Origin of the sequence: Streptomyces tagetis, assembly GCF_018069565.1 — a bacterium.
GTDB classification, from domain to species: domain Bacteria; phylum Actinomycetota; class Actinomycetes; order Streptomycetales; family Streptomycetaceae; genus Streptomyces; species Streptomyces tagetis.
This window is the reverse complement of record NZ_JAGPNL010000002.1, coordinates 795,202-852,872: the sequence shown is the minus strand read 5'-3', so window position 1 is coordinate 852,872 and position 57,671 is coordinate 795,202. Positions and strand designations below refer to the sequence as shown.

Here is a 57,671-nt window from a genome sequence, read left to right as displayed (position 1 = left end):
CGATGGTCGCCATCTCGGTCGGCGCCCAGACGGCGGGCCGGCTGGCCACCCGCTACGGTCTGCGCGCCATCATGATCGCCAGTTTGGTGGTGGGTCTGGCCGGCACGGTGATCACGGGTCTGACGCTGTCGACGGACGGTTCCTACCTCTCGCTCGTCCCCGGCCTGGTGGTGCTGGGTCTGGGCCAGGGCGCGGGGTACACGCTGATGTTCGGTGCGGCCACGGTCGGGGTCGATCCGATGGAGCAGGGCATCGCCTCCGGCACGGCCTCCACGACGCAGCAGATCGGCGGTGCGGTGGGTCTGGCCCTGCTGGTGGCGGTGGCCAACGCGAAGCTGGGCGGGCTGGAGGGCGAGGCGCTGCGGGCCGCGACCAACGACGGTCTGCGCACGGCGGTGTTCCTGGCCGCGGCCGGGATCGCGGTGACGGCGCTGGTCGCGTTCGGTCTGCAAAAGCCCCAGCGGCCCCGGGCCGTCGCCCAGGGTCCGGGGGCGGCCGAGGCCGCCGCCGAGCCGCAGACCGCGCAGGTCTGATCCGTATCTCCGGCACGTCCCCCCTCCCATGGGGGTGTGCCGGGCGCCGGGCCCTCGCACCGACGTTCCCCCGCCGGGTGCGGGGGCTCCGGCATTCCCTCCTTGCTCTGACGTGCTGTCAGATCTGGTGGTGTGCGGGCGACTTGACGCATATCCGGGCCGGGGATTGCCGGTGGTGCGGGCGCCCTCACAGGATCGGCGCATGGCAAAGTCTTCGGTCGCCGGGGCACCCCCGGCGACGCCCGGTACGGCACCGTTCGCGGCGACCGTCACGACCGTGTCCGTGATGGGCGTCCTGGTGGTCGGCCAGATGTACGTCACCATCCCCCTGATGCCCGAGCTGGGCGCGGCCTGGGGTGTGCCGGCCGGGGCGGCGGCGGCGTCGACCACCGCGTTCGCCTTCGCCCACGCGGTGGGTTCGCTGCTCAGCGGCCCGCTCTCGGCGCGAGCGGGGCGGCGGGCCGTCATGGTCGGCAGTGTCCTGGCGATGACGGTGGTGACCGCGGTGCTGCCGCTGGTGGCGTCGCTGGGGGCGGGGGTGGTGCTGCGCGCCGTGCAGGGGCTGTTCGCGGGTGCCTTCATTCCCATGGCGTACGCCTATCTGCATGCCCGGATCGCCGCGCACCGGGTCTCGCTTGCGCTGACGGTGGTGTCCGCCTGTATGGGGGCGACCGTGGTGATCGGGCAGGTGGAGGCGCAGGTGGTGGCGTCGGTGCTGGGCTGGCGGTGGGTGTTCTGGGGGACGGTGCCGCTGCTGGCGGCGGGGGCGGCCCTGTCGTGGCGGGTGCTGCTGCCCGAGGGGCCGTCGCCCTCCGCGGCGGCCGGCGGGGCGGGGCTGCGGGCCGCGCTCGGGGCGCGGCTGGTGCCGCTGTATCTGGTCATCCTGGTCGGCGCGGGGAGTCTGACCGCCCTCTACACCGGTGTGCAGTTGTACGGTCCGGCCGAGGTGGCGGGCGGTGGGGCGGCCATGCTGGCGTTGCGGGCGAGCGCGTTGCCGGCGCTGGTGGGGGCGGTGCTGCTGGCGCCGGTGCTGGCCCGGGTCCCGGCGCCGCGGCGGGCGGGCGGTGCCCTGGCGCTGACCACGGCGGCGCTGGCAGCGGCGGCGGTGGCCGGGGACGGTGCGCTGGCGCTGGGGGCGGCCCTGTTCGCGTTCATGGCGGGGTTCGCCACGCTGGGGCCGGCGCTCATCCAGGCGGTCGGGGCGCGGGCCGGGGCGGCGCAGACGACGGCGATCGCCCTGTACGGTTTCACGCTCAACGTGGGGGCCGGGGCGGGTGCCCAACTGGCCGCGTTCTTCGAGTCGTTCGCGGTGCTGGCGCTGGTGCTGGCGGCGGTGGTGGCCGTTGCCGCGTTCGCTCTGCCGCGCGGGGAGCGGGGGACCTGACGCACTCGCGGGCGTGGCGTTGCCGGGCGGCGCCGGGCGGGCCCACGATGCGCACGTCACGTCACGTCACCGTGCCGCCCCGCGGTCTGTGCCGGCGGTGCTTCGGCCCGGGGCTCGGGGGGCGGGGTGGGGTGGGGTGGCCGGGGCGGTGTGGCGGGGGCGGTGCGCTCGGGTTCGTTCCGTCCGGGTTCGTTCCGTTCGGTTTTCCGTTCCGTTCGGTTTTCCGTTCCGCCTGGCTCGTTTCGTCCGGCCCGTTCCGTCCGGTTTTCCGTTTCGGCCTGTTTCCTTGTCCGGCCGGTTTTCCCGGCCATGCCACCCGTACGCCCAGGGAGTGCCCGACATGACCAACGTCGCCGTCATCTACTACTCGTCCACCGGTTCCACCCACCGGCTGGCCGTCGCCGCGGCCGAGGCCGCCACGGCCGAGGGTGCCGAGGTGCGGCTGCGCCGGGTGCCGGAGACGGCCGCCACCGGGCGGCCCGGTTCCCAGGAGCACGCCGCGCTCGCCGCGAGCGTGCCCGAGGCGAGCCTGGACGATCTGGACTGGGCCGATGCCGTGCTGCTGGGCTCGCCCGTCCACTTCGGGCTCGCCGCGCCGCAGTTGATGCAGTTCATCAACACCACCTCGCGGCTGTCCATCGACGGCAGGCTCCTCGACAAGGCGGTCTCCGCGTTCGCTTCCGGTTCCGCCGAGCACGGCGGGCAGGTCACCACGATCCTCGCGCTGCACAACGCGGTCTGCCACTGGGGTTCGGTGATCGTGGCCACCGGCTCGGCCGACCCGGTGCTGTACGAGGAGAACAACGGCAACCCGTACGGGGCGAGCACGGTGGCCGGTGACCGGGCCGGGTTCATCCACGCGCAGAACGCGGGTGCCATCGCCTACCAGACCCGCCGCACCCTGCACGTGGCCGCGGCGCTGAAGGCCGCCCGTGCCGCCGCCGTGGCCGCCGCCTGACCCGCCGCCGGCGCCCCCTTGAGGAATGGAGTCCCGCCCATGGCCGTCAACGACCCCGCCATGCTGCCCTCGGCGTTCGTCGACGCCTTCAACGCCAAGGACCTCGCCACCATCGACCGGCTCTTCGAACCGGAGGCCGTGCGGGTGCTGCGCCCCGGGGTGGTGGTGACCGGCGACGGCCGCCGCCGGGCCACCAGCAGCTTCCTCGCCCTCGGCGTCCCGATCGAGATCAGCCTGCGGCACACCTACGTCTACGGCGACACGGCGCTGCTGATCGGCGACTTCGTCATCGACGGCACCGGGCCGGACGGCGAACGCGTGCACATCGAGGGCACCGCCACCGACGTGGCCCGCCGCGGGCCGGACGGGCTGTGGCGCTACATCATCGACAACCCGCCGGGCGTCGAGGTGGGCGCCCGGTGACCAACGCGGGTGCTGCGGCGGGCACTTGACGGATTAATCCCGGTGAGTGGTGGGGCCGGCGCGCGGAACGCCACGATGGGCCCGCACTCAGCAGCCGGCAACGGCGTGAGCAGGACCTTTCGATGAGGGAGCAGTACCGTCATGACCAATGTCGCCATCGTCTACTACTCGGCCACCGGGAACATCCACAAGCTGGCCGTCGCGGCGGCCGAGGCGGCGGAGAAGGCGGGGGCCCAGGTGCGGCTGCGCCGGGTCGCCGAGATCAGCGAGGAGCCGCTCGCGCCCAACTACACGGAGTGGTCCGAGGCCAACGACGAGCACGTGGCCGCCAGCCGTGACGTGCCGGTGGCCGCCATCGAGGACCTCGACTGGGCGGACGCCGTGGTCTGGGGCACCCCGGGCCGCTACGGGCTGCTCGCCGGCCCGCTCAAGCACTTCATCGACCAGACCTTCGAACTGCACGCCCGGCGCGGTCTGATGAACAAGGCGATGTCCGCGTTCACCTCGACGGGCACCCCGCACGGCGGGCAGGAGTCCACGATCCTGTCCCTGAGCAACGTCTTCTACCACTGGGGGGCGATCATCGTGCCGCCCGGCGTGACCGACGACATCCTGCTCACCCCAAGCAACGGCAACCCCTACGGGGTCAGCGCCACCTCCGGTCTCCAGGCGATCCCCGGGCACCTCGCGCAGAACGTCACCGACGACAACCTCGCCGCCGTCGGCTACCAGACGGTGCGCACCCTCCAGGTCGCCGAGGCGCTCACGAAGGGGTTGAAGAAGGGCTGAGCAGCAGCCGGGAGACAGCCGGGCCGCGCACCCTGCGGCCCGGCCCCTTTTCCATTCCCCGGCACATTCCCCGGCGGTACTTCCCCGGCGGCACTTCTCCAATGGTGCTTCTCCAATGACGCTTCTTTCAGTGGTGCTTCTTTCAGTGGTGCTTCTTCGGCGATATGACGCATTGAGGGGGCTTTCCTTTCCGGCCGTGGTGTCCTGTGCGATGTTTTTCTGGGAATTCACCTTTCGCTTGCCGGTTTATCAGAGGAAGAGTCCTGATGTTCAAGGTTCCGAAGAGCAAGAAGCTCCTCTACCTCGGGGTGGTCTCCGAGCGTGCCGCCGAGCAGTACGGCGACACCCCGATCACGCTCGACCACGCTCTGGACGCGTTTCCCGAGGCGGGCCGGAAACTGACCGTCGCCGAGTTCGCCGGCCATGTGGCCGACACCGCCGACCGGCTGTGGGCCGCGGGGGTGCGCCCCAGCGAGCACGTGGCCGTCCACAAGACCTCCGGTTTCGACATCACGGTGCTGGCCTGCGGCGCGGCGCGGATCGGCGCGATCCCGGTGATGCTCTCCCCGCACCTGGACGGCGAGAGCATCGGCAGGCTGCTGGAGCGCCTGGAGCGGCCCACGCTGCTCACCGACGAGGCGAAGCTGACCGGGCCGCTGGCCGGGCTCGCGCTGGACGAGCTGACCACGCGGGTCGTCACCGTCACCGGCACCCGCCCCGGCGCGATCGCCTTCGCGGACCTCGCGGGCGCCGCGCGGCGCGAGCCGGTGCTGCTCGGTCCCGACCAGCCGGCCCTGATGACGCACACCTCCGGCACGACCGGCATCCCCAAACTGGTGGTGCACTCGGCGCGTTCGCTGGGCGCGCGCGGCAACTGGCAGGAGAAGGTCGTCTCGTTCATCCGCAAGCGGGAGACCGTCCTCATGCACGTGTCGTACGTGCACTCGCGGATGTACCTGGGGCTGGCGGTGCTGCAGTCGCGGGGGATGCCGATGGTCTTCCTGAACGACGGCAGCCCGGCGCACGTCGCCGACATGCTGGTCCGGCACCGGCCGGGTGTGCTGGAGACGCATCCCAACTCGTTCCTGGAATGGGAGGAGATGCTGGACGACCCGCGCCGTCCGATCGCCAACGTGAAGTACTTCAACAGCACGTTCGACGCGATCCACCCGAGCACGATGCACAAGTTCCTGCACGCCTCCGGCCGGCGCAGCCCGGTCTTCCTCCAGGTGTACGGGCAGAGCGAGTGCGGTCCGCTGGCCGCGCGCACCTACCGGCGGCGCAACGCCCTGAAGGCGGACGGCCGCTGCCAGGGCTATCCCACGCCCGGGATGACGAAGTACCGGCTGGTGCCGCGCTCGGGGGCCAAGCCGTCGAAGGAGAACCCCGGGTACATCGACGTGTCCACCGCGGGCCGGGCGCTGACGTACTACGGGGAGCAGGAGCGTTTCGACCGGCAGGTCCTCGGTGAGTGGTGGCGGGGCGGGGACGTCGGTTACCGCACCAGGTGGGGGTGTCTGCACCTGCTGGACCGCGAGGTCGACGTCATCGCGGGTATCGGCTCGACCCTGGAGGTGGAGGACGCGGTCCTGCACCGGCTGGACGAGCTGACCGAGCTGGTCGTCGTGCCGGGCCCGGACAAGCGGCCGGTGCCGGTGGTGTGCACGCGCGGGGACGTGCCGCTGGACATGGAACGCTGGAAGGCGGCCGTCGCCGGCCAGCCGACCCTGGGCACGCCCGTGCAGCGCCGGCTGGCCGATCTGCCGCGGACCGCCACGGCGAAGATCCGGCGGCTCGAACTGGCCCGCCAGCTCGCCGAGTCCGCGGCCACGGGCCAGGACGAGCCCGCCGCGCAGACCGTCGGGGGCGGGCAGGCCGTCGGGGGCGGGGAGGCCGGGGAGGGTGCCGGCCTGGTCAGGGAAGGGTCCGGGGCCGCCCGCTGAGCGGGCCCGCAGGAGCCGGCCGAGCGAGGGGAGAGCAGGGGTGAGCGCGCAGCACACGTCCGAGAGCGAGCAGCAGGGCACCTGGTACCGTCCGGTGCCTCCCGATCCCGGTTTCCTGGAGGTCTGGGCGCGGGCCGCCCCGATCCGTCTGGCCGGCTACGAGGACGACCTGGCCGAACCGCACATCCTGCAGGGCGTCGACTGACCCCCTCCCCCACCGGCCGGCCGCGGGACCGGCGGAGGCGGGTGGCCGTGTCGTCGAAGGGGGCTGCTGCTGCCTGGTGGCTGCCCCCTTCGACGCGCCGCCGGGGGGTGGCGGGTGCGGGGGATCGTGCGTGCCTCCATGGTGTTGCCCGCCCCGGTGACGGTGGTGCCGCCGCGGCCGGCGCGCGCACTCAGCTCATCGGCTTTTCCGATACCACTTGGAAACCCGCATGCGGGTTTGTTTTCCTGGTGGGGACGGACTGACCGCCGTGAAAGGGCTGACATGTCGAGTGACCGCATCCGCGTGGCCGTGATCCTCGCGAGCGTACGCAAGGGCCGCTTCGGCCCGACGATCGCCAACTGGTTCGCCGGCACCGCCGGCCAGCGCGACGACGTCGAGGTCGACCTGGTGGACCTGGCGGACTTCCCGCTGCCCACCGCGCTGACCGACGAACCGGCGCCCGAGGTCGCCGCGCTGCTCGGCGCGTTCTCCGCACGGCTGTCGCGGGCGGACGGCTTCGTCATCGTGACGCCCGAGTACAACCACAGCTTCCCCGCCTCCCTGAAGGCGGCCCTCGACTTCACCCAGCACGAGTGGCACGCCAAGCCCGTCGGTTTCGTCGGCTACGGCGGTCTCGCCGGCGGCCTGCGCGCCGTCCAGCAACTGCGGCACATCGTCAACGAGTTGCACGCGGTGCCGGTGCGGGACGCGGTCAGTTTCCACGGCCCCTGGTCGCAGTTCGACAGCGAGGGCCGGCTCATCGACCCGAGCGCGGCCGAGACCGCCGCGAAGGTGCTGTGGGACAAGCTCACCTGGTGGGCGCTGGCCACCAGGGAAGCCAAGGCCCTGCGCCCCTACGACAACTGACCACCCGTCAGGCGTCTTTCCGGCGCCGCGCCCACCACCCCCGGGCCGCGGGCCGCCACCGGGCACACCCTCCTCCCGCACCGCGCCCCCACCCACGGGCCGGCCGGGAGACCGCCCCGCCCATCGTCCCGGGTCACGGCAAAAGGCCGGGAGACCGGGCCGCGTGCCGCGCTCACCCCCGTCCGCGGCCACGTGGAAGACCCTGCCGGAAGCCCCGGCAGGGTCCGGGCCGTTCACGCGGCCCCCGCACCCCTCACAGACCTCGGTGCTGCGCGGCCTGATGACGTCCGGCGCGCAGGGCCGCCGTACAGCCCGTGCCGGCTTCGCGCAGGCCGGCGGGACCGGCCGGGGCCCGGATGGTGCCGCTCACCGGGTGGCGGGGCCGGGGCGGTGGCCGGCCGGGGCCCCGGTGCCGTACAGCGCGCGCTGGAAGAGCTCCTCGGCCGTCAGGGTGGCGAAGCGCCGGGGCCTGGGTGCCCCGCCGAGGGCGTGCAGGGGGGCCAGGGTCGCCCAGGGGGCGGGGTGACAGGACTGGGCCAGCGACAGGCGGCCCTCGCCGTGGCCGGGCCGGGCGACCACCCGGCGTACCGCCGCGCGGGCCACTCCGTCGGTCAGGCGGTCCAGCGCCGTGCCGACGCTGACGACGGCGTGGCCGGGCGGCGCGTCGGCGGGCAGCCACTCGCCGTCGGCCAGGACTTCCAGGCCCGGCGCGCTCGCCCGGGGCAGCGTGGTGATCAGGTCGGGGTCCTGGTGTGCCGCCTCCCGCACACGGCGGTCCGCGGCGGCGGGGTGCCGGGCCGGGGGGTGCCAGGTGGCCCGGTTGACGGCGGGGCCGTCCTCCAGCAGGTCGGTGAAGTAGTCGGGGTGGGCGCCGAGGGCGTCGGCCAGGCTACGCACGACGCGGTGCTGGAAGTGCAGCATGCGGGCGTGCAGTTCGCGCAGGGCCGAGCCGATGCCGGGCACCAGGTGGTCGGGGAAGTACGGGTCGGGGTAGCGGGCGGGGAAGCGGACCCGCAGCGGATGCCGCGCGGGCAGCCGGGCACCCCAGTGGAAGAGTTCCCGCCCCTCCCCCACCGTGCCCTCCCCCGCCGGCCGCGCCGGCAAAGCGAGGTAGCCGGCCTGGCCGTTGCCGCCGGGGACGCGGCAGGCGCCCTTCTCCTCGGCAGGCAGGGCGAAGAAGGCGCGCAGGAAGCCGTACGCCTCCTCCAGCAGGCTTTCGGGCACGGTGGTGCGGACGAGGAAGCTCCCGTCGCGCAGCGCGCCGCGCAACCGCTCCCGGCCGCCCGTGCGTTCGAGATCGATGTCCTTGAGCATGGTCGCTCCCTTCACGGCCCCGGGGGAAGGTGCCCCGGGCGCCGGTCGTCCGCGCGCACCCGCACCGGCGGGGCGCCACGCCGAAGGTAGGCGGGCGGGCGGGCGCGGGGCGAGCGGGCGGCGGGCAGTCTGGCAACTCGCCGCGCCCATCACGGCGTTGCGGTCGCCGGGCCGCCCGCCAGGGCTGGTACGACGACACGGCCCGCCGCCGCCCCTCACACTCCGGGCGGCACGGACCGCGCTCATCGGCCGGACGAGGGGCCAGCCGAAGACCAGACCCTTGGCACGGGCACTGGCGCGGGCACGGGCACGGGACGGCGTGGGGCGTGGGGCGGCGTGGGGCGTGGGGCGGCGTGGGGCGTGGGACGGCGTGGGGCGTGGGACGGGTCCGAGTTGACGTACGAGGTCAGGGACCTGACGGACCGTGGCCCGCGATCGCCGCGCGCCCTGCCGGGGGCGGCGGGGCTTGTGCCAGACTCCCCCACCATGCGTGCCGCCTACATCACCCAGCTCGGTGCCCCGGACGTCATCCGCCACGGTGAGCTGCCGCCGCCCGTGCCAGGACCGAACGACGTGCTGGTCGACGTCGAGGTGAGCGCCGTCAACCATGTGGACACCTTCGTCCGCTCGGGGGCCTGGCGCACCCCGCTCGCCTTCCCGTTCGTCGTCGGCCGGGATCTGGTGGGCACGGTGGTCCGGGCCGGGCCCGGCGCCCCCGGCTTCCGGGCGGGCGAGCGGGTCTGGTGCAACAGCCTGGGCCACGACGGCCGCCAGGGCGCCGCCGCCGAACGGGCCGTGGTGCCCGCCGACCGCCTCTACCGCCTGCCCGAGGGGGTGTCCGCCGTGGACGCGGTGGCGCTGGCCCACCCGGCGGCGACCGCGTACCTGGCACTGTTCACCCACGGGCGGCTGCGGGCCGGCGAGACGGTCGCCGTGCTCGGGGCGGGCGGCAACGTCGGCAGCGCGCTGGTGGTGATGGCCGCCCATGCCGGGGCACGGGTGATCGCCGTCGCCTCCGCCCGCGACGCGGAGCACGTACGGTCCCTGGGCGCCGGCCACGTCGTCGACTACCGCTCGGACGACGTCACCGGGCAGATCCGGGCCGCGGCCCCGCACGGCGTCGACGTCCACGTCGACACCTCCGGCCGCAACGACCTGGAGGCGGCGGTGGGGCTGCTGGCGAGCCGGGGCCGGGTGGTGCTGATGGCGGGGCTGGACACGCGCCCGGTGCTGCCCGCCGGGCCGCTGTACCTGATGGACCGTTCCGTGCACGGGTTCGCCATCTCGCACGCGGACACCGCGCAGCTCGCCGACGCCGCCCGCGGTGTCAACGGGCTGCTCGCGCAGGGGCTCTTGCGGCCGCGCGCCACCGAGGTGCTCCCGCTGAGCGAGGCCGCCGAAGCCCACCGCCGGCTGGAGAAGGGCACCGTACGCGGGAAGCAGGTACTGCGGGTACGCGACGCGGACTGACACCGGCCAGAACACCGGGCCGGGACCGCCGGAGCCGGGACCGCCGGGGCCGGGACGCCGGGGCCGGGGCCACCGGGGCCGGGGCCGCCGGGGCCGGGCTGTTTCGTGGCTTTTTCCCGCGTGTTCTCTGGCTTTTCCACGCATTCCCGCATTCCGCGCGGGCGTTATTTCCCGTGTTTTTCCGTGGCGTCGTGTGGGGCGTTTGAAGGACTTGACGGACCTCGGGCGGGTTGATTGCCCGGATTCCCGGGGCGTCGGCAGGATGACCGTCATGACAGCCACGACGGAAAGTGTCATCGATCATTCCCCGCTCTTCGAACTCGACGCCCGTATCCGGGTTTCCGCGACGCCGGCACAGGTCTACCGCGTGGTCAGTGATCTGGGCCGCAGCAAGGAGTGGAGCCCGGAGTGCAGGGGCGGCGAGTGGACCGAGGGCGAGCCGTCGGCGGTCGGCTCGGTCTTCCGCGGCGAGAACCTGCGCGGCGAGGACGTGGTGGGCTGGGCCCCGCTGGTGCGCGGCACCTGGTACACCGAGGCCCGTGTGGTGGCCGCCGAGCCCGGCCGGACCTTCCGCTGGATGATGCTCACGCACGCCCGTGAGGACCAGGAGTCCGTGTGGGGCTTCGACGTGGAGGACGCGGAGGGGGGCGGCTCCTGGCTGGTCCACCACTTCCGGATGGGCAAGGCCACCGCCGGCATCCACACGATCGTCGCCGGTCTCGACGAGGACGCCCGCAAGCGGTTCGTCGCCGAGTGGACGGCGAAACTCGCCCAGGACCTCGACGCCACCCTCGCCCGTATCCGCGACGTCGTCGAGAAGGACGCCGAGCAGGACGCCGCGAAAGACTCCGCGAAGGACTCCGCGCAGTTCCCGGGCGGGCGGCGGGACGACGCGGACTGACGGGCGGTATTCCGGCGTTCCAACGCCCCCGCCCCCGCCCCTGCCCCTGCCCCTCACCTCCTCTGCCCACTCCCCTCCTCTTCAGGAATCCGCAGCCTTGGACGAGAGATTGGTTTCATGTTTCTCCAGCGAATAGGAAGCAAGGGAATTCGGCTCGGCACGCTGTTCGACCGGGCGGCGGCCAGGCATCCGGCGAATTTCGTGGTCCTCGACCACGACCTGGACATCGCCCCCGGCCTGGGCCGGCGTGCGACCCTGACCGAACTGGCCGATCTGGTGGACGACTTCGCCTCCCGGCTGTGGTCCGTCAAGGTGCGCCCCGGGGATCACGTGGTGGTGCACAAGAGCGACGGTTTCGACATCTCCCTGCTCGCCTGCGCGATCGCCCGCACCGGCGCCGTCCCGGTGCTGCTGTCGCCCAAGCTGGACGGTGCGACCGTCGCCGAGCTGCTGCGCCGGGTGGGGCGGCCGTTCCTCGTCACCGACCAGGACAAGCTCGAACACCACCTGCCCGCCGAGGTGTTCGGCCTGTCGCGCACGGTGCTGCTGGCCACCGGCGAGTACCCGGGGGCGACCCCGTTCCCGGCGCTGGCCGGGGCGCCGCGGGTGCCGGCGGTGTCGATGCCCGTCGACCACCCGACCCTGATCACCCACACCTCCGGCACCACCGGGGTGCCGAAGCTGGCCGTGCACACGGGGCTGAGTTTCCAGGCGCGTTACCGTCCGCAGGCGACGGTGGTGGCCGCGGCGGTGCGGCGCGGCGAACCGGTCGCGGTGCACGTGTCGTTCGTGCACTCGCGGATGTTCACGGCGATGCCGATCTCGATCCTGCAGGGGCATCCGCTGATCGTGCTCAGGGACGACGATCCGCGGTCGGTGGGTGAGCTGTTCGCGCGGGTCCCGCCCGGGTTCATCGAGGCGCACCCCAATACGTTCCTGCGCTGGGAGGAGCTGGCTGGTGATCCGCGCGGGCCGCTGGCGAACGTGAAGTACTTCTCCTCGACCTTCGACGCGATCCATCCGCGTACGGTCAACACGCTGCTGAAGGCGTCGCGTCGCAAGGGCCGGCGTTTCGCGCAGGCGTACGGGCAGAGCGAGGTCGGCCCGATCGCGGCGCGGACGTATTCGCTCAAGGACGGCAGCGACTTCAACGGCCGGTGTGTGGGGGTGCCGTTCTGGGGGATGACGGGGGTGCGGGTGGTCAGCCGTAACGGTGCTCCGGTCACCAGGGACAATCCGGGGTTCATCGAGGTCCGCAGCGACGGCCGGATCGTGACGTACCTGGGTGAGCACGAGCGCTGGCACCAGCAGGTCAACGAGGGCTGGTGGCGGATGGGTGATCTCGGCTACCGCACCCGGTGGGGGTGTCTGCACCTGCTGGACCGTGAGGTCGACGAGATCCCGGGGGTCCAGTCGACGCTGGAGATCGAGGACAAGCTGTTCACCCGGCTGCCCGAGCTGGTCGAGGTGATCATCATCGCGGGTCCGGACGGGCGTGCGGTGCCGGTGGTGTGTACGCGTGGGGACCGGCCGCTGGACGAACTGGCCTGGAAGAGCGCGGTGGTGGACCTGCCGGCGCTGGCCGATCCGGTGCGGTGGCGGCTGGAGGATCTGCCGCAGACCGCCACGACCAAGATCAAGCGTCTGGAGCTGGCCCGTCTGCTGGCGGCGGACCCCACCCCCTGAACCCCACACCCCCCTTGGCCCCTCCCCTGGCCTCCCGGCCCCGCCTGGCCTCCCGGCCGCCTGGCCGCCTGGTCGCCTTGGCTCCCAGGACTCCTGGCCGCCTTGGCCGCCTTGGCCGCCTTGGCCTCCTGGCCTCCTGGCCTCCAGGACTTCTGGCCGCCTTCTCCCCCTGGCCCTCCGCCCTGGTCTTCTCCCCTCCGGTCTTCCCTCTGCCTGGTCTTCTCTCCTCCGGTCTCCTCGACCGCTCCTGTTCGTCTCTTGCAGCCCCTGCTTCTTGCCGCCCCCTCCTTTTTGTCCTCTCGCGGACGGGCGGCCGGACCCGGCCCCGCTGGTGTCGTGGTCCGGTGCCGGTCGCCCGCTGCCCAGAAACGGAGTACCCGCATGCACAGCACCCTCGAGGTCTGCATCATCGGTGCCGGCCCCCGCGGGCTGTCGGTCCTGGAACGGCTGCTCGCCAACGAGCGCCGCGCTCCCGCGTACTTCGCGGTCACCGTCCACGTCGTCGACCCCTCGCTGCCCGGCGCCGGCACCGTGTGGCGCACCGCCCAGTCGCAGCACCTGCTGATGAACACGGTGGCCTCGCAGATCACGGTGTTCACCGACGACAGCGCGCGGATCGGGGGGCCCATCGAGCCGGGCCCCAGCCTGTACGAGTGGGCCAGGAGCCTGGCGCTGCTGGGTGAGCCGGCCGAGGACGGCGGCCGTGCGGTGCTGGCCGAGGCCGAGCGGCTGACCCCCGACTCCTATCCGACGCGGGCCTTTTACGGCTGTTATCTCCAGGACTGTTTCCAGCGCATCGTGGACGGGGCGCCCGCCCATGTGGAGGTGCGGGTGCACCGTTCGCGTGCGGTGGCCGCGGCCGACACGCACGGGGTGCCGGGCGGTCCGCAGGGCATCCGGCTGGAGAACGGCACCCGGCTCAACGCGCTGGACGCGATCGTGATGGCGCAGGGGCACGTGCCGGCCCGGCTGTCGGTGCGCGAGGCGCGTACGGCGAGCCTGTCGCGTATCCACCACCTGACCTACATCGCCCCGGCCAACCCGGCCGATGTGGACCTGGCGGGGATCGAGCCGGGGCAGAACGTGCTGCTGCGCGGGCTGGGCCTGAACTTCTTCGACCACATGGCGCTGTTCACGCTGGGCCGCGGCGGGCGTTTCGAGCGGGTGCGGGGCGGGCTCGTCTACCGGCGGTCGGGGTGCGAGCCGAAGATGTACGCCTTCTCCCGGCGCGGGGTGCCCTATCACGCGCGCGGGGAGAACGAGAAGGGTGCCACCGGCCGGTACTTCCCGCGGCTGCTGACCCCGGCGTACATCGGGACGCTGCGGGAGCGGTCGGCGGCGGGCCGGCCGGTGAGTTTCTCCCGGGACCTGTGGCCGCTGATCTCCCGTGAGGTGGAGAGCGTCTACTACGGCACGCTGCTGGCCGGGCGCGGCGAGCAGGAGGTGCGTGAGGAGTTCACCGGCCGGTACCTGGCGGTGGAGCCGGGCCAGGAGCGGGAGGCGCTGCTGGACTCCTACGGCATCGCGCCGGGCGAGCGCTGGGACTGGGAGCGTCTGTCGCGTCCCTACGGTGAGCGGGTCTTCGCCGGCCGGGAGGACTTCACCGCCTGGCTGCTGGAGTATCTGCGGCGGGACGCGCGGGAGTCCCGCAAGGGCAATGTGAGCGGGCCGCTGAAGGCCGCTCTGGACGTGCTGCGTGATCTGCGCAACGAGGTCCGCCTCGCCGTCGACCACGGCGGGCTGGAGGGCGCCTCGCACCGGGACGACCTGGAGGGCTGGTACACGCCGCTCAACGCGTTCTTGTCGATCGGGCCGCCGGCCTCCCGTATCGAGGAGATGATCGCGCTGATCGAGGCGGGGGTGCTGACGGTGATGGGGCCGGGCACGCAGGTCCGTATCGACACCACCGGGCAGGAGTACGTGGCGACGTCCTCGGTGGTGCCGGGTGAGCCGGTGCGGGCGGGCGCGCTCATCGAGGCGCGGCTGCCCGAGCCGGACCTGCGGCGCACGAACGACCCGCTGCTGCGGCATCTGCTCGACACCGACCAGGCGATGCCGTACCGGATTCCGGGGGCCGGCGGCGCGGGTTACGAGACCGGTGGACTCGCGGTCACCGAGCGGCCCTACCGGCTCCTGGACGGCCGGGGCAGGGCCCATCCGCGGCGTTTCGCCTACGGGGTGCCCACGGAGTCGGTGCACTGGGTGACCGCGGCCGGTATCCGGCCGGGTGTCGACTCGGTGATCCTCGGCGACTCCGACGCGATCGCCCGCGCGGTGCTGGCGCTGCCGCCGGTGGCGCACGTGCCGGACGGGGTGCGGCCGGTGAGCGAGGACAGCGAGCTGTCCGGGGTGATCGTATGACCACCCCGGCCCGGGACGGCCACACGGGTACGGGGCCGGCTGCCCCCGCCCGGGACGGCCACAGCGGTGCGGGGCCGGCTGCCGTGGCGCGGGGCGGGCTCACGGGTGGGGGGCGGGCCGCCGTGGCCCGGGGCGGCGACATGGATGCGGGGCTGCCCGCTCCCGCCCGGGACGGCCACACCGGTGCGGGGCCGGCTGCCGTGGCCCGGGGCGGGCTCACGGGTGGGGGGCTGGTGGCGCCGGTCTGGGACGGGCTCCTCGACGTCGGGCTGTTGTCGCCGGTCAGGGCGGGCACGCCGGTGGAGGCGGCCACCGGCGACCGGGCGTGGCTGCAGGCGATGCTGGACGCCGAGGCCGCCCTGGCCCGTGCCCAGGCCACCCTCGGCACCCTGCCGGGGCCGGCCGCCGAGGCCATCACCCGGGCGGCGGACGCGGGCCGGCTGGACGTGCGGGCGCTGGCCCTGGCCGCCCGGGAGACCGCCAACCCGGTCGTCGGCCTGGTCAAGGCGTTCACCGCCGTGGTCGCCCAAGAGGACCCGGCGGCGGCCGGCTTCGTGCACCGGGGCTCGACCAGCCAGGACGTCCTGGACACCGCCACCATGCTGGTGGCCTCCCGGGCGCTGGGCCTCATCCGCGGCGACCTGGAACGGGCCGCGCGGGCCCTGGCCGCACTCGCCGCCCGGCACCGGGACACCCCGGCGGTGAGCCGCACCCTCGCCCTGCACGCCGTGCCGACCACGTTCGGACTGCGGGTGGCGGGCTGGCGCAAACTGGTGCTGGACGCCCAGGCACGGCTGACGGCAGTCCAGGAAGGCGGACTGCCCCTCTCCCTGGGCGGCGCGGCCGGCACCCTGGCCGGATACCTGGAGTACGCGGCCCTCGGCGAAGGCGGCCGGCCCGCCGACCCGGGAACGTATCTGGACCGGCTGGTGGAGGCGTACGCGGCCGAGACCGGGCTGGCGCGGCCGGTGCTGCCCTGGCACGCGCTGCGCACCCCCGTGGCCGATCTGGCATCCGCGCTGGCGTTCACCGCCGGGGCCCTCGGCAAGATCGCCGTCGATGTGCAGGTACTGGCCCGTACCGAGGTCGGGGAGGTCGCCGAGCCGGGCGGCGAAGGCCGGGGCGCTTCCTCGGCCATGCCCCACAAACGCAATCCCGTGCTGGCGACCCTGATACGCAGCGCGGCGCTGCAGGTGCCGGCGCTGTCCGCGGCGCTGGTGCAGTGCCTGGTCGGCGAGGACGAACGCTCCGCCGGAGTCTGGCACGCGGAGTGGCACCTGCTGCGGGAGTGCCTGCGGCTGGCCGGCGGCGCGGCCCACACCCTGGTGGAACTGGCCGAGAAACTGGAGGTCAGGACCGGGCGGATGCGTGCCAACCTCCAGGTGACGGCGGGCCGGACGACGTCGGAGCGGGTCGCGGCCCGACTGGCCCCGGTCCTGGGCAGGACGCGGGCCGCACAGGTCCTGGCCGAGGCCACCCGTGCCGCCGAGGCGAGCGGGCGACCACTGGCCGAGATCCTCGCCCGGCTACCGGAACTGGGCCAGGAGGTCACGGGCGAACTGGAGGCGCTGTGTGACCCGGTCAACTACACGGGAGCCGCGGCGGCCCTGGTGGACCGCGCCCTGCGCACCCCCTGAACCCGCACCAGAATCGGCGATCCGTAACGGCCCGTATCCCCTCCCACGGCCCTCCCACGGACCCTCGACCGGCCACCCGCTGCCCACCCCTGCCCGGCCCCTGCCCCTGCCCCTGCCCCTGCCCCTGCCCCTGCCCCGCCGACGGCCTGCCGGCCCCGGCGGCAGCGGACGCGTGAACGAGCCGGGGCCGGGGCGGGGCACGCACCCCGGCCCCGCCCCCGGCCGTCGGCCCTGCCCCCTGCCCCTGGCCGCCGGCCGCCGGTCCGCCCACTGAGCTTCCTGACGGGCTGCCTGACGGGCCCGCTTGCCGGGCTGCTTGCCGGGGGCAGGGGCTGTGTCCGGCGGTGCCGGGTCGGGGGGCGTACGCGCCGCGTGGCCGGACCGGTCCGCCCGGCAAGCCGACTGGGGGGCCAGAGAGCTGGACTGGACTGGGGGTCAGGGGGCTGGGTGCGGGGGCAGCAGGGCGGGCAGGTGCGGGGGCAGCAGGGCGGGCAGGGGCGGGGGGCCCGGGAGGTGTCCGGCCCGGCTGCGCAGCAGGGTGGCGGCGTGGGCGACGGAGGCGAGCGTGGTGTGACGGTGCCAGCCGGCGAAGGTACGGCCCTCGAAGTCGTACAGGCCCGTACGGCCCGCGGTGGCGGTCACGTCCCCGGTGGCCTGTTCGAAGGCCGTCGTGAGCCGGAGCAGGGCGCTGGTGGGCAGCCGCATCGGGCCGGTGAGCCAGAACGTGGTGTCCCGGGGCCTGGCGGAATCCCGCCGGGCGAACAGCAGGTGCCGGTGGCGGGGGCCCGGTGGCGCGTCGGCCGGCCGGCACGGCACCCGGGCGATGTCACTGCGGCCCCCGCCCGGACCGGGGGTGCAGAGGCGGCCGTAGCCGGCCGCGACAGCGAGCTGACGAGCCGTCGAGGCCGTCAGGGGCCGGGCGGTGGGGGGACGGCCCGTGCCGCGCCCGGGGCCGCCGTGGCCGGTGGCGGGAGCGGTGCCGTAGCCGGTCGCCGTGGCGGAGGTGACGGGGTGGAGGGGGTGGGAGGCGCTGATGCGCAGCAGGTAGGGCAGGCCGGCGGCGGTGAGCCGGGCGGCGATGGGGCCGGCGGCGGCGTCGCGGGCGTCGAGCAGGAGCGGGGCGGTGGGGGCCGCGGCCCGGCAGGCGGGGTCCAGGGCCATGTCGAGACCGGCGGTGACCGTGTCCAGGGCGGTGGCGTCCTGGGGGATGGCGGCCCGCTCGCGCAGTAGCGGGTCCTCCAGCCAGCGGGGGGTGAGCCGAAGGTGCCAGTCGACGGGGTAGGCGCCCCACTCGGTGACCGCCCACAGCCCGGCCGCCCGCTGGGCGCTGACGGGGTGTCCGGTGCGCGGGTCGATGAAGTGGTCGACGCCCGCCCCGGCACGGTGGGGGCGGGGCACGGTCACGGTGTGCAGCAGCCAGGCCCGTGGCGGTGCCGGCCGGGCCATGTGCCGGGCCAGGGCGGTACGGACCGGGCGCCAGCACCACGTCGAGTCGCTGATGAAATGGTGCAGCCGCTGCACGTCGGCCGGGACCGCCGTGTGCGAGGCGATGTTGCGGATCGTCTTGGGGCCGGTGACCGTCAGCAGCCCGCGGAGGTACAGGGCGCCGCTGCGCCGCTGGTCACGCCGGGCGAGCGGGCCCAGCACCCGCAACACCAGCTCACCCACCGGATCAACCACCGGACTCGCAGAAGCCGTTGGGGCCGTGGAGGGCGTGGGGGCCGTGGAGGCCGTGGAGGCCGTGGAAGGCGTGGGGGGCGTGGGGTCGGCGGCAGGGGCTGAGGTCGGGGCCGGGCCGGCCGCCACGGCCGGGCCGGCCTCAAGGGCCGGGGTGGGGGTGGGCGCCGGGGTGGGGGTGGGCGGGAGTGGTGGGCGTGGGCGGGGTGGGGCGGGCGGGGCCGCGGGGGTGCTCATGTGCCCGCCCGGGGGCGGGTCCGGCTCCTGTGGCGGCCAGGCGGGACAGGCAGCCACGGTGGTTGCTGCGGGTGGTCTCCGGGACGCTGTCGCCGCCGGGCTTCTCCGGACTCGACGCCTTCGACGGCCCGGGTGCCCATGAGAGCGCCGGCCGGGCAGGCGTCCAGGCGCCGGCCCCGGTGCACGTGGGAGCCAGGGCCGGGCGGCACGTGGCAGGCGATCACCTCGGCGACGGCGCCGAGGGTGTCACCGGCCCGGCGGGCCCGGTCGCTCTCGGCGCCCCTGACGGCGGAAGCGGCGGGATCGGCGGGATCGGCGGGATCGGGGCAGCGTACGGGGCCGGGATCGAGGTGTTCGGTGTCCTTGGGGGCGGGCGGATCGGGTGTGGGCGAGTGGTGTGGGCCCGGGGTGCCCAGGGCGGCGCGGGCGGTGTGGGCGAGGGCGTCGGCGAAGACGGGGCCGGCGGCCGTCACGGTCTGCCCTGTGGGCCATGGGCTGTCGCCGACACGGGCGGCGACGGGCCCGGCGGGGGTGGGGCCGTGGCGTACTCCGCCGGTGAAGGCGGCCCCGTCGCGTTCGCATGTCATGCGGGTGCCGTGTCCGTGTCCCCGGCGGCAGGCGAAGGCGATCTGCCGCACGCAGGCCCGTACGCCCGCGGGCAGTCCTTCGGCGAGGACAGGGGTCAGGGCCCGGCCGTGGGACTCACCGGCGGTGAGCCGGCGCAGGAAGGACATGGAAGGGGGGTCCCTTTTCGTGAAGTGGACGGAGCGGGTGCCCCGGGGCGGGGCCGCGGGGTGGGTTATTCGTCGAGGAGGTCGGGGTGTTCGGCGACGATCTCGTCGAACAGCAACTGGAAACTGAAGGCGCCCAGTTGGGGGTCGCCGAAACCGTCGCGGGCGGCGAGGGCCTGCTCGTGGGTGAGCGGCCTGGGCGTTCCGGCGGCGCGGGCGAGGAGCTGGACGTGGGCGCAGTGTTCGTAGGTGAGGAACCAGTGCACGGCCTCGTCGAGGGAGCCGCCCACGGTGATCAGGCCGTGGTGGCGCAGGAGGATGGCCCGGTTGTCGCCGAGTGCCCCGGCGATGTCGCGGCCCTGGGCGAGTGAGACGGAGGGCCCCTCGTAGCGGTCGTAGAGGGTTTGGCGGCCGTAGAAGGCGGCGGATTCCTGGTCGAGGGGGTCCAGGAGGGTGCCCAGGGCGCCCAGGGCGCGGGCGTGGGGGGTGTGGGCGTGGGCGGCGGCGGTGGCGGCGGGGTGGAGGTGGTGGATCTGGCTGTGGATGACGAAGGCGCTGGGGTTTATGGGGTGGTGGCCGCTGACGACGCGGCCGGTGGCGTCGACGCGGATCAGGTCGGCGACGCGGACCTGATGGAAGGAGACACCGAAGGGGTTGACCCAGAAGTGGGCGGGGTGTTCGGGGTCGCGGACGGAGATGTGACCGGAGACGCCTTCGCCGAAGCCGTGTCTGGCGAACAGGCGCAGCGCGGCGGCCAGCCGCTGTTTCCGGTGACGGCGGGCGTCCTCGTGACTGGTGAACCGCGGCTCACCGGGGATCGGCAGCCCGGTGGGGGTATCGGCCAGATAAACGGGGCGGGCGTGGGGACGGGTGACAGACGGGGACATGACTACGGGTCCTCCAGGACACGAGGGGCGCTCAACGCGACAGCGGACGATGGTCAGCGGACGACAGCCGGCAAGCAGCGGGCGACGGGCACGGGCAGGGAGCCGGGTGATGGCCGGTGGGCCGGAAACGGAAGGACCGGAGGTACCGGCCGACGGAGGACGAACAGACCGGGATCGGCAGACAGCAGACAGCGGGCCGGGCAGAGACGGCGGGTGGTGGCCGGTGGGCCGGAACGGAAGGACCAGAGGTACTGGCCGACGGAGAGCGGACAGACCGGGATCGGCGGACAGCAGGCAGCGGGCCGGGCAGAGACAGCGCCTGGTGGCCGCTGGGCCGGGAACGGAAGGACCAGAGGTACTGGCCAACGGAGGGCGAACGGACCGGGGCGGCGGGCAGGGGGCGGCGGGCAGGGGGCGGCGGGCGTGGGGCGATGGGCCTGGGGCGACGGGCACGGGCAGGGGCTGGTGGACCGAGAGTTCTGGCCGACGGAGGGCGAACGGACCGGGGCGACAGGCGTGGAGCGACGGCCGGTGGGCAGGAAGCGACGGGCACGGGCAGGGGCTGGTGGACCGGGAGTTCTGGCCGACGGAGGGCGAACGGACCGGGGCGACAGGCGTGGAGCGACGGGCGGCGGGCCACGGGCGGCGTGACGGCGGCGGGCGGTGGGCGGCGTGACGGTGGTGGGCTGGTGTTGTGGTGATGGGGGCCGGACAGTGACCAGCAGCCGGTAGCCGGTGGCTGGTGGGCCGTGCCCCGTGGGCAATGACCGGTGAGCAATGACCGGTGGGCAATGGCCGGTGGCCGGTTGTGGCAGGGGGTGGGCGGGTGGGTGGGTCAGGCGGGGAGGGGGTGGGTGCGGGGGCGGGCTTCGCGGTGGGCGGCGGTCACCGTGGCGGCGTGTTCGTGGATCGCGGTGACGATGTCCTGGCTGCGGTCGACCAGGGAGGGGATGCCGAAGGTGAAGAAGAGAGCGCCGGCGGCGATGTTGCCCAGCCCGTACAGGCGGGGGTCGGGGCGGCCGTTGTAGGTGAGGCGGCTGGTGGCGCGGGCCAGTTGGAGGCCGCCGTGGGTGTGGCGGCTTGCGGCCCGGTCGTTGATCAGGGAGGTCACCAGGCCCCGGGCCGCGGCGGGGATACGTCCCTCGCAGGCGTTGACGGCGTTGATCACCCGGTCGGTGTGCAGGCCGGTGCCGTCGGCCCGGACGTCGAAACCGCCCTGGCCGGCGGGGGTGATGCCGTGCAGCCCGCAGAACATGGCCAGTTGCCCGGCCTGCACCAGGTTCAGGAGGACGGTGGCGCCTGCGGGCGGCATGGGACAGCACAGGCTCATCAGGGTGCGGTGGTGGGCGCGCAGCAGCCGGATCTTGTCCGCCTCGCGCAGCAGGGGCCACACGTCGGGGCCGGTCTGCGGTACGGCGCGCTGGAGGATACGCAGGCCCAGGTGGGGTGAGTCGACCTCGTCGAGCTGGCGGCGCAGCCGGTCGACGGGGTCTTCCCGAGCGGCGCGGGCGATCTCCTCGAGGACGGCGTCGAGGTCGGCTCCCGCGTCGCGGAACTCGGCGCGCACGGCGGTGGCGATGTCCGCGACGGTCAGTTCACGGTGTGTCCGGGCGGTGCGGCGGAGCCGGTCGGGGGTCAGGTGACGCAGGTGGAGGCGGACCGGTTTCTGCCGTACTCCGGGCAGCACGCCCTGGCGGGAGAGCATGCTGATACGTCCCCGGTGGCCGCGGGCGGCCAGGGACAGGACGACGTCGACGGCGCTCAGGCCGCTGCCGACGACGGCGACGTGCTCGTCCTCGCCGATGTCGCGGAGGGCGGCCGAGACGGGGTAGGGGTCGGCGACGAAACCGGGGGTGCCGGACAGGCCGTAGGTGTCCTGGGGGCTGCCGCCGCCGACGCTGAGCACGACGTAGTCGAAGGTGTGGGAACGGGCTCGGGTGTGCAGCCGTACCCGGCGGGGCAGGCGCCGGGCGCTGGTGACCGGTTCCCTGACGAGGGTGACACGCCGGCCGGTACGGCGCAGGGTGCCCAAAGCGGTGCGGGCGCAGTGTTCCAGGTAGTCGCCGTAACAGCGGCGGGAAACGAACCGGGCCCCGGAGAGCGGGTCGGTGCCGTCGGTGATACCGGTGAGGCGGTCGCGGGTCTCCAGCCAGCGTTCGAAATGCCCGGGGTCCCCGGCACGGACCGACATGTCGTCGGGGGTGGCGTTCACACGGAGGGTGTCGGTGTCGACCTGGTAGGCCCGGCCCCGCCACAGGTGAGGTGAGGGCTCGAACACGGTGAGACTGCCCACGGTGTTCCGGACACGGGCCAGCGCATCGATCAGACAGACAGCAGCCGCACCGCCCCCGACCACACCGATCGACATTCCAGAAAACATAAAGCCAGTCACCCACCAATCCACAGACGAAACAAACCCGGAAAAAGGCCAGGAACACACACCACGAAACCCGCCGCCACAACAAAAACAGAAACAAAAAACGAAGAAAGAAACCGGGACCGGACACCCGGACCAGACGACAACAGGGACAGAACGAAGGCAAAACAAAAACAGAAACCAAACACCAGACACCAGACACCAGGCGCCCGTCACCAGACACCGAGCAGGACGGCAACCCGGCACCGCACACCACGCACCACGCACCGCGCACCGCACACCGCACACCGCGCGCCGGGCACCGGGCACCGGGCAGGACGGCAACCGGACCAGGCAGGACCGGCACCCGAGACGAGACAAAAAACAAGACAGGGCGGGAACAGGGCCCACGGCCGACGCCACCAGCCACAGACCCGGCAACGACAACAGCGAAGAAGCAAAAAAAGACAGACACGCAAAAGACCGAAGATGACAGATACCGTTCGATGCCAGCGACTCTAGGAACCGTCACGTCCCGCCAATTGCCGTGCCGCGCACGGGCACTTGCGGAATAACGCGCACCGCCACACACCCAGCCCCAGCCGCCCGGACAACAACACCACCACAGGGACACGACCGGACCCCACGCCCCCGGATACAACCGAAAACACGCCACGACCACCGGAACCCACACCGACACCCACACAAAAACTCACAACACGAGGCACCCCCATAGCAACCGGAGCCCGCCCCGACCACACAGCCGAGACGAACTCACAACCACAGACCGCACAATGCCGCACCCACCACCCGCCCCCGCCCGGCGCGGCGCGATGCGGTGCTACCGCGCGGCGCGAAGCGGCGCTGCGGCGCGGCACGGTGCGGCGCTGCGGCGCGGCACGGTGCGGCGCTGCGGCGCGGCGCGGCACGGTGCGGCGCTGCGGCGCGGCACGGTGCGGTGCGGTGCGGTGCGGCGCTGCGGCGCGGCACGGTGCGGTGCGGTGCGGTGCGGCACGGTGCGGTGCGGTGCGGTGCGCCTTCGCCCATGTGAAGCCGCGAGTCAAGGTGCTGGTGTGACCGGCACCCGGGGTACTCACGCTGGTCGTGGGCGGCAGTCTGAGGAGTAGGTCGTCTATCGGGTCAGCGGTTGACTTGGAGGTTCGTCAGGATGAGCAGGGCGCGCAGAAGGCGGGTGGCGCGGGCGGGGCCGGTGCGGAGCTTCTCACCTCGTCACCACCGGCCGCCGTCACCTTCTCCGCTTCGCCCGCCACGACCTGAACCCGCTACATCACGGCTGTCCTTGACCGGCGCGTTCAACTGCCAAACCCTGGGTGACCAGTAAAGCTCTCTGTCCCGATGCCAGCGCCAAGCCGTCCTGGAGCAGTGGAACCCGGCTGCCACCCGGTGCGGCACCCGGGCCATCGGCGTGCCTGCCGTCAGCCACACAACGCGTGACGGCGCGCCGGCTCCGTCGGCGGAGCGTCACGAAACATTGAGGCGGAGCCTTCGAGTTAGGCTCAGGCCGGTGCGGATCACCAAGTACACCCACTCCTGCGTCCGGCTGCAGCACGAAGGTGGCACACTCGTCATCGATCCCGGTATCTGGAGCGAGCCCGAGGCACTTACCGGTGCGGACGCCGTCCTGGTCACCCACGAGCACGCCGACCACGCCGACCTCCTGAGACTCAAAGGGCTGGGCATACCCGTCTACGCTCCCCAGTCGGCGCAGCTCCCGGGCCTTAAGTTCACCGGAGTTGCTGCCGGCGAGGAGTTCACCGCGGCCGGGTTCCGGGTGATGGCCCAGGGCGGACAGCACGCGCGTACCTATGGCAATCTCCCGGACTGCGCCAACCTGGCATACCTCGTAGAGGAGCGTCTTTACCACCCCGGGGACTCCCTCCACCGCCCCGACCGGCCGGTGGAGACCCTGCTGGTTCCCCTTCAGGCATCATGGATGAAGACGGACGAAGCTATCGACTTCGTCCGCGCCGTCGAGCCGGAACGCGCGTACGGCATCCACGACGGCCAGATCAACGAGCGGGGCTTGAGCACTCTGAACGGCTGGCTCGCCGACAAGTGCGGCAGCCACTACCGCCGGCTGGCGCCAGGGTCGTCCGCCTGACCGATGACCCCCTCAAGCAGCTCAGCCACATCGCGCGCGGAAGCGCATCCGGTAGGCACGCCGGGGCAGACCGGCTCACCGGACATCGCCCCGACCTCGGCTGCCCCAAAAAGCTGCAATCCCTCCCCTCCCGCGCTCTCAACCTCGACGAATCGGAGGAAAGCTGAGGAGCCCGGCCAAGGTGCGGGCCGAGCGGGGTGAACTCACCGTCGCCGAGGGGGCACTTGAGCGGGTGAGCGACCGGCTCGCCGACGAGCGCGCACCGGCCGCGCCGGCGCCCCGGGACAGGTGGGCGGCCGGGCGGTGATGCTGATCCCGCACCGCGAGCCGGGCACGAAGGAGATCATGCTCCGGCCGGGCTGTCAGCGCATCCTCGCTGCCGTGCGGCAGGCCGCCGGACCGGTCACGGCCCGGCAGGCCGGCAAAAGGCCGGGAGTCGACGTCAGCATGCGAAGCAAACGGGAACCGCTGCGCGGGGGAACTGGTCAGACCGACCGACCACGGCCGTCCACGCAAACCGCCCGACGGCCGGTTCACCACCCGCCTGTGAACAGGAAGGACACTGCCCGGGGGTAGCGCACTGCGAGCGTAACCACGTTGCCCCCGGCGACTGTTGGAATCGGGTGACAAAAAACCAAAGAACGCACCGAGAACACCTGCCCGCCTGTCTTCCCGGGGTGCCGTCTGCCGCTATCCACGCACACCGACAACCATCTCACCGGTCCGCTGCAGCGCCACCAGAAGGCGATCCGGCCCCAGTGGCAGATCCTGCCGCCCGGACGGATCACGGTGCTGGTCCTGGCCGTACCGCGCCACGACCAGCACCTGGCCGACACGGCCGACATGGCCGGCGGCAACGACGCCTCCGACTCCACCATCCGCCGCCGGCACGACGAACCGACCGCACTGCTCACCACGCAGGCACCACGCCCGGACCACTCCCTACAAAGAGCCGCCAAGCAAGGCGCGGCGGCCGTCCTGACCGACGGCACCCTCATCCCCACCCAGTACCGCACCGCACCGCACCGCACCGCACCGCACCGGAAGGAACGACCCCCGCAACCACTCCGGCAAACACCGCCACCACGGCCTGCACTTCCTCGCCCTGACCGACGAGAAGGGCCGCCCGATCCGGATATCCGCAGCCCGGCCCAGCCGCACCCACGACATCACCGCCGCCCGCCACGACATCCCGACCCACCTGCGCGCCGCCGGCCTCGAAACGCCGGCCGACCTTGGCTTTTGCGGCCTGGACAACGAGGTACGCGCCCCCGTCACCGTCACCGGCTACACCGCCGGCCGCACCCACAAGCCCGCCTCGGACCAGAAGGACACCCATCGCATCCTCGCCATCGGACGCGCACCGGCCGAACACGGCTTCGCCCCGTCTCAGAAACCGGCGGACCCTCACCAAGCTCCATACCGATCCCACCCCGCGCCGCCCAACTCCTGCCCGCTCTGCCGGCCCTGACGAACCTCGAAGCCAACCACTGACGATCGAACTCCTGCACGGACTCCCGCCCACAACCAGCACGAGCACTCCGAGAAACCGATCACACCAGCCCCCCGGACCCGCGAACCCAAGGCGACGGAAACTCACCCCAGTCAGGGTGGCGGGCGGGCGGTGCGGGCGGGGCGGCGGGGTGCGGTGCGGGTGGGGTGGCCGGGCATCGCCCCACCGGAAGGCGTAGGTGCCCGCAGGCTGTGCGCACACGACCGGCCGACTCCCGGGAAAGAACCGGCCACCGCCAAAGGTGCGGGCATGACGCTGCCCCGGGCCCGTCCGGTGCGGGTCAGTGCAGGGCGCGACGCCGCTGGGGCCGGCGGACGGTCAGCGCGACTTCACGACGGGCCGTCTCCGTGATCTCGATGATGCGCTCCGCGTGCGGCAACAGCAGCAAGCCCGCCTCGGTGAGAGCGAGCTGACGCCGACTGCGGTCGAACAACTCGGTCCCCACCGCCTCTTCAAGATTCTTGATCTGCGCAGTGACAGTGGACTGCGCGTAAAACAGGTTCCTGGCCGCCCGGGTGAAACTCAGCTCGGCCGCCACCTCCCGAAACGCGACTAGCTGCTGAAACTGCATGACACGACTCCCCTTGTCCCCGACCCCACCCCCAAGAACATACCAGCCTGCACGTATTCTTTCGAGCCGCAGGAACCACCCCACCCCCGCACCCGACAAGACACCCCCAGCAGCCCGCAGGCCGGCACCCCACCACGACCAAAAACACCAGACCCCAGACAATCCACAACAGCACCCGGCCAAGCAACCCACCCCGACACACCACCCCACCACCACCGCAGAACAGCCCACCGCCACCAAAGACGACAGGCACCGACAAGACTGACAAGACGATCAGGACGGACGGGACGGACGGGACGATCAGGCGGTCAGGGCGGACGGGGGCAGTCAGGAGGGTCAGGGCAGACGGGGCGGTCAGGGCGGTCAGGGCGGTCAGGGCGGTCAGGGCATACTGACAGGCCGTCAGCAGAGCCCGGCGACCCGCCACCCCCAGCACCGACACCACAAGCACACAGGCAGCAACGGGCGCCAGGCCCAGCCCTGGCAGCCCCGGCAGTCCGGCAGGAACCACGCCGCACCCCCACACGCAGGCCAGCGCCAGGAGTTCGCCTCCCAGAGCGAAGAACGCAGCACCCCTCCATTGCCGAACGAGGTGAGATGGGGTGGCCCTACGGGGCGGACGGCACTCATACGCCCCCCTTGCCCCCGGCCGCCCAGTCTGCTCCAACCGACATGTCCTTGCGGCGCGTTACTCTGGGAACCGGCACAAGACCCGTGTACAGGTTGCCGACCGTGCCGTCGACAGCATGTACTGAGATGACGGGACCCTGTCCGCCGACTCGCCGGGAGACCGACTCGACGCCCCGCGAGCACCCTTCCTTACCGCGAGCCCCGGCCGAGGCCCTGACCCATGCCCTCTGGTTCATCAAAAGCTGTGAAGACGAGCAAATGAACCCGGACGACGCGGTCAAGGTTCCGGAGGGTGTCGCCTCTGCCATGAGCAACCTGTCACGTGAGCAGCAGAACGAGTTCGCCCGCCTGCTCGCCACCATGACTCACGAGGAGACCGACCCGTCACGGCGGGCGTTTTCGGAAAAGCTCCCCGACAGCCTCGGACCACTGGAGAAAGCGGTCTGACCACAGCCTCAGAAAAACAGGACCCGTTGACACAGCAGGCCGAAACCGGCAGCCGAACATCTGCCGTTTCAGCCGATCACCCGCCCGGCACCGTTCAGCACCCGCAAACGCCATACCGAAACCGGCAAACCCTCCGCCCCCGCCGCCACGGGCCCCTTCGGCCGGCCCACCGGCCCATCAACCCACCGTCCCTCCGGCCCTCCGGCCCTCCGGCCCTCCGGCCCTCCGGTTCGGGACGACGCGAGACGGCCCGCCCGGCGGCGCGGTCTCCGCCACCCCGCAGCACCCCCGGCACCATCCAGCGGCACCCGGCCACACCACACCCCCGCAGGCCGCAGCGGCCACCACCCCGCGGCAACAGCACCCCAGCCCCCGCCTCAGACCTCCGCCGCCCCCGCCCGCTCCACCCGCGCCATCAGACGCTTGCCCCGGTCCGCCGAGATGTCCAGCCGCTCCACGATCCCCGGAACCGCGATCGCCCGCGCCACCCCCCGGTACAACACCGCAACCCGCTCCTCCACATCACTGCGCTCACTCATCACCTCCGACAACAACTGCACCCCACTGAACGCCCCCACAATCATCCGCGCCGCATCCCCCACATCCACCCCCGGCAACAACTCCCCCGCATCCCGCGCCTCCCCCAACAACCCCGCATGCACATCAATCCACGCCTGATACGGAACCCGCCGGTCCAGCTCATGCACCTGATCCACCGCCAACCGGATACTCCCCTGCAACATCCGATCGAACGTCAGCCGATGCGACACCAGCAACCCCAGATCCAACGCACCCTGAAGCCGCACCCCACACTCCCCCGGCGGCACCTCCAAATACCCCATCTGCCCACTCACCTGCTCATCCAACACCGCCTGAGCAAGCTCCACCTTCGACGCAAAATGAAAATAAAACGCCCCCTTCGTCACCCCACACCGGCTGTACACATCAAAAATCGTCGCCCCCGCATACCCCCGCTCCGCAAACACCTCACCAGCAGCCACCAAAATCGCATTCCTCGTCCTGACCGCCCGCTCCTGACGCGCCACCCCACCCACCCTCCCTCACCCACCAACACCAACACCGGCGCCGCCACCACACAACGACACCCCAACCACCACGGGCCCACACCAACACACTAGAAAACAAACCCGCATGCCTGTACTTTACCACCCACAGCACACCCACCCACCCACCAGAAAGGCCACACCCATGACCGCAACCGCGACGGAAGCCACCACCCAACTCGCCGCCACGAGACCGCCGGCCCTCCCCGCCCTGCCCGTGGACAGAGCCCTCGTCCACCGCAGACACCTGCACGACGTGCTCCCCACCGGAGTCGCCCGCCACAGCGACACCCACTTCGGCGTCACCGCACGCTGGCCCCGCCACCACGCGCTCTACACCACGCCCGACGGCCACCACTCCCCCTCACTCGTCCTCGAGACGATCCGTCAGGGCACGCTCCTCCTCTCCCACGCGCACCTGGGCGTGCCGCTGGGCCACCACTTCATCCTTCAGGACCTCTCCCACCACCTCGACCCCGTCCACCTGACGCGCACCCCGCGCAGTCTCACCCTCGACATCCGCGTCACCCACCTCCGCCGACGAGGACCCGTCCCCGTCAACGCCGCGCTCGCCATGACCCTCCACATCGACGGGCGCCCCGCGGGAACCGGCTCCATACGTTTCACGATCACCACCCCCGCCGCCTACCAACGCATCCGCGGCCACCTCCCCACCACCCACGACGCGCCCCCCACCCCGCACGGCGCACCCCACACCCCCACTCATGAGCCGAGTCACCCCCATGCCCTCCTCACCCCCACGCCCCAGCCGAGCCGTTGGCTGTTACACACCGACCCCGCCAACCACCACCCCCTCATCGACCGGCCCAACGACCACCTCCCCGCCACCCTCCTCATCGAGGCCGCCCAGCAGGCCGCCCATCTCGCCGCTCCCCAGGCCCACTTCGCCCCCACCACCAGCCACCTGCAGTTCACCCACTACGTCGAACCGCACGCGCCCTGCTGGATCACCGCCCACCGCGCCACCCGGCACGACACCACCACCGTCACCACCACCGGATACCAAGAGCACCATGCGGAACCTGCCTTCACGATTCGCTACACCCAGCCCGCCACCCCCCACTGACCGACAGCCACCGGCCGGATTCACGGCCACGACAGCGGCCCGCCACACAGACCCCCACCCGGTGTCTTGTCCTTGTGGTGGGCCGCAGTCGTGTTGTGAACCTCGGTCGCCTGAAGGGCCCCAGGGCTGAAGGGCCACCTCAGAGCTGAAGGGCCCCTGAGGGCTGACGCGCCCTCAGGGAACGATGCCCACGCTGTACGGGTTCTGCGGGGTGCCCCCCAGCAGACGGGCGCCCGCGGACTGGACGACCTGGTCCTGGGCCATGACGTGCTGGCACATGGTGGTGAGGTCGCGCAGCCAGCGGTCGAGCACCGAGGGCCGGTAGACGGCACTGGTCGCGGCGAGGTCGAACAGCTCGGTGACCACGGAGCGCGCGGTGCGGAAGGCGTTGACCCGGGCCAGCACGGTGGCCACCTGTTCGTCGGCGGTGGGGGTGTCGCCGGCCTCCAGGATCTCCCACTGCTCGCGCAGGCTGCCGTAGACGGCGTACCGGGCGGCCGACAGCCGCATCTCGGAACGGGCGATGACCGTCTGCACCCGGTAGTCCTCCGCCCAGGGCGACTGACTGGCACGGTCGACGCGGAGGGTGGCCATCAGGCGGATGTGGTCGATCGCGGCGCGGGCCACGCCGAGCGGGACGCCGGGCATGTTGCGCAGTACGGCGTCGGGGGTGGCGGCGGCGCCGGTGACCCGGGGGGCGGCGAAGCTGAACGTGTACTCCTCGGGGACGTACAGGTTCTCCGCGCGGTAGTCCCGGCTGCCGGTGCCGGCCAGGCCCGTGGTGTACCAGGTGTCCTGGACCCGGAAGTCCTCGACGGGGGCAACGATGACGCGCCAGTTGCCCGGTGTGCCGGGCGGGCCGGGCTCGGGTTCGCCGTCGCGGGTGACGAGGACGCCGCCGACCACCCAGGTGCTGTGGGTGATGCCGCTGCCGAAGTGCCACTGTCCGGTCACCCGGTAGCCGCCGGGCGTCCGTTCGGCGCGTCCCATCGGCATGATGGCCCCGGCGGTGACGGTGTCGGGGTCGGCGAGGAGCCGGCGGGCGACGTCCTCGCGGAGGAAGCCGGCGTAGACCGGGGTGTCCATCCCGATCATGGCGCACCAGGCGGTGGAGGCGTCTCCGGTGGCGAGGGCCTCGATGACTTCCGTCTGCTGGACGGCGTCGAGTTCGGGGCCTCCCCATGCCTTGGGCACGGCCATGCGGAAGACGCCGGTGCCCCGCAGCAGTTCGACGATGTCGGGGGGTAACTGCCGCTGTTCCTCGATGTCTTCGGCGCGCTCCCGCAGCCTGGGCGCGAGGGCGCGGCAGCGGGCGAGGATCTCCTCCGCGGTGAGTTGGTTCTCCCGGGTGGTGGAGAGGAAGTGGGGTATGTCGATGAGGCTCATGTGGCGCTCTCCCAGCGTGCGGTGTGTGAGAGGGGCGGGGCGGTGTGGGCGCTGTGAGCGGTGTCGGGGGTCATGTCGTGGTGGTGCGGCCCGCGTTGCTCCGGTTTCTCCGGCTCCGTGGTCCCGTCGCGCCCACCGGGCGCCCCGTGCTCAGGCGTAGCGGCCCGGGGCGATGATCCGGTGGGGGTCGACGGCGGTCTTCAGGAACCGGGCGAAGTCCCGGGCGCCGGTGCCCGGGGTGAGCCGGTCGGCCCACTCGGTGTGCTCGATGTCGAGGCGGTACGGGAGGAAGCCCTCGGCCGTGAAGAGTTCGTAGAGCCGGTCGAGGGTGCGGTGGGCGCGGTCGGCCTCCGTTTCCGTGCGGGGGAACCTCATCGTCACGACGCAGTCGACGAGGTCGGCGTCGAGCGCGTTGAAGGTGGCGCCGCACCGTGTGCCGGTCTCGGCGCGTACCTGCTCGATGAGGTGGTGCGCCCGTGCCAGGGCCGGGCCGGTGAAGGGCACCAGGGGGAGGAAGAAGAGGAAGCCGCCCTCCTCGTCCAGCCGGGCGGCCGGGTGACCCGTCTTCGCCTCGAACAGGGTGTCCGTCGGGTCGGGATCGCCGGCGTAGGCGCGTTCGACGCGTACGGCGATGTCGTGGTTGTCGGCCGCCGGGTCGCCGGCGTCGGTGTCGGAGACGGCGCTGAAGAGGCCGGACGTCACGGCTTCGACGGTGACGATGCCGCTGAGGGCGTCCACGGCCTCGGGGGTTCCGTCGACGCACACATGGGCCAGGTACTGGCCGGGCGGGCTGCCGTACGCCTTCGCGGCGGCCTCGTTGTAGATCTTGACCACGCCGCGGGTCAGGCCCTGGCTCACCCAGCGGCGGATCTCGGCGGTGGCGGATTCGACGGTGTCGGGGCCGAAGTTGAGCCGGATCACGCGCAGCGCGTCCGGTCTCGGCAGCAGCCGGACGGTGGCCGCGGTGACCACGCCGAGGCTGGACTGGACGAAGAGCTGCACCAGTGAGGGGCCCAGCCCGTGGGTGTACACCGGGGTGGGGCGGCCGGGTTCGGGCCACCAGCCGACGCGGATCAGCTCGCCGTTGGGCAGGACGATCTCCAGGCCGGTGAGGTCCTCGACGCGCTGGTGGCGCAGGCCCACTCCGCGGTCGAGGGCGTTGCCGACGACGCTGGTGTGCGCGGAGGAGGCGGTGACGTTCAGCATGCGTTCGGTGCCCCGCAGGAGCCTGGCGAGCCGGGCCTGGGTCACGCCGGGCTCCAGGACCGCCCAGCCCGCGGCGACGTCGATGTCCCGTACGCGGTCCAGGCCGCGCAGGTCGAGGACGACCGCACCGTCCTGCGCCGGTTCGCGCGAGCCGAGTCCCCAGTTGCCGCCGGTGCTGTGGGTGTGCAGGCGGGCGGCGGTGCGTCCGTCGGCGAAGGACTCCACGACGCGGCGTACTTCCTCGGCCGTCCGGGGGCGTACGACTGCGTGGAGGCGCCGCGACCGGTACGTACCGGCGTTGGGTCCGAGGGGGCCCGCCTCGGTGCCGTTCGTCTCCTCGGCGGGGAGGGTGACCCCGTCGGTGCCCACGATCCGCGCGACCCTGTCCAGTACCGCCGCAAGGTCGGGGTCCGCGCAGGTGCCGGGCCGGGTGGCCTCGGCGGGAAGGACGGTCATCGGAGCACCTCGGAGTTCCTACGCCGGTGATGGGGACGCTCGCGGCGGGCGGGGCCGCTCGTCGGGCGTGCCGTTCACGGTAGGAACAGGCGTGCGGTCGTACTCCCCCGATCGCGCACGCGCACTGAGGAGTTCGCGCACGCCCGGGCCGGGTCGGCGTCGTCTCCCGCCCCGGTCAGTCCTTGCTGCCCGTGGAGGCGATGGAGGTGACGAAGTGGCGCTGGAGGGCGAGGAGGATGATCGCGGGGATGACGGCCAGGACGGCGGTCTCGGCGAAGACGCGGCCGTAGTCGGTGCTGAAGGCGTTGAAGGTCTTGGCGATGGACACCGGGGCGAGGTCGTCGCGGTCGTTGGTGGTCACCAGGATCGGCCACAGGTACGCCTGCCACTGGAAGAGGAAGAGGATCAGTCCGGTGCCGATCAGGGCCGGGCGGGCCAGCGGCAGGTGGATGCGGGCGAAGATGCGCAGCCAGCCGGCGCCGTCCATGCGGGCGGCCTCGACGAGTTCGCCGGGGATGCCGAGGAAGAACTGGCGCAGGATGAACACGGCGAGTCCGTTGCCGAGGCCGGGCAGGACGAGGGCGGTGATGGTGTTGGTGAGGTTCCAGTCGCTGAAGGTGCGGGCGAGGGGGATCGCGATCGCCTCGAAGGGCACCAGGAAGCTCAGGACGACCAGGCCGAAGACCAGTTTGCGTCCCGGGAAGTCGATCACGGCGAGGGAGAAGGCGGCGAGGGCGCTGATGCCGATGCCGGCCACGACGGTCACGGCGGCGACGATCACCGAGTTGGCGAGGTTGCGGGCGAAGCCGTTGTCCCAGGCGGAGGCGAGGTTGTCGAGGGTGAAGTCGCGGGGCCAGAGCGTGTGCCAGCCGATGGAACCGCTGTCGGCGAAGGTCTGCGTGGAGGTGCGGAAGGTACTGGCGATCAGCCAGAGCACGGGGAGCAGGAAGGCCAGGGCGGTGAGGACGGCGAGCGTGGTGAGCAGGACGCGGCCGAGGCGGGCGCGCGGGGTGGGTGTGCGGTGCGTGTTCATCGATCCTCCGCCTCGCCCAGCAGCCGGAACTGGACCGCGACGATGGCGATCATGAGGGCGAGCAGGACGAGCAGTTCGGCCGCGGCGGTGTGCGGGTCGGCCAGTTCGAAGCTGTTGTGGAAGATGTCGTACATCAGGAAGCTGGTCCGGCGTTCGGGGCCTCCGTTGGTGAGGATCTGGATGGGGGCGAAGAGGACGAAGTTGGAGACGGTGTCGGCGACGAGGACGAAGAGCAGGGGCCGGCGCAACTGGGGCAGGGTGATGGACCAGAAGCGTCTGAGCGGCCCTGCGCCGTCGACCCTGGCGGCCTCGTAGTAGACCTGGGGGATGTCGTTGAGCCCGGCGATCAGGAAGATCATCCAGTAGCCGACGCCGATCCAGCTCGCGATCAGGATGAGGCTGGCGATGACCTGGTGGGGGCTGGTCAGGAAGGGCTGCTGATCGATGCCGACGGTGCCGAGGACGGCGTTGACGGGGCCGTCCGGCCGCAGGCCGATGCCCCAGACGACGGCGGAGCCGGTCATGGGGACGGCGGCGGGCAGGAAGACGAGGGTGCGCCAGAGGCCGGAGGCCGGGAGGTTCTGGGTGAGCAGGACCGCGAGGGCGAGGGCGATGGCGATCTGGAGCGGGTTGACGATGACGTTGAAGAGCAGCGTCTGCTGGACCGAGGTCCAGAACGTGTCGGAGTGCCACAGCGCCGTGAAGTTGTCGAGGCCCACCCACTGGGGCGGCAGGGCGCTGCCGGGAAGGCTGCTGTGGGTGGCGTCGGACGCGGCCTGGACCACGGGGACCAGGCGCAGGACGGCGATGAGGATGAGGGCGGGCAGCAGGAAGAGGGCGGCGGTGGTGGCGTCGCGCAGGGTGCGCCGGCGGCGCCGGGTCTGGTCCGGGGTGCCGCGGGCGAGCCGGCGCCGGGGTGCGGAGGGGCCGGACGTGGTGCGGGTGGTGTCGGATGTGGCGGGGGTGGGGCTCATGGCGGTGGTGTCCCTCCACCGGCCCGGAGCGGGTCTCCGGGCCGGTCGGTGCGGTACGGCGAGGGCGCGGGGCGGGGTCCCGGGGTCCGGGCGGCCGGGGTCCCGGGGTCCCGGGGTCCGGGCGGGCGTCGTCCCGGAGTCCCGGCGGCCGTTGTTTCGGTGTCCCGGCGGCCGTCGTCCCGGGGTCCCGGCGGCCGGGGCGGTGGCCGACGGGACGGAACGGGGGCGGTGGCCGACGGAACGAACCGGGTGGTGACTACCGGTACTTGGCCCACGCCTGGTCGACGGCCTTGGTGGCGGAGGTGAGGGCGGTGCCGGGGGCGGTGCCGTTGGCGATGTCCTCGAAGGCGCGGCCGAGGGCGTCCTCGAACTCGACGTAACCGGGGGTGCGGGCGCGCAGGACGGCCGTGTGGGCGAGTTCGTGCGCGGTCAGTTCGACGGCTCCGGCCATCCGCGGGTCCTTGAAGACCGGCTGGGAGTAGAAGGTCTCGGTACCGGCGGTGTTGGACGGGGGCACGGCCAGGCCGGACATGTACTGGGCGTAGCCGCCCTTGTCCAGGGCCATGAACTTCATGAAGATCTGGGCGGCCTGGGCCTTCTTGCTGGCGGGGTTGAGACCGAGCGACCAGCCGCCGGTCGGGGTGGCGGGCTTGCCGCCCTCGAAGTACGGGTAGGGGGCGACGCCGAAGTCGAGGTCCTTCTCGTCGGTGAACCGGGTGGCCCACCACGGTCCGCCGGGGAAGAAGGCGACGTCACCGGCGGCGAAGGTCTCCGGGGTCTGGGCCACGGGCACGCCGCGCGGCGAGATCTTGTCCTGGTAGAGGGAGCCGTACCAGGTCATGGCCTTGGTCCAGCCGTCGTTGGTCAGGTCGGCGGTGAGGCTGTCCTTGCCGGTGACGCCCGATCCGCCGCCGAGGCTCTCGGCCAGCGGCTGGAGCTGGTAGTAGCGGTTGACCTGGTCGAAGAGCAGGCCCCACTTGGCGCCGCCGTCCTTCTGGGCGGTGCGGGCGTCGGCGGTGACCTGTTCCCAGGTCATCCGGTCCTCGGCCTTCTGGGACGGGAAGGAGACGCCGGCCTTCTTCAGGAGCTTCTTGTTGTAGTAGAGGAGTTGGCTGGAGGTCTGGTACGGGAGAGCGACCAGCTTGCCGTCGTTGGTGGCGGCGTCCAGCGAGGCGGGGTCGACCCGTGTGGCGAGGTCGGGGAAGGCGGCGCTGAGGTCGGTCAGCCAGCCGCGGGCCTGGTAGGCGTCGGTGCGGGGCATGTCGACGTCGAAGAGGTCGAGGGTGGCGTCGCGGCGGCTGAGCCGGGTGCTGAGCACGCTGTTGAACTGGTCGAAGGGGACCGACTGGTAGTCGACCTTGATGGTGGGGTGGGCCTTGTGGAAGGCGTCGAGGACGGGCTTCATGTCGTCGGCGGAGTAGGCGGCTCCGGCGTAGGTGATGGTCACCGTCGACGTGGGGTCCTTCAACTGGCCTTCGGGCACGAGTCCTTCGGGCCGGGCGCTGTCCGGGGAGGAGTCGGTGCCGCAGCCGGTGATCAGGAGGGTCAGCGCGGTCGCGGCGGCTGCGGCCGTGGCGACCAGGCGGCGGGGCCGGCGGCCCGGACGGGCGGTGGCGGCGGGTCTGGCGGGGTGGTGGGTGCGGGCGTTCTTCATGACGGTCCTCTCTGAACGGTCATGGGCGGTGCGGGTCACTCGGCGGCAGGGGCCGAACGTTCCTGGACGTTGCGGTCACCCGGCGGCCGGGGCCGAACGGTCGTGGGCGATGTGGTCTCTCGGCGGCCGGGGCCGGACGATGACGAACGGTGTGGTCGCTGAGCGGCCGGGGCCGGAGGGTCGTGGGCGGTGCGGGGCGCTCGGTGAGCGGGGCCCGGCGGTGGTGGACGGTGCGGTCACCCGGTGGCCGGGGCCTGGGTGACGCGTTCGAGGAAGAGTCGGCCGAAGCCGTCGGTGTCGGTGGCGATGGCCACGGTGGCGTTGGCGGGTGCGGGCGGGGCGAGGGCGAGTCCGCGGTCGGCGATGACGAGGCCGCGGGCGAGTTCGCTGGCGGGGTCGGTGGCGACATGGGCGTCGGCCCAGGTCAGGAGGTCGGGGTCGATGACGGCGGCGACGACCAGCGGGTCGTGGAGGAAGCAGGCGTCGCGGTGCTCCTCGCGCTGCGGGAACGCCTGGGCGAGGAAGTCGATCCAGGCCCGCGCGCAGGTGCCGGCCCACTGCCCGAAGTCGTCGCCGCCGAGCATCCGGTCGGCGTCGGCGCGGGTGAGGCGGACCTGCGAGGTCTGGTCGATGCCGACCATGCGCAGCCGTGCCCCGCTCTCCAGGACCATGGCGAGCGCCTCGGGGTCGACGTAGGCGTTGAAGTCGCCGACGACGGTGATGTTCTGGGCGTAGCCGGTCGCGGAGCCGGCCATCATGACGATCTCGGCCACGTTGTCGGCGAACCGGGGGTCAAGACGCAGGGCGAGGGCGAGGTTGGTCATCGGGCCGATGGCGACGACGCTGATCTCGCCGGGGTGCGCCGCGGTGATGTCGACGAGGTACTGGGCGGCGTGGCGGGGTTCGGTGGGCCCGAGCCGATCGGCGGGGTCGGTGCGGGCGGGGCGGTCGGTGAGGACGTCGTCGAAGAGGGCGCGGACGGGTGCCATGTCGCGTAGGAGGGGCCGGTCGGCGCCGCGGAGGACGGGCAGGCCGGGGACGCCCATGCGGTCGGTGAGCCGGCGGGCGACGTCGACTCCCGCGTCCACGTCGACGTTGCCGTTGACGACGGTGAGGGCTTCCACGCGCAGTTCGGGCGAGCGCAGGGCGAGGGCGATGGCGAGGCCGTCGTCGATGTCGGAGCCGGGCTCGCCGAGTCCGGGGTCGGTGTCGATGACGATCCTGCGGGCGGTGGTCACGAGGCCACCTCCTGTTCCTGTTCGGTGCGGGGGGCCGGCGGCGTGGGGCCGGCGAGGGAGCGGCGGACGGCGTCGGTGCGCCGGGCGAGTTCGGTGACGGTGACGCGGTCGAAGCCGCGGACCGCGCTGCGTACGACGCCCCGGGTGGGGGCGACGAGGTGGTCGGGGACGGCCGCGGTGCCGTGGAGCGCGCCGACGACACTGCCGACGGTGGCGGCGGTGGAGTCGGTGTCGCGTCCGGCGGCGACCGCCAGGCCGACGCTGCTGACGAAGTCGCCCTCGCCCCAGAGCAGGGCGGCGGCGATGATGGCCGCGTTGTTGAGGGTGTGGACCCAGTTGTAGTGGCCGAGCCGGGCGTCTATCCAGGCCATGGCCTCGTCGGCGTCGGCGCCCCGGCCGGCGAGGGCGAGCAGTTCGCGCTGGACCTCGTGGAGGCGGGAGCCGGGCGGAAGCACCTGGAGGGCGGCTTCGAGGGCGTCGGTGGCGTGGTCGCAGACGAGGGCGGCGGAGACGAGGCCGGCGGCCCACATGGCTCCGTAGAGGCCGTTGGCGGTGTGGGAGAGGACGGCGTCGTCCAGGGCGAGGCGGGCGGCGGCGCGGGGGCGGCCGGGGTGGACGTAGCCGTAGATGTCGGTGCGGATCAGTGCGCCGATCCACTCCCGGTACGGGTTGTCGACGGTGGCCGTGGCGGGCGGCAGGTGCCCGGCGACGAGGTTGCGGTAGGCGGCCCGTTCGGCGGTGAAGGTCTGGGTGAAGGGGAGCCGGTCGAGCCATGCCGCGGCGATGTCGGCGGTGGTGAGCCGGTTCCCGTGGGTCTCCAAGAGGTGCAGGCCGAGGATGGTCCAGTCGAGGTCGTCGTCGCGGGGGACGGCGTCGAAGCGGCCGGCGGCGGAGTAGGGGGCCGATTCGTGCAGGTGGCTGACGCCTTCGGGCAGCGGGTCCAGCAGCGGGAGGTATCCGGTCTGGGGGTGCTGGCCGGCCGCGCGGAGGTAGCGGCGGACCTCGTCGGGGGTGAGTCCCTCGACGGGCTTGCCCAGGGTGTTCGCCACGCAGCGGCCCAGCCAGGCCCCGGAGATACGTTCCTGCACATCGTCGGGGACGGGCCCGGCGGGGTCTTGGGCCTCGGGCAGGGCGGCCCATACGTCCTCGGCGGCGGAGGGCTCGTCGTAGGACCAGCCGGGCAGGCGGGGCAGGGCGTCCAGGCTCCGGCGGATCTCCGCGAGTGCCTCCAGGTCGGAGCGGAGCGCGGCGGCGCGGGCCCGGTCCAGCAGCTCCTGGGCGTCGTAGCCGGAGTGGGCGAGCTGTTCCGCCTCGTCGGGGACGAGGTCGCGGGGGTCGAGTACGTCGTGCACGGTGGTGCTCCTTGCGCTTTCTGTGCCGCGTCGCGAGGTCAGGCGGATTCGCGGACGACGAGGCTGTGCTGGACCAGCACCCGGCGGGCGGGGCCGGTGGGGGTGCCTATCCGGGTCATGAGCTGTTCACCGGCGACACGCCCGATGTCCTGGGCCGGTACCCGGATCGTGGTCAGGGCGGGGCTGACGAGGCTCGCCGCGTCGATGTCGTCGACGCCGACGACGGCCACGTCCCCGGGGACGGCCAGGCCGAGGACCCGGGCCGCGTCGAGGGCGCCGATGGCCATCAGGTCGTTGGCGCAGAAGACGGCGGTGGGCCGGCGCTCCAGGTCCATCAGGGCGGTCATGGCCTTCGCTCCGGACTCCCTGGTCCAGTCGCCGGTGGTCTCGGCCGCCTTGAGGGGACGCAGGCCGTGGGCCCGCAGGGCGTTGCGGTAGCCGGCCAGGCGGGGGGCGCCGGGCGCGGTGTGGGGCGGGCCGGAGACGATGCCGAGGCGGCGGTGTCCCTGGTCGTGGAGGTAGGCGACGGCGTCGGCGGCGATCCGCTCGTCGTCGGAGGAGATGACGTCGGTGGTGGTACGGCGCCGGGGGTCGCCGACCGTGACGACGCCGATGCCGGCCGCCCGCAGCGGTTCGATCTGCTCGTCGGAGATGTCGATCGCGGCGACGACGACACCGTCGACCCGGCGTTGCACGGCCTCGCTCAGGAACGCGCCGACCGGCGGGACGCCGGCGCCGACGTCGGCGAGGAGGACGACGTGGCCGTGCTCGGCCATCGTCTGCTGCAGGCCGCGCGCCAGGGCGGGGTAGAAGGGGTTGGTCAGGTCCTGCACGACCAGCGCGATGGTCTGCGTCCGGCGGCCGGTGAGTCCGGTGGCGAAGAAGTTCTGCTGGAAGCCCAGCTCCTCGATGACCCGGTTCACCTTGGCGCGCGTCGCGTCGGAGACCGGGCGCCGGCCGGAGAGCACGTGCGAGACGGTCGTCTTGCTGACACCGGCCAGCCGTGCCACGTCCGAGATCGTCGCCGGGGAACGGGGGTCCTCCGCGCGCAACACGGTTTGCGTCCGCGTGTCCTTCTCCGGCGTCCCTGACGTCACCACGAAGCACTCCTTGCTTGCAAACCGGTTTGCGGGGTGTTGTGGCAGGAAGCCTCCGCCAAAGGCACGGGCAAGTCAAGACACGAAATCGAACGAAAAGCACCATGCGGTGGGACACGTCAGGACCAAAGGCAACAGAGGTGGTCTCCGGAATCCGTGGGCGGGAGAACGGGCCGCCCACGTGGGGACGGTGCCGCCACGGCGGCGGGCCCCGGAGAGCAGCGCGGACATCCTGAACCGGAGAGTCCCCGGCGGGGCGGCTTCGCGCCCCTCAGGGAGGTGGCGTGCCGCCGTCGGGCGGACGAGACGGGCCCCGTGGAACCGCCGAGGGTCGCGGCCCCGCACTCGCCACCGGGCCGGACCGCCGATGCTGCGTGAACCCGCCTATCAGCCCCGGGGGTTGGCGAGGCCCGGGGCGTGCCGGTCGCCCAGGGAGGGGTCAGCAGTACGGGGGCTGGTTGGTGAGCGAGGACGCCACCCGCATCCACACCCCGAACTGACGGTAGAGGGACGGCAGTTCACCCTCGGCCCGGACGGTCCGGGAGTCCACGCCCACGACCCCGGGAATCCCCTGGAGCACGGAGGCCACCGAGGCCGACTGCCACCGTACGGAGAGCGTGGCCGGGTTCGTCACCGCCGGTACGGGCCTGTGCTCGCGGAGGGCGGTGGCGACCCCTGCCTCGATCGCCCCGCGCGCCTCCTCCACGGGACGCAGCTCGGCGGAGAAGCGGTCCTGGGCGTACTTCACGGCCACGGTGGCGACCGAGGCGTCCCAGTCCGTCATCTCGGCGCAGGCCATGTCGTCCCCGGTGAGGACCGCCACGGGCACACCGAGGGCCGCGGCGGTGGCATGGGCGAGGCCGATCTCCCCGACCGGCCGGCCGTCCAGCCAGATGTCCTCGATCTCATGGCCCATGAAACTGTGGCTCAGCATCCCGAGCGCTCCCGCACGGGTGTGGTAGCCGACGCAGATCACACCGTCGTGCTCGGCGGTGAGGCCGTGAACCATGCCCATGTGCTTGGTCCTGCCCCGGATCAGGCGGGCCGCCGGGTGGAGTGCCTCGGGCACGATGTTGCGCATCGGGCCGTGGGCGTCGTTCACCGTGACGTCGGTGGCGCCCGCCGCGACCGCCCCGCGGACGGCCGCGTTGACGTCTTCCGTCATCATCCGCCGCCCGCGTTCGTAGTCCCGGCCGCCGGGCTGGACGTCATCGGCATCGACCAGCCCCGTGACGCCTTCCATGTCCGCGCTGATGTAGATCCGGCGCATGACTCAACTCCCCTGTTTATACGTCTACTTAGGCCCTCTCGGGTCACATCCTTCACGATGGCCGGCCGTCACGGGGAAGATCCGATGGACAAGCGGGCCGGTCCCGGCGGTGCCCGGCGCGGCCACCCGCCTCCCGGCCGCGCCGACGCTCCGTCGGCCGGGCCGTCCGGTTGTGGGCCCGCTCGTCATGCGGGCTCCGGGGGCGACGGGCGGGCGGCCTCCACGGCCACCGCCGTTCCCGCGACCGTCCGGTCCTCGTGCATGTGGAGCGTCCGGCCGGGCCGGAGGTGCCGCCACTTCGACGGGGTGAGGGGCGCGAGGCGTACCGTGGCCCGGCCTCCCGGTCCGAGGAAGGGCAGCTCCTCCACCCGGACGCGGGCGACCAGGAGGCCGGGATCGCCCGCCGGGGTCGTCAGGCCGATGTCCCACATGGGCCGGAGGACGCCGGCGCCCGGGAAGGGGATCTGCCGTCGGGCCTCGGCGGCGGGCCGCAGGGTGAGGTCGGCCCGGATGACGCCGTACCGGCATTCACGCAGGCGCCAGTGACACCAGGCGGCGCTCCGCTCCAGCCGCAGGTGCTCGGCGGCCCTGGCGAGGTCCTGCCAGAAGCCGGGCGGCGGCGGGCGGGCGTCGCCCAGCTCCTCCAGCAGGCCGAGCGCGACGTCCCACTCGTCGTGGGCGAGGTGGTCCCAGACGTCGTTCACCGTGAGGTCGTTCTCGGTGGCGACCCCTTCCGGGACCAGCAGGGAAGCCGCTTCCAGCAGCGCGACGACGTCCATGTCCCGATTCTGGACGAGGCGCGGCCTCCCCTCCCCCGCTTCCGCCCTACAGGGGCGTGTAGTCGGGCAGCGTCAGGGACGAGTGGGCCTCGTGGCCCTCGGAGGCGGAGGCGAATGCCTTCGCCGTCGCCTCGGCGTCGCGCAACAGGGCGTTGCGGGCGTCCAGTTCCTCGCGCGTGGACGGCGTCACCACCGTGCCGCCGTTTCCGGCGAGGGCCTGGTTGCGTTCGGCGAAGGGGCGCATCCGGTCCTCGTAGGCCGCGAAGGCCGCCTGGTGGTCGGCGTGGGTGGCCAGTTCGCCGGCGAGGATGTAGGCGCCGACGAGGGCGAGGCTGGAACCCTGGCCGGAGAGGAACGAGGTCGCGTGCGCGGCGTCGCCGGCCAGGGCGACCCGGCCGTGGGACCACACCGGCAGGTGGATCTGGCTCACCACGTCGAAGAACAGGTCGTCCGCCTCCTGCATCGCCTCCACCAGGCGCGGCAGGTGCCAGACCTGTTCCGGGAAGCAGGAGGCGACCAGGCTGCGCTGGGCCCGCGGGTCGCGGAACGCGTCGAGCGGCGGGGTGTCGCGGGTGAAGGCGAGGAAGCCGTGGACGCGGTCGGACGGCTCGTGGGCGTAGAGCACGGCGCTGCGCCCCGGTTCGCTCCAGATGACGCCCTCGTGGGCGAGGCCGAAGTCGTTGTCCAGCGTGAAGCCGGCGAAGACGCGGCGCAGGTAGCGGTGGTACGGCTCCTCGGGGCCGAGGACCAGGCTCCGCGTGTTCGAGTGGAGCCCGTCCGCGCCGATCACGAGGTCGAAGGTGCGGCGCGTACCGCTGTCGAACACGATGTGGACGGCGTCCCCGTCGTCGTCCAGCGTCGCGATCGAGTCGCCGAAGAGGAACTCGACCCGGTCGCGCAGCGGCAGGTACAGGGCGTCGGCCAGATCGCCGCGCCGCACCTCCAGGTCGAGTCCCGCCTCTCCTCCGGTCATCTGCTCGGGCTGCACCGTGCCGACGGTCTCCCCGGCGGCGTCCAGGAAGGTGATGCGCTGGGAGTCGACGTGCCGTTCCCGCAGGCGCGGCAGCAGGCCCATGCGCTCGACGACCCCGCGGGCGGTGCCCCGGACGTCGATGGCGTACCCGCCGCCGCGGACGGCGTCGGCCTTCTCGACGACGGTCACCTCGAAGCCGTACCGGTCGAGCCAGTAGGCGAGTGCGGGGCCGGCGATGCTGGCTCCGGAGATCAGGACCCGGCGGGCGGACCGGGTGGGGTGGTGCTCCATGGCTGCTCCCCTTTCGTCCGGGGGCGCTTCCCCCGGCACGGAGACGGCACGCCCCGCCGGATCTGACACGACTGGCGACGATGCGTACCTTAGGTATCCTTTATGGGGCCATGCGGCTCCCTCGTGGGCGCCGGGCCACTCCCGAGAATATAGATACCTAACTCAGGTATGCAAATGGAGCCGTCATGACACCCGGACCAGCCGAGGCCGGCGCCCCGCAGGATGCGCACGCCGATCTGCTCGCCGTGATCCCCCGGATCGCCCGCCTCAGCGCGGCCCTCACCAAGGGCCGGCTCGTCGAGCGCGCCACCGATGCCGCCGGTCTCGCCCTCGACCGCCCGGCGATGAGCGTCCTGGTCTCCCTGCGCACCACCGGCCACCCGCTGCGGATCGGCGAGATCGCGGACCGCATGCAGGTCGTGGGCCCCCATGTCACCCGGCAGGTGCAGGCGCTGGAGAAGCGTTCCCTCGTCCGGCGCGTCGCCGATCCCCAGGATCGCCGCGCCAGCCTCATCGAGCCGACCGACGAGGGCACCGAGGCCGCCGACCGGTATGTGGCCTACATCCTGGGCTGGTTCGCCGAGACGCTCACCGACTGGCCCCGGCAGGACCGCGACGACCTCCTCCGCCTCCTCACCCGCCTCGCCGACGACACCACCGCGCGCCTCACCCGGCTGGAGGAGGGCGACGGGAGCGGCACCGGCTGACCGCCTCCCCACCCGGGCCGGGCGCGCGGCCGGCGGCCTCCGGTTCGCCTTCCGCCCACCCCCTTGGACCCCTCGTGATTCCGACGCTTGCGCAATCACTAAAGTGATGTCGCCCCGCGGCCTGCCGGGGCATGGTGCGTGAGCGAAGCGAGGGCGACCGGTGTTCTTCGATGTGGGTCCGCTGGAGCTGGTCACGCTCGCGGCGATGGGGTTCCTGCTCTTCGGTCCGGAACGGCTGGCCGAGGGCATCCGGACGGTGAGCGGGTTCGTGCGCACGGTCCGGGAGATCTCCGACGGCGCCCGCGACGAGATCCGCTCCGAACTGGGCCCGGAGTTCCAGGACTTCGACTTCGGTGACCTGCACCCGAAGACGTTCGTACGGCGGCACGTCCTGGACCGCGACGGCCTCGGGCTCGACGAGGTCCGCGACGCCCTCGACCCCCGGCGGGAGCTGACCGGGGCCGCGGACGCGGTACGCGAGGCCGTCGCCGGGGTGGCCGGGGTCGCCGGTGAGCCGACCCCGCCGCGGGCGGAGCCCACGCGGGTCCCCCTGGCGAAGGAGACGCGGGCGGAGCCGGGCGGCACCCCGCCGGCCTTCGACCCGGACGCCACCTGACGGACCGGCCACCGCCCAACTCGGGGCGCACGCCCCGTGATTCAGGTCACAGCTACGCAACACTTGCGCAACCCTTAAACTGTCGCCATGACGACGACGCACACCACGACGTGGGAGATCGCGGTCCTCGACGGAGGGCCGGCGCACGGCTGGCGACTGGAGGTCGCCGACCGGCCCCGGGTGATCCAGGTGACGTCCCCCTGCCGGGTGCGCGGCACGCCGGAGGGGGTGCGCGCGGAGGGGGTGTACGTCTACCGGATCGATCACGCCGTGGCCGTCGAGCCCCTGCGGTACGGGTACGACGTGGCCAGCCCCTGACAGGCCGCGTGGGCCCTTGCCGGCCCTCGGGCGGGACCCGCGCGGACCCTACGGACCTCTGGGCGCGGGGCGCCCTCCCCCGCCATCAAATCCCAGGGCACAGGGCGCCTCTGCCGTCGAATCTCAGGACGCGGGGCGCTCCCCGGCCGCCGGACGTACGTGTTCCGCCTCGCGGGCCTCGCCGGGGACGGCCCGTGGGCCCTGGGCGTCGGACCCCGGCGCCGCCCCCGAGGGCTCGCCCGGGGCCGGAGTGCCGGAGCCGGTGGCCCCGGACCCCGCGTCGCCCTTCATGGCCTGCGCCTCGCTCTTGAGGATGCGCATCGACCTGCCCAGCCCGCGTGCCGCCTCGGGCAGCTTCTTCGAGCCGAACAGCACGATGAAGACGACGGCCACGACCAGCAGATGCCAGGGTTCCAGTCCGTTGCGGAGCATTCCGCCATCCCTTCCTGTCGGTGGACGGCGGTACGCGCCGGGGGCGGCGGCGTACCATCCGTCATTGTTGCTACATTGCGCAACTGTACAACCATGGGGTGGGGCTCAGGCGTCCCCTCCGCATGAGTCGGACGGACGAGGGCACATCACCGATGACCACCACCAACGATCAGGCCACCCCCGCCCGCCACCGGCGCCGGGCGCGACCTCCCGGCCGCGGCGGCGGGTCCGGGAGCCGGCGCGGACCGCAGCGGCGCAAGCGGCGGTCGTTGCGCGTGGCGCTCGCCACCACCCTGGCGGTGGTGGTGCTCGGCACGGCGGGCCTGGGCTGGATCTACCTCAAGCTGAACGGCGGCATCGACACCTTCGACGCCGACGGCCTGTCCCGGGACCGTCCCGACGCCGTGTCCGGCGGCCAGAACGTGCTGGTGATCGGCTCCGACGCGCGTACCGACGGCAACAGCGCCTACGGCGGCGGCGACAAGGACGACGTCGGCCGCTCCGACACCGCCTTCCTGCTGCACGTCTACGCCGACCGGCGGCACGCCCTGGCCGTCTCCATCCCCCGCGACACCCTGGTCACCATCCCGCCGTGCCGGCTGCCCGACGGCACCTGGACCGAGCCCCGGGCGAACACCATGTTCAACGCGGCGTTCTCCGTCGGCCAGACCCCCAAGGGCAACCCGGCCTGTACACAGAACACGGTGGAGTCGCTGACCGGGCTGCGCGTGGACCACACGATCGTCGTCGACTTCAAGGGGTTCGCCGAACTGACCGACGTGGTCGGCGGGGTGAAGGTGTGCGTGCCCGGCGACGTGTACGAGAACGACCTCAACCCGAACCGTGCCACCCGGGGCAGGCTGGTGCTGCCCCAGGGCGAGCAGACCGTCGCCGGACAGCAGGCGCTGGACTACGTGCGGCTGCGCCACGGCATCGGCGACGGCTCCGACATCGGGCGGATCAAACGGCAGCAGGCGTTCGTCTCCAGCCTCCTGAAGAAGATCAAGGAGGATGGTTTCACCCCTGCCAGGCTGCTGCCCCTCGCCGACGCGGCGACCCAGTCGATGAGCGTCGACCCGGGCCTCGGCACGGCGGACAAGCTGCTCTCCTTCGCCCTGTCGCTCAAGGACGTCGACCTGCGCCACACCCGGTTCGTCACCGTGCCCTGGCGGTACGAGGGGTCGCGGGTCGCGATCGTCGAGCCCGACGCGTCCGAGCTGTGGGCGGCGCTCAAGGCGGACCGCACCATCGACGGCGAGGACGCGGGCGGCACGGCCTCCCCCTCGGCCTCCCCCTCGCCCTCCGTCTCCGCGTCGGCGGACCCCACCGACCGCGTGGACAGCACCGGCATCGACGTGGTCGTGCGCAACGGCACCACCACCACCGGCCTGGCCTCGCGGGCCGGTTCCCTGCTGATGCGGCACGGTTTCACGGTCACCGGCACCGGCAACGCCGACCGCCAGGACCACGCCACCACCGTCGTCCGGTACGGGGACGGGCTGCGGGCGCAGGCGGAGAAGGTCGCCCGGCTCTTCCCCGGGGCCGAGGTGGCCGCCCAGCCGGGCAGCGGCATCGACCTGGTCCTCGGCCGGACGTACGCCGAGCCCGGGGCCGCCGCGTCCTCGGCGCCGGCCGGTGTGCCCTCCTCGGTGGCGGAGGGGGCGCGTTCGGCGGCCGACGATCCCTGCTCCGACCTGACCTACGGGGAGGGCGGCTGACCTCGCCGCCGACCACCCGGGTCAGGCGCGGGCGCGCTGTCGTTCGTAGCGCATCCGGGCGGCGAGGAGTCCCGCGGCGTACAGGACGAGGACGGCGCCCAGCAGCACGTAGTACAGGACCGGCAGGGCGGTCAGGCCGAGCGCCGGTCCGAGCGGGGAGGGCGGCAGTGCCAGGCCGACCGCGGCCAGTGCCGCCGCCGCCCAGGCGACCGGGCCGGGCCTGCCGCCGCCGGCCGCCCGCGCGCCGAGGCGCAGCAGCAGCATCACCAGGGCCTGGGTGAGCAGGTTCTCCGTGAACCAGCCGGAGTGGAAGACCGCCTCGTCGTCGCCCGTCCCCGGCCCGTGCAGGGCGAGGGCGAGGACGCCGAAGGTGACGAGGTCGGCGGTGGCGTTGAGGGCGCCGAAGCGGGTGATGAAGCCGAGGAGTTCGCGGGGGCGCAGGGCGGTGGGGCGGAGCAGCGCGGAGGGGCGGGGCCGGTCGTAGGCGAAGGCGAGCTGGGCCGCGTCGAAGCAGAGGTTCTGGGCGAGGACCTGGGCGGGGAGCATCGGCAGGAAGGGCAGCAGGAGCCCGGCGGAGAGCATGGCGATGACGTTGCCGAGGTTGGAGGAGAGGGTGACGCGCAGGTAGGAGGCGATGTTGCCGCTGGCGTGCCGGCCGGTGCCGATGGCGTGGGCGAGGGCGGTGAGGTCCTTCTCGGCGAGGACCACGTCGGCGCTCTCCCGGGCGACGTCGGTGGCGGCGCGCGGGGCGATGCCGACGTCGGCGGCGCGCAGGGCGGGCAGGTCGTTGACGCCGTCGCCGAGGAAGCCGACGGTGTGGCCGCCGCTGCGCAGCGCGGCGGTGATGCGGGCCTTGTGCTCGGGGGTGCAGCGGGCGAAGACGGTCGTGCGGCGGACCAGGCCGGCCAGTTCGGTGTCGGAGACGGCGTCGACGCGGCCGGCGGTGACGACCCCGTCGGGGGCGACGGGGACGCCGAGGTCGCGGCAGGCGCGCAGCGCGGTGCCGGGGTGGTCGCCGGTGAGGACCTTGACGGTGACTCCGCGTTCGGCGAGCACGCCGAGGGCCTCGGCGGCGGTGGGGGCGAGCGCGTCGCGCAGGGTGACCAGTCCGCGGTAGGTGAGTCCGCGGACGTCGGCGGGGACGGTGTCGCGGAGGCCGGCCCGGCGTTCGGCGGTGGCGACGGCGAGGGCGCGCAGGCCGGTCTCGGCCCGCCGGGCGGCGTCGGCGAGGAGCCGTGCCCGCTCGTCGTCGGCGAGTGCGCACCGTTCCAGGACGTCTTCGGCGGCGCCTTTGACGACGAGGGTGTGGGTGCCGAGGCGGCCGGGGGTGCGGACCACGGCGGTGGCGAGGCGGTGCACCGGGTCGAAGGGCAGGGCGGCGATCCCGTCGTGGGCCGGCAGGCCGTCGGGGTCGGCGGCGTCGAGGATCGCCTCGTCGAGCGCGTCGGGGGCGGGCAGGTCGGCGAGCTGGAGGGTCCACCAGGCGTTGGCGGCGGCCCACTCCAGTACCTCGGGGTCCTCCTCCCCGTCCGGTCCGAGGGCCTGTTCGACGACGGGCCGGTCCTGGGTGAGGGTGCCTGTCTTGTCCAGGCAGAGGACGTCGACGGCGCCGAGGTCGTGCAGGGCGGGGAGGCGTTTCACGATCACGCGGTGGGCGCGGGCGAGCAGGGAGGCGCCGCGGGCGAGGCAGCCGGTGACGATGACCGGCAGCATCTCCGGGGTCAGTCCGACGGCCACGGCGACGGCGAAGGGCAGGGTCTCCAGGCCCCGTCCGCGCAGCGCGGCGTTGGCCATCAGCACCAGCGGCGGCGTGATCAGCATGAAGCGGACGAGGACCCAGGAGATGCCGTGGACGGAGCGTTCGAAGACGCTGGGCTCGCGGCGGGCGCGGTCGGGGCCGAGCGCGGCGGCGAACCGCGCCCGGGGGCCGGTGGCGACGACGACGGCCGTGGCGCTGCCGGACGCGACGCTGCTGCCCTGGAAGCACAGTTCCGGCCGGTCGAACACGCCGCCGCCCGCCCGGCCGGGTCCGTCGACGGCGTACTTGGCGACCGGTGCCGATTCGCCGGTCAGCGCCGCCTGGTGCACCCGGAGTCCGGCGGCCCGCAGCAGCCGGACGTCGGCGGGGACGAGGTCGCCGGGCCCGAGGCGGATCACGTCGCCGGGGACCAGGTCCGCGACGGGCACCTCGCGGGCCGCGGGTGCCGCTCCCCCGCCGGAGCGCCGCAGCACGGTGGCGGTGGTCGCCACCAGTTCGCGCAGTCCGGCCATGGAGCGGTCGGCCCGGTGCTCTCCCGAGGCGCGCAGGACGCAGCTCACGGCGACGAGGAGGAGGGTGACCACGGCGGTGCCCCAGGAGGCGACGGCCGCCGACACCAGTCCGAGGCAGAGCAGTACGGCGGTGAACGGGTCCCGCACGCTGCGGGCCAGCAGCAGGGGCCAGGAGGCGTCGCGCCGGTCGGGCAGCGTGTTCTCGCCCACGCGGGCCAGCCGCTCGCCGGCCTGGGCGTCCGTCAGGCCCCGGGGGCCGGAGTCGAGTCCGCGCAGCACCTCCAGGACGGTCGGCACGGCGGTGTCGTCCGTCCCGGGGAGCACGACGGTCCCGGGCACGTCGGACCCGGCCCCCGCCTGCCGGGCAGCGGCCCGCTCAGGCACCGGTCCCGCGCAGCCGCCGCAGCGGCGCGGAGGTCCGCTGGTTGCGGGCGGTGAGCTGTCCGACCATCACGCGGACCACGGTCACCACGTCGGGGTCGTCGACGTAGTAGATCTGGCGGCGGCCCTCCCGGCGGGAGCGGACGAGGCCGGCCAGTTTCAGCTTGGCGAGGTGCTGGCTCACGGCGGGCAGCGCGCCGCCCACCCGGTCGGCGAGGTGCGTGACATCGCTCTCGCCCTGGGCCAGGGCCCACATCAGGTGCAGCCGGGCCGACGAGGCGAGCAGCCCGAAGGCAGCCGCCGCCTCCTCCAGCACCTCGGCAGGCGGGTCCTCCACCCGACCAGAGTCAGCCGCCACTACCCTCTCCCGTCCCGCCCTGCTCACCTCGGCACACACGTGGCACCCAGTCTAGGCATCCGCCGGGACCCGCCCGGGAGCAGCGTCATCGGTGAGGACCGGGCCGTGTGCCGTCCCCGATCCCGTCTCCCCGGCCCTCATGACGACGGAACCGGGGGCCGCCTCATCCGTGGGGCGGGGAAGGGAGGCCGGGGGCCGCCTTCCGGAACCCGGCAAGACGGCCGCCGCGGAAAAGGGTTCGGTACGGCGATCCGCGGTGCCGGATGATGGGCGGCGGCCGGACGTCCGGCCCCCCGCCCCCGCCCCCGATCCTGTGAGGAACCTCCGTGGACCATCCCGTGACCGGCACCGCCGAGGAGTTTCCCCTGACCGACGGGGACGCCGGACCGTACGGCATCACCGTGGGCCCCGACGGCGCGGTGTGGGTCACCCTCGTGCACGGCGGGCGTATCGCACGGTTCGTCCCCGGCGGCGGAATCGATGAGTACGCCCTCGGCTCGGCCGGGTGCCGGCCCACCCTCATCACATCCGGGCCCGACGGCGCGCTGTGGTTCACGCGGTTCGGCGACCACCGGATCGGCCGCGTCGGGCTGGACGGCACGGCCCGGAGTTTCGCCCCGCCGACCCCCGGCAGTGGCCCGTACGGCATCACGGCGGGCCCCGACGGAGCGCTCTGGTTCACGCAGTTGAACGTCGACCGGATCGGCCGGATCACCACGACCGGTGAGGTCACCGAGTTCGCGCTGCCCATCGAGGGCGGCTGTCCCTCGGCGATCACGGCGGGGCCGGACGGCGCGCTCTGGTTCACCCTCAACCAGGCGAACGCGATCGGCCGCATCACCGTCGGCGGCGAGGTCTCTCTCCACCCGCTGCCGACGCCGGGGGCGGCGCCGGTGGGGATCGCCGGTGACGGGGCCGCGCTGTGGTTCGTCGAGATCGCAGCGGGCCAGGTCGGCACCATCACCGTGGACGGGGAGATCAGGGAGTTCCCGTTGCCCGACCCGGCGTCCCGGCCGCACGCGATCACCGCCTCCTCCGCCGGGGAGTGCTGGTTCACCGAGTGGGGCGCCAACCGCCTCGGCCGGGTCACCGCGGACGGCGAGATCACCGAGTACGCGCTGCCCTCCCCCGCCTCCGAGCCGCACGGCATCACCGTGGGCCCCGACGGAGCGGTGTGGGCGGCGTTGGAGAGGGGAGCCCTTGCCCGTGTGATGCCCCGTTAGGCGGCGACGCTGCTTCTGGGCGGGTCCACGGAGCACGAGGAGCCCCGCCGCGGACCGGCCGCCGGACGCGCCGCGCCCGTTCTCGCTGCCGGGGCGGCGTGGCGGGGTTCGTCCGGCCGGTGGGCCGAGGGGCGTGGCGCGGGACCGCCGTCGGCCGGGGGCGGTAGGTTCGGCCGGGTGAATTCCGGACAAGAGGAACACTTCAGGCGTCGTGGCGGGCCGGGACCGAGGTACGGAGCGGGCCGCTGCGCCGGGACCCGCGGTACGGGGGACGCCGTGCGCAGGACCGCGGCGGGGCTGTGTGTCTACCGGAGCCCGCTGCCCGGAGGCGGAACGTGCCCGTGCTCGCCGGCCTGACCTCCGCTCCCTGGGTGCTCGCGGTGACCGAGGGGGACCTCGCGGCGGCACGGGCCCAGATGGGTTTCTCGCTGGCGTGGCACATCGTGGTCGCCTGCCTGGGCGTGGGGATGCCCGCGCTGACGCTGATCGCCGAGTGGTACGGCATCCGCACCGGCGATCCCGCGTACCGGCTGCTGGCCCGCCGGTGGGCGCGGGCCATGGGGGTGCTGTTCGCGGTGGGCGCGGTCTCCGGCACCATCCTCAGCTTCGAACTGGGGCTGCTGTGGCCGGGGCTGATGGGCAGGTTCGGGCAGGTGATCGGGTTGCCGTTCGCGCTGGAGGGGATCGCGTTCTTCATCGAGGCGATCTTCCTGGGCATCTACCTCTACGCGTGGGACCGGCTGCCGCCGAGGCGGCACCTGCTGACGGGGGTGCCGATCGTGGTGGCCGGGGTCGCCTCGGCGTTCTTCGTGGTGTGCGCCAACGCGTGGATGAACCAGCCGCGCGGCTACACCCTGCGCGACGGGAAGGTGGTCGACGTCGACCCGTGGGCCGCGATGCTCAACCCGGCGAGCCCGCCGCAGACCGTGCACATGATCCTCGCCGCGTTCATGGTGGCGTCCTTCCTGACCGCCTCCGTCTACGCCGTGGCCCTGCTCAAGGGCCGCAGGGACGCGTACCACAAGGCCGGTTTCATCATCCCGTTCACGCTCGGGGCGGTGGTGGCGCCGTTCCAGATCGTGGTGGGCGACTGGGCGGCGCGGTTCCTCGCCGACTTCCAGCCGACGAAGCTCGCCGCCATGGAGGGCGTCTTCACCACCGGCTCCCACGTGCCGCTCACCCTGGGCGGCGTGGCGAGCGGCGACAGGCTGCGCTACGGGCTGGAGATCCCCAACGGCCTCTCCCTGCTGGTCGGTTACCACCCGAGCACGGTGGTGCAGGGCCTGGACAAGGTGCCGCGCGGCCAGTGGCCCCCGGTGACGGGCGTGCACTGGGCCTTCGACCTGATGGTGGCCGTCGGGCTCTTCCTGCTCGCCCTGGGCGTCTGTCTGCTGGTCGCGTGGTGGCGGGGGCGCCGCAAGGGCGTCGCGCTGCTCGACCGGCGCGGCGCGCGGCTCTTCCTGGCGCTCGCGGTGGTCGCGGGGCCCGCCTCGGTGGTCGCGCTGGAGAGCGGCTGGTGCGTCACCGAACTGGGCCGCCAGCCCTGGATCGTGTGGGGCGTCATGAGCGTGCGGGACGCCGTCAATCCGGCACCCGGTCTGATGGCGGGCCTGTGGCTGGTCCTGGTGGTCTACGCCGCGATGACCGTCGCCACGGTGTACGTCCTGCGCCGGCTGGCCAAGGGTCCGGCCGTGCCGCGCGCTCCGCAGGAGGAGGACGTGGAGAGGTACCCGGTCGTGTGACCCCGGGGCCTGTGGCCATCGTCCCCTTGGCTGTCACGTCCCCTACGCCGCAGACCCTCGTACGTCGCAGATCCCCGTACGTCGCAGACCCTGACCCGTCGCAGGCCCTGGTCCGTCGCATTCGCCCGTACCGTTCCGTCGGCCGCCACCCGGAGGTGACCGTGCTCGCAAACACGGCCGTAGCTGTCATGTGGGTGGGGCTCACCTGCTACGCCCTGTTCGGCGGCGCCGACTTCGGCGCCGGGGTCTGGGACCTGCTGGCCGGCGGGTCGCGGCGGGGGCGGGCGCGGCGCGGTCTCATCGAGCACAGCATCGGGCCCGTGTGGGAGGCGAACCACGTATGGCTGATCTTCGTGATCGTCCTGCTGTGGTCGGCGTTCTCGCCGGTGTTCGCCGCGGTGATGTCGACGCTGTACCTTCCGCTGACCTTCGCCGCGCTGGGCATCATCGCGCGCGGGGCCGCGTTCGCCTTCCGCAAGGCCAGTACCGAGTTGTGGCAACAGCGCCTGTTCGGGGCGTGTTTCGCGCTGTCGTCGGTGCTCACACCGTTCTTCCTGGGCACGGTCGCCGGGGCGGTCGCCTCGGGCCGGGTGCCGCCCGGGATCGCCGGGGGTGACGTGATCACGAGCTGGTGGAATCCGACCTCGGTGCTCGGCGGGGTCCTCTCGGTGCTGGCGTGCGCGCACCTCGCCGCGGTGTACCTGTGCGCGGACGCCGACCGCGAGGGTGAGGCCGTGCCGGCGTCCGACTTCGCCCGGCGGGCCGTCGTCAGCGGGGTGGCCAGCGGGGCCGTCGCCTGCGCCGGGATCGCCGTACTGCACGCCGACGCGCCGGAGCTGTTCCACGGACTGACGCACCGTGCGCTGCCGCTGGTCGTGGTGGGCGCGGTCGCGGGGCTCGGCGGGCTCCTCCTGCTGTACCGGCGCCGCTACGTCCTCGCGCGGCTCGCGGCGGCGTCGGCGGTGGCGGCCCTGCTCTGGGCGTGGGGCGCGGCGCAGTACCCGGCGATGCTGGTCGGCGGGGTCACGGTCGCCGACGCGGCGTCGGACGGGGCGGTGCTGACGGCGTGCCTGATCGCGCTGGCCGTGGGCGCCGTGCTGCTGGTGCCCTCGCTGTGGCTGCTGTACTCGACCTTCCAGCAGGGTACGAGCCGTGCCGGCGGGCGGCGCCCGCGGCCTCCGGCGCCCCCGGCCTCCTCGTGAGGGCGGGGGCGGCTCCGGGGACCGCGGGCGGGTGGCCGTACGGGGTCAGGTCGCCGTGGCCGCCGCAGCCGCGCGTCCCGCCTCCCGGCCGGAGAAGAGGCAGCCGCCGAGGAAGGTGCCCTCCAGGGAGCGGTAGCCGTGGACGCCGCCCCCGCCGAAGCCGGCCACCTCACCGGCCGCGTAGAGGCCCGGGACCGGGTTGCCGGAGGCGTCCAGGACGCGGCCGGACAGGTCGGTCTGGAGGCCGCCGAGGGTCTTGCGGGTCAGGATGTTCAGCCGTACCGCGATCAGCGGCCCGGCGGCGGGGTCGAGGATGCGGTGGACCGGCGCCGTGCGGCTGAGCGAGTCGCCGACGTAGGCGAGGGCGTTGCGGATGCCCATGACCTGGACGTCCTTGGTGTACGGGTTGGCGATCTCCCGGTCGCGGGCCTCGATCTGACGGCGTAACAGGCCGAGGTCGACGAGGTCGCCGCCGGCGAGCCGGTTCATCCCGGCGACCAGTTCGGGCAGGGTGCCGGCGACGACGAAGTCCTCGCCCTTGTTCTTGAACCGTTCGATCGGCTCCGGGGTCTGCCAGATCCGGGAGAGGAGCTGCCAGATGTTCTTGTCGGTCAGGTCCGGGTTCTGTTCGGAGCCGGAGAGCGCGAACTCCTTGGCGATGATCTTCTGTGTGGTGACGAACCAGGAGTGGTCGTAGCCGCTGCCGGTGATCGTCCTGAGGGTGTGCAGAGTGTCGTAGCCGGGGATGTCGGGGGTGTCGAAACGGCGGCCCCGGGCGTCGAACCACAGGGAGGACGGGCCGGGCAGGATGCGGATGCCGTGGCCGGGCCAGATCGGGTCGTAGTTCCTGAGGCCCTCGGTGTAGTGCCACATGCGATCGGGGTTGACGATCCGTCCGCCCGCCCGCTCGGTGATGGCGAGCATACGGCCGTCGACGTGGGCCGGGACACCGGTGATCATGCTCTTCGGCGGGGCGCCGAGGCGGGCCGGCCAGTTCTTGCGGACCAGGTCGTGGTCGGCGCCGATGCCGCCGGAGGTGACGACGACGACCGGGGCGCGCAGTTCGAAGTCGCCCACGACGGTACGGGAGCTGGGCTTGCCCCGGGCCACGCCGCTGGGTTCCAGGAGCGCTCCGCGCACGCCGGTGACCGCGCCGCCGGTGGTGACGAGGCCGTCGACGCGGTGCCGGAAGCGGAAGGTCACCTTCCCGGCGGCCACCGCGGCACGCACCTTCTTCTCGAAGGGCTCGACCACGGCCGGTCCGGTGCCCCAGGTGACGTGGAAGCGCGGTACGGAGTTGCCGTGCCCGTCGGCGAGTCCGCCGCCGCGCTCGGCCCAGCCCACGATGGGGAACCACTGCACGCCCAGTCCGGCGAGCCAGGACCGCTTCTCGCCCGACGCGAAGTCGACGTACGCCTCGGCCCAGCGGTAGGCCCAGTAATCCTCGCCCCTCGGGTCGCCGACCCCGCGGTCGAAGCCGGCGGTGCCGAGCCAGTCCTGCCAGGCCAGGTCGCGGGAGTCCTTGACGCCCATCAGGCGCTGTTCCTGGGAGTCGACGAAGAAGAGCCCGCCGAAGGACCAGAACGCCTGTCCGCCGAGGCCGGCCTCCGGTTCCTGGTCGAGGAGGAGCACGCGCCGTCCGGCGGCGGCGAGTTCGGCGGTGGCGACCAATCCGGCGAGGCCGTGGCCGACGACGATGGCGTCCGCGTCCTGGGAGGCGGCGGCGGAGGCGGGGAACGCCTGGCCGGCCAGGGCGGCGCCGGCGAGGACCGAGCCGGTGACGGTGAGGGCGCGGCGGCGGGTGATGCCGGTGGGGGCCTGCTCCTGCGCGGACGGTACGGGGGTGGCGGGGGGCTTCTCCATGGCTGCCTTTCGTCAACGGTTCCTGCGGTGCGGGAGGTTGAGCAGCAGGTGGTCGCCGGAGTGCCCCGGAGCCGGCGGGCACGCCACCTGGAGGGGTTACCGAAGGTAGCCCATGGGGCGGGCGGCGAACAGGGGTGCGGGGGTGGCTGTGGGGCGGAGGGGCGGGAAGAGGGCGGAGAAGGGGCAGGGAAGGGGGGCGTGGGATTGGGCGTGGCCCGGCGGGGGCGCGGCGCGGGGGAAGGATCGGGTCCCGTTGGGGCGTGACATGGGAGGCGGGTGGAGTCCCGCTGGGGCGCGACGTGGGAAGCGGGTGGAGTCCGGCGGCGCGGGCGGCGGGTGGGGCCTGGGTGCGTGCCGGGTGATCTTCGGTGTGATCTCCTGGGCCGAGGCGACGCGCCCGGACGGCGGGCCGAGACCTCCGGTCCGGGCGGGCAGCACGTCCGGTCCGGGGGGACGGGCCGCCCGGTCCGGGCGCCCGAGAGGCGAACAGGACGATCCGTACGTGGCACACCTCCCCGCACCGCTCCCCCCGCACCCCGCCCCGGCCCTCTCCTCCCGCGGACTCCGGCCGTGACCGGCGCGACGCCGGCCTTCCCGCCGCTGCCGCACTCCGGGCGGCCGGGCGGGCCGGTGTACCTGGACCACAACGCCACCACCCCCGTCGATCCGCGGGTGGCCGCGGCGATGGGGCCGTACCTGGGCACGCACTTCGGCAATCCGTCCAGCGCCCATCACTACGGCGAGGCGCCCCGCCGGGCCCTCGCCGAGGCCCGCGCACAGGTCGCGGCGCTGGTCGGGGCCCGCCCCGGGGAGGTGGTGTTCACCGGTTCCGGGTCCGAGGCCAACCTGCTCGCCCTGCGCGGCGCGGTCCTGGCCTCGGGCCGGTCCCGGCCGCGTGTCGTCACCCAGGCGACCGAGCATCCGGCCGTGCTGGAGACGCTGCGGGCCCTGCGACGGCTGCACGGGGTACGGGTGACGGTCCTGCCGGTCGACGGGGACGGGCTGGTCGACCCGGCCCGGATCGCCGCCGCGCTGGACGAGGACACGGTGCTGGTGTCGGTGATGGCGGCCAACAACGAGACCGGCGCGCTCCAGCCGGTCGCCGAAGTGGCCGCCCTCGCCCACCGCCACGGGGCGCTGTTCCACTGTGACGCCGCCCAGGCCGCCGGGAAGGTCCCGCTCGACGCGACCGCGCTCGGCGCCGACCTGCTCACCGTGGCCGGGCACAAGCTCTACGCGCCGAAGGGCGTCGCCGCGCTCCGTGTCCGCGAGGGCCTGCGGCTGGAGCCCGTGGTGTACGGCGGCGGCCAGGAGGGCGGGCTGCGGGCCGGGACGGAG

The 57,671-nt window shown here is 73.2% G+C and carries 47 protein-coding genes (2 of these 47 only partly in view); 25 read left to right on the top strand and 22 right to left on the bottom strand.

What is annotated here, in order from left to right; all coding sequences use genetic code 11:
- From J5Y05_RS11830 to J5Y05_RS11795, 8 genes are all read left to right on the top strand, one after another.
- Positions 1–533, top strand: partial view of an MFS transporter gene (locus tag J5Y05_RS11830; RefSeq protein ID WP_210871287.1) — the end only. The gene continues 952 nt to the left of window position 1, outside the view; only the last 533 of its 1,485 coding nucleotides appear in the window; the start codon falls outside the window, past its left edge; the stop codon is at positions 531–533.
- Between the two features lie 202 nt (positions 534–735).
- Positions 736–1,917, top strand: a complete 1,182-nt coding sequence (locus J5Y05_RS11825; protein ID WP_210871285.1) for an MFS transporter — start codon at positions 736–738, stop codon at positions 1,915–1,917.
- A gap of 340 nt (positions 1,918–2,257) precedes the next feature.
- On the top strand, positions 2,258–2,875 hold the full coding sequence (locus tag J5Y05_RS11820) for an NAD(P)H-dependent oxidoreductase (RefSeq protein ID WP_210871283.1): 618 nt from the start codon (positions 2,258–2,260) through the stop codon (positions 2,873–2,875).
- A 39-nt stretch (positions 2,876–2,914) separates the two neighbouring features.
- Positions 2,915–3,298 carry a YybH family protein gene (locus J5Y05_RS11815; protein WP_210871281.1) on the top strand — a complete coding sequence of 128 codons (384 nt, stop codon included), beginning with the start codon at positions 2,915–2,917 and terminating at the stop codon, positions 3,296–3,298.
- A gap of 141 nt (positions 3,299–3,439) precedes the next feature.
- Positions 3,440–4,087 (top strand): NAD(P)H-dependent oxidoreductase, encoded by a 648-nt coding sequence (locus tag J5Y05_RS11810; RefSeq protein WP_210871279.1) that lies wholly within the window; start codon positions 3,440–3,442, stop codon positions 4,085–4,087.
- A 266-nt stretch (positions 4,088–4,353) separates the two neighbouring features.
- Positions 4,354–6,030 carry a class I adenylate-forming enzyme family protein gene (locus J5Y05_RS11805; RefSeq protein ID WP_210871277.1) on the top strand — a complete coding sequence of 559 codons (1,677 nt, stop codon included), beginning with the start codon at positions 4,354–4,356 and terminating at the stop codon, positions 6,028–6,030.
- Between the two features lie 40 nt (positions 6,031–6,070).
- Complete coding sequence (locus J5Y05_RS11800; RefSeq protein WP_210871489.1) at positions 6,071–6,235, top strand: hypothetical protein; 165 nt, start codon at positions 6,071–6,073, stop codon at positions 6,233–6,235.
- 282 nt (positions 6,236–6,517) lie between these two features.
- Positions 6,518–7,102, top strand: a complete 585-nt coding sequence (locus J5Y05_RS11795; protein WP_210871275.1) for an NADPH-dependent FMN reductase — start codon at positions 6,518–6,520, stop codon at positions 7,100–7,102.
- A 366-nt stretch (positions 7,103–7,468) separates the two neighbouring features.
- On the opposite strand, the gene J5Y05_RS11790 is transcribed toward J5Y05_RS11795, so the two are convergent.
- Positions 7,469–8,416, bottom strand: a complete 948-nt coding sequence (locus tag J5Y05_RS11790) for a 2OG-Fe(II) oxygenase family protein (protein ID WP_210871273.1) — start codon at positions 8,414–8,416, stop codon at positions 7,469–7,471.
- Between the two features lie 486 nt (positions 8,417–8,902).
- Between J5Y05_RS11790 and J5Y05_RS11785 the strand changes: the two genes are divergently transcribed.
- The 5 genes from J5Y05_RS11785 to J5Y05_RS11765 all read left to right on the top strand — a co-directional run bounded on the left by J5Y05_RS11785 (position 8,903) and on the right by J5Y05_RS11765 (position 16,471).
- Positions 8,903–9,886 carry an NADPH:quinone reductase gene (locus J5Y05_RS11785; RefSeq protein ID WP_210871271.1) on the top strand — a complete coding sequence of 328 codons (984 nt, stop codon included), beginning with the start codon at positions 8,903–8,905 and terminating at the stop codon, positions 9,884–9,886.
- 271 nt (positions 9,887–10,157) lie between these two features.
- Positions 10,158–10,787: an SRPBCC family protein gene (locus J5Y05_RS11780; RefSeq protein ID WP_210871269.1), complete on the top strand. Its 630-nt coding sequence runs from the start codon at positions 10,158–10,160 to the stop codon at positions 10,785–10,787.
- Between the two features lie 117 nt (positions 10,788–10,904).
- Positions 10,905–12,473, top strand: a complete 1,569-nt coding sequence (locus J5Y05_RS11775) for a class I adenylate-forming enzyme family protein (protein ID WP_210871267.1) — start codon at positions 10,905–10,907, stop codon at positions 12,471–12,473.
- Positions 12,474–12,854: 381 nt separating this feature from the next.
- Positions 12,855–14,834: an FAD/NAD(P)-binding protein gene (locus J5Y05_RS11770; RefSeq protein ID WP_210871265.1), complete on the top strand. Its 1,980-nt coding sequence runs from the start codon at positions 12,855–12,857 to the stop codon at positions 14,832–14,834.
- The gene (locus J5Y05_RS11765) at positions 14,831–16,471 is read left to right on the top strand and encodes a nitrosuccinate lyase (RefSeq protein ID WP_210871263.1); all 1,641 of its coding nucleotides are present in this window, start codon (positions 14,831–14,833) and stop codon (positions 16,469–16,471) included. The genes J5Y05_RS11770 and J5Y05_RS11765 overlap by 4 nt, the downstream gene beginning before the upstream one ends.
- 435 nt (positions 16,472–16,906) lie before the next feature.
- Here the strand turns inward: J5Y05_RS11765 and J5Y05_RS32225 are convergent, their stop codons facing one another.
- From J5Y05_RS32225 to J5Y05_RS11745, 4 genes are all read right to left on the bottom strand, one after another.
- Entirely contained in the window at positions 16,907–18,139 is a 1,233-nt protein-coding gene (locus J5Y05_RS32225; RefSeq protein ID WP_210871261.1) for an IS701 family transposase, read from the bottom strand.
- Between the two features lie 242 nt (positions 18,140–18,381).
- Positions 18,382–19,119 carry a chorismate synthase gene (locus J5Y05_RS11755; protein ID WP_210871259.1) on the bottom strand — a complete coding sequence of 246 codons (738 nt, stop codon included), beginning with the start codon at positions 19,117–19,119 and terminating at the stop codon, positions 18,382–18,384.
- A 65-nt stretch (positions 19,120–19,184) separates the two neighbouring features.
- Positions 19,185–20,003, bottom strand: a complete 819-nt coding sequence (locus J5Y05_RS11750) for a class II aldolase/adducin family protein (protein ID WP_210871257.1) — start codon at positions 20,001–20,003, stop codon at positions 19,185–19,187.
- Between the two features lie 835 nt (positions 20,004–20,838).
- On the bottom strand, positions 20,839–22,371 hold the full coding sequence (locus tag J5Y05_RS11745) for an FAD/NAD(P)-binding protein (protein ID WP_210871255.1): 1,533 nt from the start codon (positions 22,369–22,371) through the stop codon (positions 20,839–20,841).
- A 1,513-nt stretch (positions 22,372–23,884) separates the two neighbouring features.
- Here J5Y05_RS11745 and J5Y05_RS11740 point away from each other — a divergent pair.
- Together J5Y05_RS11740 and J5Y05_RS32605 are read left to right on the top strand one after the other, a co-directional pair.
- Complete coding sequence (locus tag J5Y05_RS11740) at positions 23,885–24,481, top strand: MBL fold metallo-hydrolase (protein WP_210871253.1); 597 nt, start codon at positions 23,885–23,887, stop codon at positions 24,479–24,481.
- Between the two features lie 1,090 nt (positions 24,482–25,571).
- Positions 25,572–25,952, top strand: coding sequence for a hypothetical protein (locus tag J5Y05_RS32605; RefSeq protein ID WP_210871475.1), 381 nt, complete (start codon positions 25,572–25,574; stop codon positions 25,950–25,952).
- A 322-nt stretch (positions 25,953–26,274) separates the two neighbouring features.
- Here J5Y05_RS32605 and J5Y05_RS11730 read toward each other — a convergent pair whose 3' ends face one another.
- Positions 26,275–26,565, bottom strand: coding sequence for a LysR family transcriptional regulator (locus J5Y05_RS11730; RefSeq protein WP_210871251.1), 291 nt, complete (start codon positions 26,563–26,565; stop codon positions 26,275–26,277).
- Positions 26,566–27,453: 888 nt separating this feature from the next.
- On the opposite strand from J5Y05_RS11730, the gene J5Y05_RS31750 reads away from it, so the two are divergent.
- Positions 27,454–27,642: a hypothetical protein gene (locus tag J5Y05_RS31750; RefSeq protein WP_247614437.1), complete on the top strand. Its 189-nt coding sequence runs from the start codon at positions 27,454–27,456 to the stop codon at positions 27,640–27,642.
- Between the two features lie 377 nt (positions 27,643–28,019).
- Here the strand turns inward: J5Y05_RS31750 and J5Y05_RS11720 are convergent, their stop codons facing one another.
- Complete coding sequence (locus J5Y05_RS11720) at positions 28,020–28,688, bottom strand: ScbR family autoregulator-binding transcription factor (protein WP_210871247.1); 669 nt, start codon at positions 28,686–28,688, stop codon at positions 28,020–28,022.
- A 163-nt stretch (positions 28,689–28,851) separates the two neighbouring features.
- Here J5Y05_RS11720 and J5Y05_RS11715 point away from each other — a divergent pair, with 163 nt between their 5' ends.
- Positions 28,852–29,793, top strand: a complete 942-nt coding sequence (locus J5Y05_RS11715; RefSeq protein ID WP_210871245.1) for a ScbA/BarX family gamma-butyrolactone biosynthesis protein — start codon at positions 28,852–28,854, stop codon at positions 29,791–29,793.
- Positions 29,794–29,967: 174 nt separating this feature from the next.
- Here J5Y05_RS11715 and J5Y05_RS11710 read toward each other — a convergent pair whose 3' ends face one another.
- The 11 genes from J5Y05_RS11710 to J5Y05_RS11660 form a co-directional block, all read right to left on the bottom strand.
- Positions 29,968–31,179, bottom strand: a complete 1,212-nt coding sequence (locus J5Y05_RS11710; RefSeq protein WP_210871244.1) for an acyl-CoA dehydrogenase family protein — start codon at positions 31,177–31,179, stop codon at positions 29,968–29,970.
- Between the two features lie 150 nt (positions 31,180–31,329).
- On the bottom strand, positions 31,330–32,841 hold the full coding sequence (locus J5Y05_RS11705) for an FAD-binding oxidoreductase (RefSeq protein WP_210871242.1): 1,512 nt from the start codon (positions 32,839–32,841) through the stop codon (positions 31,330–31,332).
- A 175-nt stretch (positions 32,842–33,016) separates the two neighbouring features.
- On the bottom strand, positions 33,017–33,874 hold the full coding sequence (locus J5Y05_RS11700) for a carbohydrate ABC transporter permease (RefSeq protein ID WP_210871240.1): 858 nt from the start codon (positions 33,872–33,874) through the stop codon (positions 33,017–33,019).
- Positions 33,871–34,848, bottom strand: coding sequence for a carbohydrate ABC transporter permease (locus J5Y05_RS32220; RefSeq protein ID WP_210871238.1), 978 nt, complete (start codon positions 34,846–34,848; stop codon positions 33,871–33,873). The genes J5Y05_RS11700 and J5Y05_RS32220 overlap by 4 nt, the downstream gene beginning before the upstream one ends.
- A 256-nt stretch (positions 34,849–35,104) precedes the next feature.
- Positions 35,105–36,502 carry an ABC transporter substrate-binding protein gene (locus J5Y05_RS11690; RefSeq protein ID WP_210871236.1) on the bottom strand — a complete coding sequence of 466 codons (1,398 nt, stop codon included), beginning with the start codon at positions 36,500–36,502 and terminating at the stop codon, positions 35,105–35,107.
- A gap of 236 nt (positions 36,503–36,738) precedes the next feature.
- The gene (locus tag J5Y05_RS11685) at positions 36,739–37,740 is read right to left on the bottom strand and encodes a nucleoside hydrolase (protein ID WP_210871234.1); all 1,002 of its coding nucleotides are present in this window, start codon (positions 37,738–37,740) and stop codon (positions 36,739–36,741) included.
- Entirely contained in the window at positions 37,737–39,092 is a 1,356-nt protein-coding gene (locus J5Y05_RS11680; protein WP_307853855.1) for an ADP-ribosylglycohydrolase family protein, read from the bottom strand. The genes J5Y05_RS11685 and J5Y05_RS11680 overlap by 4 nt, the downstream gene beginning before the upstream one ends.
- Positions 39,093–39,130: 38 nt before the next feature.
- A complete protein-coding gene (locus J5Y05_RS11675) occupies positions 39,131–40,192 on the bottom strand; it encodes a LacI family DNA-binding transcriptional regulator (protein WP_210871232.1) in 1,062 nt (353 codons plus the stop codon).
- Between the two features lie 436 nt (positions 40,193–40,628).
- Positions 40,629–41,459, bottom strand: a complete 831-nt coding sequence (locus J5Y05_RS11670) for a M55 family metallopeptidase (RefSeq protein WP_210871230.1) — start codon at positions 41,457–41,459, stop codon at positions 40,629–40,631.
- Positions 41,460–41,644: 185 nt separating this feature from the next.
- The gene (locus tag J5Y05_RS11665) at positions 41,645–42,238 is read right to left on the bottom strand and encodes a hypothetical protein (RefSeq protein ID WP_210871228.1); all 594 of its coding nucleotides are present in this window, start codon (positions 42,236–42,238) and stop codon (positions 41,645–41,647) included.
- Between the two features lie 46 nt (positions 42,239–42,284).
- Positions 42,285–43,502 carry an FAD-dependent monooxygenase gene (locus J5Y05_RS11660; RefSeq protein WP_210871226.1) on the bottom strand — a complete coding sequence of 406 codons (1,218 nt, stop codon included), beginning with the start codon at positions 43,500–43,502 and terminating at the stop codon, positions 42,285–42,287.
- Between the two features lie 185 nt (positions 43,503–43,687).
- Between J5Y05_RS11660 and J5Y05_RS11655 the strand changes: the two genes are divergently transcribed.
- The 3 genes from J5Y05_RS11655 (at position 43,688) to J5Y05_RS11645 (ending at position 45,143) form a co-directional block, all read left to right on the top strand.
- Positions 43,688–44,209: a MarR family winged helix-turn-helix transcriptional regulator gene (locus J5Y05_RS11655; RefSeq protein ID WP_210871224.1), complete on the top strand. Its 522-nt coding sequence runs from the start codon at positions 43,688–43,690 to the stop codon at positions 44,207–44,209.
- A 160-nt stretch (positions 44,210–44,369) separates the two neighbouring features.
- Positions 44,370–44,825 carry a Sec-independent protein translocase subunit TatB gene (locus J5Y05_RS11650; RefSeq protein WP_210871222.1) on the top strand — a complete coding sequence of 152 codons (456 nt, stop codon included), beginning with the start codon at positions 44,370–44,372 and terminating at the stop codon, positions 44,823–44,825.
- An 87-nt stretch (positions 44,826–44,912) separates the two neighbouring features.
- A complete protein-coding gene (locus J5Y05_RS11645; RefSeq protein ID WP_210871220.1) occupies positions 44,913–45,143 on the top strand; it encodes a hypothetical protein in 231 nt (76 codons plus the stop codon).
- A gap of 123 nt (positions 45,144–45,266) precedes the next feature.
- On the opposite strand, the gene tatA is transcribed toward J5Y05_RS11645, so the two are convergent.
- Positions 45,267–45,575: a Sec-independent protein translocase subunit TatA gene (gene tatA / locus J5Y05_RS11640; protein ID WP_210871218.1), complete on the bottom strand. Its 309-nt coding sequence runs from the start codon at positions 45,573–45,575 to the stop codon at positions 45,267–45,269.
- 152 nt (positions 45,576–45,727) lie between these two features.
- Between tatA and J5Y05_RS11635 the strand changes: the two genes are divergently transcribed.
- Positions 45,728–47,293: an LCP family protein gene (locus tag J5Y05_RS11635; protein WP_210871216.1), complete on the top strand. Its 1,566-nt coding sequence runs from the start codon at positions 45,728–45,730 to the stop codon at positions 47,291–47,293.
- A gap of 21 nt (positions 47,294–47,314) precedes the next feature.
- Here the strand turns inward: J5Y05_RS11635 and mgtA are convergent, their stop codons facing one another.
- Entirely contained in the window at positions 47,315–49,903 is a 2,589-nt protein-coding gene (gene mgtA / locus J5Y05_RS11630) for a magnesium-translocating P-type ATPase (protein ID WP_307853854.1), read from the bottom strand.
- Positions 49,904–49,940: 37 nt separating this feature from the next.
- Positions 49,941–50,303 carry an ArsR/SmtB family transcription factor gene (locus J5Y05_RS11625; protein ID WP_210871212.1) on the bottom strand — a complete coding sequence of 121 codons (363 nt, stop codon included), beginning with the start codon at positions 50,301–50,303 and terminating at the stop codon, positions 49,941–49,943.
- Positions 50,304–50,629: 326 nt separating this feature from the next.
- Here J5Y05_RS11625 and J5Y05_RS11620 point away from each other — a divergent pair, with 326 nt between their 5' ends.
- From J5Y05_RS11620 to J5Y05_RS11610, 3 genes are all read left to right on the top strand, one after another.
- The gene (locus J5Y05_RS11620; RefSeq protein ID WP_210871210.1) at positions 50,630–51,526 is read left to right on the top strand and encodes a Vgb family protein; all 897 of its coding nucleotides are present in this window, start codon (positions 50,630–50,632) and stop codon (positions 51,524–51,526) included.
- A gap of 335 nt (positions 51,527–51,861) precedes the next feature.
- Positions 51,862–53,268, top strand: a complete 1,407-nt coding sequence (locus tag J5Y05_RS11615) for a cytochrome ubiquinol oxidase subunit I (protein ID WP_307853853.1) — start codon at positions 51,862–51,864, stop codon at positions 53,266–53,268.
- Positions 53,269–53,429: 161 nt separating this feature from the next.
- Positions 53,430–54,470: a cytochrome d ubiquinol oxidase subunit II gene (locus tag J5Y05_RS11610; protein WP_210871208.1), complete on the top strand. Its 1,041-nt coding sequence runs from the start codon at positions 53,430–53,432 to the stop codon at positions 54,468–54,470.
- 45 nt (positions 54,471–54,515) lie between these two features.
- Here J5Y05_RS11610 and J5Y05_RS11605 read toward each other — a convergent pair whose 3' ends face one another.
- Positions 54,516–56,333, bottom strand: a complete 1,818-nt coding sequence (locus J5Y05_RS11605) for an FAD-binding dehydrogenase (RefSeq protein ID WP_210871206.1) — start codon at positions 56,331–56,333, stop codon at positions 54,516–54,518.
- Positions 56,334–56,903: 570 nt separating this feature from the next.
- On the opposite strand from J5Y05_RS11605, the gene J5Y05_RS11600 reads away from it, so the two are divergent.
- Positions 56,904–57,671, top strand: the 5' portion of a protein-coding gene (locus tag J5Y05_RS11600; RefSeq protein ID WP_307853851.1) for a cysteine desulfurase family protein. Its footprint extends 444 nt past the window's final position; 768 of the gene's 1,212 nt are visible here — the first part of the coding sequence; it begins with the start codon at positions 56,904–56,906; the stop codon falls past the right edge of the window.

Excerpts from the sequence above, each read along its gene's own strand:
- J5Y05_RS11660 (WP_210871226.1), bottom strand. The coding sequence starts at position 43,502 with ATGGAGCACCACCCCACCCGGTCCGCCCGCCGGGTCCTGATCTCCGGA.
- J5Y05_RS11770 (WP_210871265.1), top strand. The coding sequence starts at position 12,855 with ATGCACAGCACCCTCGAGGTCTGCATCATCGGTGCCGGCCCCCGCGGG.
- J5Y05_RS11700 (WP_210871240.1), bottom strand. The coding sequence starts at position 33,874 with ATGAACACGCACCGCACACCCACCCCGCGCGCCCGCCTCGGCCGCGTC.
- J5Y05_RS11655 (WP_210871224.1), top strand. The coding sequence starts at position 43,688 with ATGACACCCGGACCAGCCGAGGCCGGCGCCCCGCAGGATGCGCACGCC.
- J5Y05_RS11730 (WP_210871251.1), bottom strand. The coding sequence starts at position 26,565 with ATGCAGTTTCAGCAGCTAGTCGCGTTTCGGGAGGTGGCGGCCGAGCTG.
- J5Y05_RS11690 (WP_210871236.1), bottom strand. The coding sequence starts at position 36,502 with ATGAAGAACGCCCGCACCCACCACCCCGCCAGACCCGCCGCCACCGCC.
- J5Y05_RS11765 (WP_210871263.1), top strand. The coding sequence starts at position 14,831 with ATGACCACCCCGGCCCGGGACGGCCACACGGGTACGGGGCCGGCTGCC.
- tatA (WP_210871218.1), bottom strand. The coding sequence starts at position 45,575 with ATGCTCCGCAACGGACTGGAACCCTGGCATCTGCTGGTCGTGGCCGTC.
- J5Y05_RS11790 (WP_210871273.1), bottom strand. The coding sequence starts at position 8,416 with ATGCTCAAGGACATCGATCTCGAACGCACGGGCGGCCGGGAGCGGTTG.
- J5Y05_RS11670 (WP_210871230.1), bottom strand. The coding sequence starts at position 41,459 with ATGCGCCGGATCTACATCAGCGCGGACATGGAAGGCGTCACGGGGCTG.
- J5Y05_RS11820 (WP_210871283.1), top strand. The coding sequence starts at position 2,258 with ATGACCAACGTCGCCGTCATCTACTACTCGTCCACCGGTTCCACCCAC.
- J5Y05_RS11645 (WP_210871220.1), top strand. The coding sequence starts at position 44,913 with ATGACGACGACGCACACCACGACGTGGGAGATCGCGGTCCTCGACGGA.
- J5Y05_RS11710 (WP_210871244.1), bottom strand. The coding sequence starts at position 31,179 with ATGAGCCTCATCGACATACCCCACTTCCTCTCCACCACCCGGGAGAAC.
- J5Y05_RS11805 (WP_210871277.1), top strand. The coding sequence starts at position 4,354 with ATGTTCAAGGTTCCGAAGAGCAAGAAGCTCCTCTACCTCGGGGTGGTC.
- J5Y05_RS11605 (WP_210871206.1), bottom strand. The coding sequence starts at position 56,333 with ATGGAGAAGCCCCCCGCCACCCCCGTACCGTCCGCGCAGGAGCAGGCC.
- J5Y05_RS11745 (WP_210871255.1), bottom strand. The coding sequence starts at position 22,371 with ATGTCGATCGGTGTGGTCGGGGGCGGTGCGGCTGCTGTCTGTCTGATC.
- J5Y05_RS31750 (WP_247614437.1), top strand. The coding sequence starts at position 27,454 with ATGAACCCGGACGACGCGGTCAAGGTTCCGGAGGGTGTCGCCTCTGCC.
- J5Y05_RS11705 (WP_210871242.1), bottom strand. The coding sequence starts at position 32,841 with ATGACCGTCCTTCCCGCCGAGGCCACCCGGCCCGGCACCTGCGCGGAC.
- J5Y05_RS11810 (WP_210871279.1), top strand. The coding sequence starts at position 3,440 with ATGACCAATGTCGCCATCGTCTACTACTCGGCCACCGGGAACATCCAC.
- J5Y05_RS32220 (WP_210871238.1), bottom strand. The coding sequence starts at position 34,848 with ATGAGCCCCACCCCCGCCACATCCGACACCACCCGCACCACGTCCGGC.
- J5Y05_RS11775 (WP_210871267.1), top strand. The coding sequence starts at position 10,905 with ATGTTTCTCCAGCGAATAGGAAGCAAGGGAATTCGGCTCGGCACGCTG.
- J5Y05_RS11715 (WP_210871245.1), top strand. The coding sequence starts at position 28,852 with ATGACCGCAACCGCGACGGAAGCCACCACCCAACTCGCCGCCACGAGA.
- J5Y05_RS11825 (WP_210871285.1), top strand. The coding sequence starts at position 736 with ATGGCAAAGTCTTCGGTCGCCGGGGCACCCCCGGCGACGCCCGGTACG.
- J5Y05_RS11750 (WP_210871257.1), bottom strand. The coding sequence starts at position 20,003 with ATGTCCCCGTCTGTCACCCGTCCCCACGCCCGCCCCGTTTATCTGGCC.
- J5Y05_RS11665 (WP_210871228.1), bottom strand. The coding sequence starts at position 42,238 with ATGGACGTCGTCGCGCTGCTGGAAGCGGCTTCCCTGCTGGTCCCGGAA.
- J5Y05_RS11635 (WP_210871216.1), top strand. The coding sequence starts at position 45,728 with ATGACCACCACCAACGATCAGGCCACCCCCGCCCGCCACCGGCGCCGG.
- J5Y05_RS11815 (WP_210871281.1), top strand. The coding sequence starts at position 2,915 with ATGGCCGTCAACGACCCCGCCATGCTGCCCTCGGCGTTCGTCGACGCC.
- J5Y05_RS11755 (WP_210871259.1), bottom strand. The coding sequence starts at position 19,119 with ATGTCCTTCCTGCGCCGGCTCACCGCCGGTGAGTCCCACGGCCGGGCC.
- J5Y05_RS11795 (WP_210871275.1), top strand. The coding sequence starts at position 6,518 with ATGTCGAGTGACCGCATCCGCGTGGCCGTGATCCTCGCGAGCGTACGC.
- J5Y05_RS11785 (WP_210871271.1), top strand. The coding sequence starts at position 8,903 with ATGCGTGCCGCCTACATCACCCAGCTCGGTGCCCCGGACGTCATCCGC.
- J5Y05_RS11780 (WP_210871269.1), top strand. The coding sequence starts at position 10,158 with ATGACAGCCACGACGGAAAGTGTCATCGATCATTCCCCGCTCTTCGAA.